This window comes from Streptomyces sp. NBC_00224 (assembly GCF_041435195.1).
GTDB lineage: Bacteria > Actinomycetota > Actinomycetes > Streptomycetales > Streptomycetaceae > Streptomyces.
Window position 1 is genome coordinate 3,424,157 of the sequence record NZ_CP108106.1, and the last position, 57,671, is coordinate 3,481,827.

A 57,671-nucleotide genomic window follows, 5' to 3' on the forward strand; every position below is an offset into this window, starting at 1 on the left:
GCGCCGGGCCGAGGTCGACACCTCGGGCCGGGCCGATGCGGCGGAGTGGCAGGCCCTGGCCGCGGCGGCCCTCGCCGACGGCCGGGCCGAGCCCTCCCTCGGCGTACCCGACGGATTCCACTACGAGATCACGGTCGACGGCCGCACGGTCCACTGCGCGGACCCGGGGCTGTCCCCGGCCCAGCGGACGCTGGTGTCACGGGTACTGAAAGAAGGTGCGTAGCGGGGGGATGTCTTGCTTTCATGCGAAGCATGACGACATCCCGCGTGACGCCCTCCGCATCCGACGCATCCGAACTCGCCCTCCTTGAAGGCTATTACGACGCGGTGCCGCGCACCTCGGCCCGCGCGGAGGACTTCGGTCCGCTGACGCTGTTCGTACGGGAGGGTGCGGGCTGGCCGTTCTACGCCCGGCCCACGCTCGGCCACGCGGGCCCGGTGTCGGCGGCGGACGTGGACAAGGTGCGGGCGCGCCAGCGGGAGCTGGGGGTACCGGAGGCGTTCGAGTGGGTGGACGAGGTGTCGCCCGGGCTGCGGGCGGCCGTCGAGTCGTCGGGCCTCGCGGTCCACGCCCACCCGCTGATGGTGCTGGCCCCGGACGCGCCCGCGCCCCGGCCGCACCCGCTGGTCCACGTCCTGGGCGCGGACGACCCGCTCCTCCACGCGGCCCTGGTCGTCCCCCACCTGGCGTTCGCGGCGCCCGGTACGGCCGTGGGCCCGGCGGGCCCCGCCGAACTGGCCGCCGAGATCGCCGCCCGGGCGGGCGACGGCCGCGCGCCCCAGGTCGCGGAGCGCATCCGGGCCGGCGCGACGGCGGTGGCGGCGGCCGTCGAGAACGGCCTCCCGCTCTGCTCCGGCATGCACAACCCGGTGGGCCCGGTCACGGAGATCGTGGGCGTCGGCACGGTGCCGGCGGCGCGGCGGCGGGGGCTTGGCGAGGCGGTGACATCGGCCCTGGTCACGGATGCGCGTGCCCGGGGGGCGTCGACGGTGTTCCTGTCGGCGGGGGATGAGGATGTGGCGCGGATGTATGGGCGGTTGGGGTTCGGGAGGGTGGGGACGGCGCTGATAGCGGAGGCGTGATTTCCCCCCACCCCGCCCGTTCCCTTAACCCTCCGGGGGTGGGTGGGGGCGGAGGTGGCTCTCCCGGGGGCTACGCCCCCGGACCCCCGGGCGGGGCCTGCGGCCCCTGCACCCCGCTTCGGGGCTCCGCCCCGGATCCCCGTTCGTCTGCGGGTGGTCTGTGGCTGGTCGCGCAGTTCCCCGCGCCCCTAGGGGGTTAGGGGCGCGGGGAACTGCGCGCTCAGCCCCCACCGGGCCCGCAGACGAAAAACGGGGCCGGGGCGCAGCCCCGCTCGGGGGGGTGGGGTCAGAAGCCCAGTTTGCGGAGTTGCTTCGGGTCCCTCTGCCAGTCCTTCGCCACCTTCACATGAAGGTCCAGGAACACCGGCGTCCCCAGCAGCGCCTCGATGTGCTTGCGGGACTTCGTCCCGACCTCCTTGAGCCGCTTGCCCTTGGGGCCGATGATGATCCCCTTCTGGCTCGGCCGCTCGATGTACACGTTCGCGTGGATGTCGAGCAGCGGCCGGTCCGCCGGGCGGTCCTCGCGCGGCAGCATCTCCTCCACCACCACCGCGATGGAGTGCGGAAGCTCGTCCCGTACACCTTCCAGCGCCGCCTCGCGGATCAGCTCGGCCACCATGACCTGCTCGGGCTCGTCCGTGAGGTCGCCCTCGGGGTAGAGGGCCGGGCCCTCGGGGAGGAGGGGGACCAGGAGGTCCGCCACCAGCTGGACCTGCTGGTCGCCCACCGCCGAGACCGGCACGATCTGCGCCCACTCGAAGCCCAGCTCGTCCCCGAGCCGCTGCACGGCGAGCAGCTGCTCGGCCAGCGCCTTGGAGTCGACCAGGTCCGTCTTCGTCACGATCGCGATCTTCGGGGTCTTCTTGATCCCGGCGAGCTCCTTGGCGATGAACTTGTCGCCGGGCCCGAGCTTCTGGTCCGCGGGCAGACAGAAGCCGATCACGTCGACCTCGGCCCAGGTCGTACGGACCACGTCGTTCAGCCGCTCGCCGAGCAGCGTGCGCGGCTTGTGGAGGCCCGGCGTGTCGACCAGGATCAGCTGTCCGTCGGGGCGGTGCACGATGCCGCGGACGGTGTGCCGCGTCGTCTGCGGACGGCTGGAGGTGATCGCCACCTTCTGTCCGACCAGAGCGTTCGTGAGGGTGGACTTGCCCGCGTTGGGGCGGCCGACGAAGCAGGCGAAGCCGGCCCGGTGGGGGGCGTTGTTCTCAACAGTACGAGCGCTCATGCCGCCCATTCTCCCCGATCGGAACGCCCCCGCTGTACGCGCGGTCCCGGCGCTCAGCCCCGACGCCCCCGGACCCGCCGCAGCCGCCACCCCGCGAACCCCGCCGCCAGGGCTCCCACCAGCACTCCGAGCCCGAGCCAGGGCAGGGCGAGGAAGGACGCGCGGCCCGACCCGGCGACGCCCTTCGCGCTCGCCGTGAGACGTATGTCGCCCCGGTCCAGCTGCGGCGAGCCCGCCCACGGCTCGGTCAGGCGGACCTTCTGGCCGGGCAGCAGCTCGGCCGGGACCTTGGTCAGTGCGCGGCTCAGCAGCGTACGGCCGAACAGGCCCGTCGCCTTCAGTTCGACCTTCGGGTCGAGTGTGACGTTGCCCCGGTTGTGGAGCGTGTAGGAGATGACGGACCTGCTGCTGCCCGTGCCCGGCACCAGCGGGCGGTGCTGGGTGAGGGAAACGTCCTCGACCGCCAGTGCGGGCACGGTGGGGCCGGTGATCCGCAGATAGACCCGCGCCCCGACCGCCTGCTGCACCCCCATCGCCAGCTCCCCCTGCCCGGCCGCGACCTTCTCGTCCAGGGCGACCAGCGCCCCGGGGTGGTCGCCGGGCTCCGCGTCGGCCGGGACGGTCACGGTGAACGGCACGGTGACCGAGGCGTGCGCCGGGACGGTGACCGCCGTCCGGTCGGGTCTGGTCCAGGCGCCCACGCCGTGCTGCGGCTCGCGCCGGGTGCGCACGGCGAACCCGCCGTCGCGCTCGGTGTTGTACGCGTCGGCCCCGTACAGCCGGAAGGCCATGGGCGCGGCCGTCTTGTTGGTGACGGTGACCTTGTCGGTGAGGGTGGTGCCGGGGTCGGCGGAGAGGTAGAAGTACGGGCGCCGGTCCGCGCCCGGGGAGGACGGGAAGACGGCCCAGTTGCCGTTGTCGGCGGCGCGCGCGGGCGCCGCGAGGAGCAGGACGGCCGCGGCGAGGAGGAGGACGTACAGCTTGCGCACGGTGCGGAACCCCCGGGGACGGGTGGGCCGGCCGGGTGCGCGCCCGGCCCACGGGTGGATCAGGCCAGCGTGAGCGTCAGCACACCGGAGTACGCGCCGGGGGCGGTGAACGCCGGAACGTTCAGCGAGACCCGGGCGTCCACGGTGAACTCACCGCCGGTGAGCGCCGCGTTGGGCGTGGTCGCGAGGGTCGCGCCCGCGCTGCCCACGGTGCCGGGCGAGCCCGCCGCGCAGGTCGACGGGGAACCGGTCTTGGTGGCGCAGGCCGGGGTCCAGCCGAGCTTCGAGGCGTCGATCTTGACCCCGCCGGGGCCGGTGAAGTCGGTGACCTTGCCGGTCAGGGACCAGCCCGCGGGGCCGCCGCGGAAGTCCTGGACCGTCACCGTCTGGAGCGAGCCCCGGGAGAAGCCGCCCTTGCCGAAGTCGACGGCGTCCATGGAGACGGCGTCGCCGGCCTGGGCCATGGAGAGCGTGCCCGCCTTGACCGAGGAGTTGAGCTTCTGGCTGTTCGGCGGCGTCGGGGTGTCGTCGACGACGCTGTACGCCGCCGGGCCCGCGCCCTTGTCGTCGCTCCAGCTCGCTCCCTCGTAGGCGACGATGCCGCTGGTCGCCTTGTCGTTGACCGTCAGGGCGGTGGAGAACGCGCCCTGCGCGTCCGCCGTCACGGTCGCCTTGTCGGCCGTCTCGGCGGCCCCGGCCCGGCCGACGACCGTCACGGTCGCGCCCGCGGTGAACTTCGACCCGGTGACGGTGACGCTCGCGCCGGGCTTGCCGGAGGCGGTGCCCAGCTGGACGGCCCGCTGGTTGGTCTGGCCGCCGCCGGTCGCGGTGACCGTCTCGGAGACGGGCGCGGGCGGGTTGGTGACCGTACAGGGGGTGTCCAGCTCCATGATGTAGCTGGTGTGGATGTTGTAGTCGCCGGGCGACAGGGTGATCGCGCCGGGTGCGGTGACGGTGAACGTACCGGTCATGGAGAACGGCGGGAACGCGCCCTTCCCCGGCACCGGGTCGTTCTTCTTGGGTCCGGCGACCGTGACGGCGCCGCTCTGCGCGCCGCCTACGGTGACCTTTCCGGTGGGGGTCATGATGTCGGCGGGCAGCGCCAGGTCCACCGGGTTGCCGGCGGCGGGCTTGGTGACCGTGTACGTCACGGTGACCGTGTCGCCCACCTTGGGCGTGGCGTTGTCGACGGTGATCTGGGCACTCGTGGTGCCGTCGATCGGCGGGATGCCCGCGATGGGCGGCGGTACGCAGTGCGTGGCGAAGTCGACGGGCGTCGCGGCCAGGGCCTGCGCGGGCGCGATGAGCGCTCCGGTTCCGGCCATGAGCGCCGCGGCTCCCAGTACGGCGGCCCAGCGGCGCCGTCTTCGTGCTGAAGGCATGACTGCCCCCCTCTGCGGTTGTGGCGCAGCAGCGGCTCGGCTGCGCCGGCAGGGAGCCATTGACCTGGGGGCGCGAAAAGAAGTCAATGGAATCGAAATCCCTTGACTGATGGGCCATCAGATACTGTCAAGATCCGCGTTCTCGCAGGTCAACCGGTGGATCGTGGTCCGCTCACGGCAGTGCGGAACCGGCGCCGCTGGCGGCGGCGCCGGTTCCGTGAGGCGTGGGGGGCTGGACGTTCCCGAGGGTCAGCTGAACACGAACGGTCCGGGCGCCTGGGCCGCCGTCGAGTTGCAGGTCACCGTGATCCCGAAGACCAGCATCTTGACCGAGCCGGGGTGCGCGTTGGCGGAGAGCCCTGGCGAGACGGTCCCGCCGAGCGGACCGACCGTGACCCCGCTGCCCGCCGACATCGCGGGGTTGCGCTTCCCACTGAAGACCACGGTGCCGCCACCGGCCTTGGCCATGGTCAGCGTCGTGGTGATGGAGTCCGCGCCCACCCCGATCGGGGTGGTGATCTCGGAGGAGGTGAGGGTGACGGTGGCGGCCGTGCCGTTCTGGGTGGCCGTCAGCGTCGCCTCACCGCCGCCGTAGAAACCGCAGTCGTAGACCTCGGTGGCCGACCCCGGGGAGACGGCCGAGGCCGTCGGGGCCAGCACCAGTGCACCGGTGGCCAGTCCGCCCGCGGCGAGCGCCGCGAGCACCAGTGGCCTCTTGCGTAACATCGGTTCCCCTTCCCGTACTTCCCGTACAGGGAGATGGCGAGTGCCGCGCTGAAGCGCATGCGCATGCGCGTGAAACCGTCCGCGGGCGGGGTGCGCACGCCACACGGGAGGAGGGCGGCCGACTCGGCGCGGGGGCCGCGGCTCGCGCCCCCTGCCCGGCCGCCATATCTGACGGTCCGTCGGATGAACTGCTGTTCATTGATGCGCGGGGGGCGCGGGGGCGCAAGGGGGGGTTGGGGGTTTCTTCGGCGTCGGCCGGAAACCGTTGGTCCGGTGGGCCGCAACCGGCCATGGCCCGGGTGGCTGGAACGGGGTGCATCAGCTGCGGGCCGGTGGGGGCTGGTCGCGCAGTTCCCCGCGCCCCTTGAACGCCGGGGGCGGCCCGGAGGGGCGCTTCAGGGGCGCGGGGAACTGCGCGAGCAACCCACCACTCACCCGCAGACGAAGACCTGGCACCTCACCCCGCCGCGACCCTCGCGCGGAGTTCGCCGTCCGGGCCCGCCACCAGGACCGGGGTCGCCGCGCCGCCCAGGTCCCGCACCGCCGCCCGGTCCTCGGCGCACGCCGTCTCCGCCTCGGTCACCACGGCCGCCGCCTCCAGCGACTTCGCCCCGCTCGCCACGGCCATCGCGACCGCTGTGCGCAGCGCCGAGAGCTTGAGCGAGTCCAGCTCCACGGTCCCGGCGACATACGTACGCCCGGTCTCGTCCCGTACGGCCGCGCCCTCGGCCACCCCGTTGCGGGCCCGGGCGCTGCGCGCCAGGGTGATGATCTTGCGGTCCTCGGGGTCGAGTTCGGTGCTCAGAGTCATGTGACGAGCATAAGGAGTGCGCCCGGAGCGGCCGGCGCGCAACCCCCCGCGCTCAGCCCGCCACCGGGTACATCGACCCGCGCCGCCCCTCCGGCGTCGCCAGCCACTCCAGCTTCGCGGCCGTGTCGGTCTCCGGCAGCGGGTTGTGCAGCACGATCGCGAGGTCCGGGCGGGCGGGGACCCGCAGCTGGGTGGACTCGACGAACAGCGTGCCCACCACCGGGTGCTGGAACTCCTTCTTGATCTGGCCGCCGGGCAGGATGTCCCGCTGCCTCCACAGCTCCGCGAACTCCGCCGAGAGCCGGGACGCCTCCTCGACGACCTCCTGGAAGCCCTCGTCACCGGGCCGCTCCGAGCAGGCCGCCCGGTACTGGGCGACCACCTTCCCGGCGATCTCCTCCCAGCACTTGGTGCGGGAGCGGTAGACCGGGTCGGTGAAGAACGCGATCAGACAGTTCTGCACGATCTCGGGGCGCATGCCGAGCACCATGGCGGCCGCGTCGTTGTACATCACCGTGTTCCAGTACGCGTCCATGATGTGCGCGGGGAACGGCATCCAGGCGTCGATCAGCCGCTGCAGGCCGTGGCACATGTCGGCGTTGGCCGGGTCGACCTCGGGCGCGGGCGGGTTGAGCCCGGCCAGCACGTACAGATGCCGGCGCTCGGCGCTGGTCAGCTTGAGGACCCGGCCCACCGAGTCCAGCACCTGCGGCGACACCGTGATGTCCCGGCCCTGCTCCAGCCACTGGTACCAGGAGACGCCCACCCCGGCGAGCACCGCGACCTCCTCGCGGCGCAGCCCCGGGGTGCGGCGGCGGGCGCCGCCGTCGGGCAGACCGGCGGCGGTGGGGCTGATCCGGCCCCGCCGGTTCATCAGGAACTCGCGCAGTTCGGTGCGCCGCAGCGACTTGTCGATCGGCGTGGCCACGTACGTACTCCCCCTCGTCGGCTACCGGTCGGCGCCTTAGGGCCTGCCCGGCGGATCTGGTCGGCACGCGACCGAAAAGGCGTCCCGGGCCGAGGCCGACCAGATCCGCCGGACAGGCCCTGGGCCGCTGCCTGGTGGTGCCGCCAACAGGATAAGTTCCCACTCTCCACGGTGATTCCCGGGCGGCCAGGCTGTGGCCATGGCAATCGACACCCCCACCGCACCGGCCACGTCGGCCGCCGCACGGGCCCCGCAGGACGGCCGGCTCCCGGGCCGGGCGAAGCTGGTCCTGTTCGTGCTCTGCGCCGCCCAGTTCATGGTGGCGCTCGACTTCTCCGTACTGAACGTGGCGCTGCCCGTCCTCGGCGACGACCTGGGCCTGAGCCGGTCCGCGCTCCAGTGGGCGGTCACCGCGTTCGCGCTGCCGTCCGGCGGCTTCCTGCTCCTGTTCGGCCGGATCGCCGATCTGTACGGCCGCAAGAAGCTGTTCCTGACCGGTCTCGCCCTCTTCGGCGCGGCCTCGCTGCTCGCCGCCCTGGCCTGGGACCCGGCGTCGTTCCTGACCGGCCGCGCCCTGCAGGGCCTGGGCGCCGCGGTGATCGTGCCGACCGGTATGTCCCTGCTGACCACCACCTTCCCCGAGGGCCCGCAGCGCGACCGGGCGCTCGGCATCAGCGGCACCCTGCTCTCGCTCGGCTTCACCGTCGGCATGGTGCTCGGCGGGGTCATGACCGACACCCTGGGCTGGCGCTCGACCATGGGCCTGCTCGCGGTCGCCGCGGTGATCGTCCTCGCCCTGGCGCCCGGCCTGCTGCCCGAGTACCGCACCCCGGACCGCCCGCGCCTGGACATCCCCGGCGCGATCACCGTCACCGGCGGGCTGCTCGCCCTGATCTACTCCCTGTCGACGGCGGCCCAGCGCGGCTTCGGCGGCGTGGACGTGTGGGGCACGCTGGTCGCCGGTCTGCTGCTGCTCGCGGCGTTCGTGGTCGTCGAGTCGAAGGCCCCGGCGCCGCTGGTCTCGCTGCCGATGCTGAAGCGCCGCACGGTGGCGTGGGGCAACCTGGGCGGTCTGGTCACCTTCTCGATGATGTCGACGGTCGTCTTCGTACTGACCCTCTACCTCCAGGAGGTCCTGGGCCTGTCGTCCTTCAGGACGGGTCTGGTCTTCGGCGTCCAGGGCGTCATGTCGGCGGTCGCCGGCAGCTACGCCGCCAAGGTCATCGGCCGCTTCGGCGCCCGCCGCACCCTGGTCGTCTCACTGCTCGGCCAGGGCCTGTTCATCGCCCTGCTGCTCGCCCTGGGCCGCGAGTCGGGCGCGCTGCTCGCCACCGTCGCCGTCTCGCTGGCCAGCATGTGCCACCTGGGCGCGATCATCTCGTACGGACTGACCGTCACCAGCGGTGTGCCCGACGAGGAGCAGGGGCTGGCGACGGGTCTGGTCACCACCACCCAGCAGGTCGGCATCACCATCGGCATCCCGCTGCTCGGCGTGCTCGCCACCACCGGGGACGACCTGTTCCACGGGGTGCGGACCGTGCTGCTGATCGACGCGGTGATCGTGGTCGCGGCGGCGGCGCTGGTGGCGGTCGGCCTCGGCCGCCGGAAGGCGTAGGGCCTGCGCTGTCAGGGCCGGTCGAGCCGGAGCCGCTCGGCCTTCGGGAGACCGGCCACGACCAGGTCGTACGAATCCTCGATCAGCTCCCGGACCAGCCGGTCCGGGAGCTGGTCCACGTCCACCGTGTTCCAGTGGCGCTTGTTCATGTGCCAGCCGGGCACGATCGCCGGGTACTCGGCGCGCAGCCGCACCGCGTCGTCCGGGTCGCACTTCAGGTTGGCGGTGAGCGGGGCGCCGCCCAGGTTGCTCAGCGCGAACATCTTCCCGAGGACCTTGAAGACCGAGGTCCCCGAGTCGAACGGGAACTCCTCCGTCGCGGCGTTGAACGCCAGGCAGAAGGCCCTGAGCTCCTGGGGTGTCACGCCTCTTCCTCCTCCTTGACCGGCTGCGGCTCCACGAGCACGGTCACGATCTTGTTCCGGCGGCCCGCCGGGGACTCGGCCGTCAGGCGCAGCGAGCGCCCGTCCGGCAGGTCCACGGCCGCCGTGGCGCCCGCGATCGGCACCCGCCCGAGCGCCTTGGCGAGCAGTCCGCCGACCGTCTCCACGTCCTCGTCGTCGAACTCGTCGAACCCGAACAGCTCGCCCAGGTCGCCGATGTCGAGCCGCGCGGTGACCCGGAAGCAGCCGTCCGCCAGCTCCTCGACCGGCGTCAGCTCCCGGTCGTACTCGTCGGTGATCTCCCCGACGATCTCCTCCAGGATGTCCTCGATGGTGACGATGCCGGCCGTGCCGCCGTACTCGTCGATGACGACGGCGACGTGGCTGCGGTCCTGCTGCATCTCGCGCAGCAGGTCGCCCGCGTTCTTGGTGTCGGGTACGAACGCGGCGGGGCGCATCGCGGTGGAGACCAGATCGGCCTCGGAGTCGCGGTTGATGTGCGTCTTGCGGACCAGGTCCTTCAGATACACGATCCCGACGATGTCGTCCTCGTTCTCGCCGGTCACCGGGATGCGGGAGAAGCCCGAGCGCAGCGCGAGGGTGAGCGCCTGGCGGATGGTCTTGTAGCGCTCGATGCAGACGAGGTCGGTGCGCGGCACCATCACCTCGCGCACCAGCGTGTCGCCGAGTTCGAAGACCGAGTGCACCATCCGGCGCTCGTCGTCCTCGATCAGCGACTCCTGCTCGGCGAGGTCGACCATCGCCCGCAGCTCGGCCTCGGAGGCGAACGGGCCCTTGCGGAAGCCCTTTCCGGGCGTGAGCGCGTTGCCGAGGAGGATGAGCAGCTGCGGCACCGGGCCCATGACCCTGGCCAGCGGCAGCAGGACGTACGCGGCGGCCGTCGCCGTGTTCAGCGGGTGCTGGCGGCCGATGGTGCGCGGCGAGACACCGACGGCGACGTAGGAGACGAGCACCATCACGGCGATGGCGACGACCAGCGCCGTCCAGGTCTCGCCGAAGTCCTCCAGGCAGACGTAGGTGACGAGGACCCCGGCCGCCATCTCGCAGGCGACCCTGACGAGCAGGGCCACATTGAGGTAGCGGGTGGGGTCGGCGGCCACCTGGGCGAGCTTGGCCGCGCCGCGCCGCCCGGACCGCTCGGCCTCGGCCGCGCGGAACGAGGACGTACGGGCGATGCCGGCCTCCGCGCAGGCGGCCAGCCAGGCGACCACGACCAGGGCGACGGCGCCGAAGAGCAGTTGCCCGGTCATGAGACGGTCGGCGCCGGGGAGGGGCCGGTGTGGCCCTTCTCCGCCCGCCAGCCGTCGACGATGGCCGCCTGCAGACCGAACATCTCGGCCTTCTCGTCCGGCTCCTCGTGGTCGTACCCCAGCAGGTGCAGCACTCCGTGGACGGTCAGGAGCTGGAGCTCCTCGTCCATGGAGTGCTGCGTCGGCGCGTCCTCGCCCTGCTGCTTGGCGACCTCGGGGCAGAGCACGATGTCACCGAGGAGCCCCTGGGGGGGCTCCTCGTCGTCCTTCATCGGCGGACGCAGCTCGTCCATCGGGAAGGACATGACGTCGGTCGGACCCGGCAGGTCCATCCACTGGATGTGCAGCTGCTCCATGGCCTCGGCGTCCACGACGATCACCGAGAGCTCGGAGAGCGGGTGGATCCGCATCCGCGTGAGTGCGTAGCGGGCGATGTCGAGGATCGCCTGCTCGTCGACCTCGGTTCCGGACTCGTTGTTGACGTCGATCGACATGGTGCGCTCTGACTACTTCCCGTTGTGGCCCTGCTGGCTGTCGTACTTCTCGTACGCGTCGACGATACGGCCGACGAGCTTGTGCCGGACGACGTCCTGGGACGACAGCCGGGAGAAGTGGACGTCCTCGACACCCTCCAGGATCGCCTGGACCTGGCGCAGACCGCTCTTCGTCCCGTTCGGCAGGTCGACCTGGGTGATGTCACCCGTGATGACGATCTTCGAGTCGAAACCGAGGCGGGTGAGGAACATCTTCATCTGCTCGGCGCTGGTGTTCTGCGCCTCGTCCAGAATGATGAACGCGTCGTTCAGCGTGCGTCCGCGCATGTACGCCAGCGGGGCGACCTCGATCGTTCCGGCCGCCATCAGGCGGGGGATCGACTCGGGGTCGAGCATGTCGTGCAGCGCGTCGTAGAGCGGGCGCAGATACGGGTCGATCTTCTCGTAGAGCGTGCCCGGCAGGAAGCCGAGGCGCTCGCCCGCCTCCACGGCGGGCCGGGTCAGGATGATCCGGGTGACCTGCTTGGACTGCAGGGCCTGGACCGCCTTGGCCATGGCGAGATAGGTCTTTCCGGTGCCGGCGGGGCCGATGCCGAAGACGATCGTGTGCTTGTCGATCGCGTCGACGTAACGCTTCTGGTTGAGGGTCTTGGGGCGGATGGTGCGACCGCGGCTGGAGAGGATGTTCTGGGTGAGCACGTCGGCCGGCGTCTCGTGGCCGTCCTCCCCCTTGCCGTTCTCGCTCGCCCTGAGCATGGCGATCGAGCGTTCCACTGCGTCCTCCGTCATCGGCTGACCGGTGCGGAGCACCAGCATCATCTGGTCGAACAGGCGTTGGATGAGCGCGACTTCCGCCGGGGCCCCCGTGGCACTGATCTCATTGCCCCGGACATGGATGTCGGCCGCCGGGAAGGCCTTCTCGATCACGCGCAGCAGCGAGTCGCCGGATCCGAGCAGCATCACCATCGGGTGCTTGGCAGGGACCTTGATCCGGGCACTCGCCTGCGGCTGTGTGGGTGTCTGAGTCATGGGCCGGCTCTGTGGCCTGCACATACCTCCCGTTGCAGGGTTCTCGCTGCTCGACAACCCCTGGAATACCAAGCCTACGACCTGGCACTGACAGCGCCGAGGGGTTTTACCGGGCGGGTGTTCGGCTGCGGACCACGGGCAGCTGGGCGCAGTTCCCCGCGCCCCTTGGGGGCGTATTCAAGGGCGCGGGGAACTGCGCGACCAGCCACCTACGGTCCGCAGCCGAACGATCGCCCCACCGGGGCACTCACGCCGGGCGGGGGAAGCCGATCGTCGGGACGGCCCGGCGCAGCGGCCACGGCCGGGCCGCGCCCGGCAGCAGCCCCTCCAGGAACGCGTACCGCCGCAGCGCCGCGGGGTCCTGGTCCTCGTACGTACGCACCTGCTGCCACCACGCGGCGATCTCCGCCCAGCCCGGCGCCGAGAGCGAGCCGCCGAACTCCTGCACCGAGAGCGCGGCCGTCAGCCCGGCGAACGCCAGCCGGTCCGCCAGCGGCCACCCCGCGAGCGTGCCGGTGACGAACCCGGCCACGAACACGTCGCCCGCCCCCGTCGGGTCGAGCGCCTCCACGGCGATCGCGGGCACCTCGGCGGTCTCGCCGGTCGAGCCGTCCACCGCGTACGCGCCCTCCGCGCCCAGGGTGACCACCGCGACCGGCACCTTCTCGGCGAGGGCGCGGGCGGCCGCGCGCGGGCAGTCGGTGCGGGTGTAGCGCATCGCCTCGCCCGCGTTGGGCAGGAACGCCTCGCAGTGTTCGAGACCGGTCAGGCCCGCCAGGTCCCAGTGCCCGGTGTCGTCCCAGCCGACGTCCGCGAAGATCCGCGAGCCCGCTCGGGCGGCGTCGGCGATCCACTCCTCGGTGCGCCCGGGCACCAACGAGGCGATCGCGGCACGCGCGCGTGGCGGGCCGGCGGGTGTGCCCGCGTGGAAGGGCACGGTTTCCGGGGGCGCCTCGTGGCCGTGCGAGACCATGGTCCGCTCGCCCTCGTACGCCATGGAGACGGTGACCGGCGAGTGCCAGCCGGGCACGGTCCGCGACAGCGACAGGTCGATGCCCTCGCCCTGCTCCAGGGCGTCCCAGCAGTACTCGCCGTAGTGGTCGTCGCCGAAGGCCGCCGCCAGCGAGGTGCGCAGCCCGAGCCGGGCGAGCGCGATGGCCATGTTGGCGACCCCGCCGGGGCTGGAGCCCATGCCGCGCGCCCAGGACTCGGTGCCGCGCACCGGGGCGGAGTCGAGGCCGGTGAAGATGATGTCGAGGAAGACCGTGCCGGTCAGGAAGACGTCGCACTCCGGGTCGCCGGGCCGGCGCACCTTGTCCAGCGGGTCGACGCCCGCGGTGTGGCCCCACCGGTCGGCACGGTCCTGCTGCTCTCTACTGGATGTGGTCACGGCGGACTCCCCGTTCGCGTACGGATCAGGCCAGTGTGCCCGATCCGTACGCGGACGAGACCCCTCCTACCAGCGCGGCAGGACCGGTGTGCGCCACTCCTCGTACCCGGGGGCCCGTCGCATCGCGGCGGCGTCGTCGCGGTCGCGCAGGGCGCCGTCGTCGGCCAGCCAGCGCCGGTGGAGGCGGTCGAGCGCGTCCCGGTCGAGGGTGACGCCGAGCCCCGGGGCGTCGGATACGGCGAGCCGCCCGTCCCGGAAGACATGGCGGTCCACGACGACGTCCTCGCTCTGCCACGGGTAGTGGCTGTCGCACGCGTAGTCGAGGTTGGGCACGGTCGCGGCGACGTGGGTCATCGCGGCGAGGCTGATGCCCATATGGGTGTTGGAGTGCATGGACAGGCCCACCCCGAAGGTCCGGCAGATCGCGGCCAGCTCCCGGGTGTTGCGCAGCCCGCCCCAGTAGTGATGATCACTGAGGACGACCTGCACGGCGTCACGGAGAAAGGCTTCCCGGATCTCCCCGAAGGTGGTCACGCACATGTTGGTGGCGAGCGGGACGGCCGTACCCGCCGAGACCTCGGCCATCGCGCGCGTGCCGGACGCCGGGTCCTCCAGGTACTCCAGTACGTCCGCGAGCTCGGCGGCGACGCGCAGCGAGGTGGCCGCGCTCCAGCCGCCGTTCGGGTCGAGCCGCAGCGGACGCCCCGGAAAGGCCTCGGCGAGCGCCCGGACCGCGGCGACCTCCTGCTCGGGCGGGAAGACGCCGCCCTTGAGCTTGAACGAGCCGAACCCGTACTCGCGCACGAACCGCCGGGCCTGCGCCACGATCCCGGCGGGGTCGACGGCTGCCCCCCAGTCGTCCTTCTCGCCCGCCCCGCCCGGGTGTTCGGCCCACCGGTAGAAGAGATAGGCGCTGTACTCCACGCTGTCGCGGACCTTGCCGCCGAGAAGGGTGTGCACGGGCACGCCGAGCGTCTTGCCGAGCGCGTCGAGGCAGGCCACCTCGAAGGCGGAGACGACGGAGAGCCGCAGCTTGTCGGCGCTCTGCACCCCACGCAGCCCACCGACGTCGACGCAGTGATCGACGCGCGCCTCGTCCACGGGCAGATTGTTCATGAGGGTGAACAGCCCATTGAGATCGCAAAGGTCGTGCCCGACGGCGAGAAGGGAGTCGGCATACGGCCGGGCCAGCTCCAGGTACTTGGTATCGCCATAGGTCTCCCCGACGCCGGTGACACCGCTGTCGGTGACGACTTCGACGACGAGGCGCGGGGTGTACGGCTGGTGCACGCCCTGGACGTTGAGGAGCGGGGGGTCGGAGATGAGGACGGGGGTGAGGCGGATGTCGACGATGGGGTGCTGCTGCGGATGTGCATCCATGGGAATGGAGACTAGATATGTGAACGGAGGGGGGTCAAGGGAGCGGGGCCCTCCGGGGGGGGCGGGGTTCGTCTGCGGGCCCGGCGGGGGCTGAGCGCGCAGTTCCCCGCGCCCCTTCTTGGCCCGGCGTTCATCTGCGGCTCCGCTGTGGCTGAGCGCGCAGTTCCCCGCGCCCCTTCATGGCCCAGCGTTCATCTGCGGCCCGGCTGTGGCTGAGCGCGCAGTTCCCCGCGCCCCTTCATGGCCCAGCGTTCATCTGCGGCCCGGCTGTGGCTGAGCGCGCAGTTCCCCGCGCCCCTTCATGGCCCAGCGTTCATCTGCGGCCCGGCTGTGGCTGAGCGCGCAGTTCCCCGCGCCCCTTAGGGGGATGGGGGGCGGCCAATCAGCCCCTCCGGCGTTTGAGGAGCGGGGTCCGGGGCGGAGCCCCGAAGCGGGGTGCAGGGGCCGCAGGCCCCGCCCGGGGTCCGGGGGCGTAGCCCCCGGGAAACCACCTTCACCCCCTCCCACCCCCGGAGGGTTTAGGGAACGGGCGGGGTGGGGAATTCGTACGCTTCGACCTCCGCCAGGTACCCCTCCCGCACCCCCTCCTCCCCCTCCAGGAACGCCGCCAGGAACGAGTTCCGGGCGAGCGTCCGGAAGTCCTCCGACGACAGCCCCAGCGCCACCCCCACCGCATCGAACGTGTCCCCCACATACCCCCCGAAGTACGCGGGATCGTCGGAGTTCACCGTGCACATCAGCCCCGCGTCCATCATCCGCCGCAACGGATGCTCCTCCAGGACGGACACGGCCCGCAGCCGGACGTTCGAGAGGGGGCAGAGCGTCAGCGGGATGCGGTCACGGACCAGGCGGGCGACCAGCGAGGGGTCCTCCAGGGCCCGCAGCCCGTGGTCCACCCGCTCCACCCCCAGCACGTCGAGCGCCTCGGTGATGTACGACGGCGGCCCCTCCTCCCCCGCGTGCGCCACCTTCCGCAGCCCCAGCGAGTCCGCCACCGCGTACACCTCGCGGAACTTCGCCGGCGGATGACCGACCTCCGCCGAGTCGAGGCCGATGCCCACGATCCGGTGCAGATGCGGCCGCGCCGCCTCCAGCGTCTCCAGAGCGGACTCCGCCGACTGGTCGCGCAGGAAGCAGAGGATGAGCCGGGTCGTGATGCCGTGGCGGGCCGCACTGCGGTCCAGGGCCCGGCCGAGCCCCTCCACCACGGTCCCGATGGGCACACCGCGCGCGGTGTGCGCCTGCGGGTCGAAGAAGATCTCCGCGTGCCGCACCCCCTGCGCCGCCGCCCGCGCCAGATACGCCTCCGCCAGCGCCTCGAAGTCGTCCTCCGTGCGCAGCACCGCCATCAGCGAGTAGTACAGGTCGAGGAAGGACTGCAGGTCGTCGAAGAGGTACGCCTTGCGCAGCTCCTCGGTGTCCGCGTACGGCAGCCGCACACCGTTGCGCGCGGCGAGTTCGAAGGCGAGCTCGGGTTCGAGGGTGCCTTCGATGTGGAGGTGGAGTTCGGCTTTGGGGATGGGCATGGTGGCGCTTCCTGAAAGTGGCTGCAACAAGGAAAGGGGTTACGGCAAGGTCGCTACGGCGTACGTTTCGGCAGCGGCACCCGCATCAGATCCGCCGCGATGGTCAGCTCCCCCTCGAACCCCGCCCCCCGCGCCTGCCGCTCGAACGCCGCCGGGTCCGCGTACCGCTGCGAGAAGTGGGTGAGGACGAGGTGGCGGACCCCCGCGTCCCGGGCGACCCCGGCCGCCTGACCCGCCGTCAGATGTCCGTGGTCCTCCGCCAGCCGTACGTCCTCGTCCAGGAACGTCGACTCGACGACCAGCATGTCGCAGCCCTCGGCCAGCGCGGGCACACCGTCGCAGAGCCGGGTGTCCATGACGAAGGCGAACCGCTGCCCGCGCCGCGTCTCGCTGACGTCGTCGAGCGTCACCCCGCCGAGCGCGCCCTCGCGCTGGAGGCGGCCCACGTCCGGCCCGGCGATGCCGTGCTCGGCGAGGAGCGCGGGCAGCATCCGGCGCCGGTCCGGCTCGGTGATCCGGTAGCCGTACGACTCCACCGGGTGCGAGAGCCGCCGCGCTTCGAGCGTGTACGCGTCGGTCGCGGCCAGCACCGCCCCCTCGCCGTCGACCGGCGCCTGGGCCAGCTCGACCGTCTCGCGGTAGGCCGTGGCATACCGCAGCCGGTCGAAGAAGTGCTGCCCGCTCGCCGGGTAGTGCGCGGTGACCGGGTGCGGCACGCGGTCGAGGTTGATCCGCTGGATCACCCCGGCGAGCCCCAGCGAGTGGTCGCCGTGGAAGTGCGTGACGCAGATCCGGTCGATGTCGTGCGCGGCCACGCCGGCCCGCAGCATCTGCCGCTGGGTACCCTCGCCAGGGTCGAAGAGGATGCCCTCGCCGTCCCAGCGCAGCAGATAGCCGTTGTGGTTGCGGTGCCGGGTCGGGACCTGGCTGGCGGTGCCGAGCACCACCAATTCACGTACGGACACGTGCGGTTACCGGTCCTGTCCGACTATCCCGGCGGCCACTGCAGGCCGCGCCCGCCGAGCAGGTGGGCGTGCGCGTGGAAGACGGTCTGGCCCGCGCCGGTGCCGGTGTTGAAGACGATCCGGTAGCCGCTGCCGTCGACGTTCTCGGCGGCGGCGATGTCCCCGGCCTCGCGCAGCAGATCGGCGGCGATCGCCGGCTCGGCGGCGGCGAGCGAGGCGGCGTCGGGGTGGTGGACGCGGGGGATGACAAGGATGTGCGTCGGCGCCTGGGGGTTGATGTCGCGGAACGCCACGACGGTCTCGGTCTCCCGGACGACGGTCGCCGGGACGTCCCCCGAGACGATCTTGCAGAACAGGCAGTCCGCCTGCGGCTCTCCGGCCACGGTCCTGAGCTCCTCGGTCGCGGTGGAACAGTGGATCAGTCACCAGCATGCTACTGACGTCGGCCCGCCGATCCGCACTCGCCCCGTACTCATCCGTCCCGGTTCGTCACTTGCCCTTGAACGACTCCGTCACGGTCACCGTGACCGTCACCGTCGGTCGGCTGCCCGGTTTGCCCGGGGGCCTGGGGGTGTTCCTGGTGGGGAGCGGGGCGTTGCAGTCGCCCAGGACACTGGCGTGGAAGACCGTGCGGTCCGCGACCTTCGCCGTCAGGTCGCCCCGTACACAGCGGTCCTCGCGCTCCTCCGTCACCTTGCCGGTGACGTTGATCTTCTTGTTGTCGTCGGTGCGGCCCCGGCAGTCGACCGTGGCGACCGTGCGGGTCGAACCGGCCGACGGGGTACGGGTCGACGTGCCACCGCCGTCGATCTTCGCCGTACACGTCAGGTACCGCACCTTGACGCCGTCGTGCTCCAGCTTGCTCGTCGCGACCTTGTCGGTGGTCACCGAGACGGTGACCGCGCTCATGCCGCCGACCGGGTCGCAGGCCGCGGCCCCGACGGCGGCCACCCCGGCCAGAGCGAGCGCGGCGAGCGCGCGGCGGTGGCGCAGCGGCAACGTTACGTATCTCCTTGCCCCCATACGCGCCAGCGTCCCACCACCGCGCCGGGCGCGGTAGACGGCTTTACGACGTCACGACCAGCGGCCGGTGCGCCCCATCAGCAGCGCGGCCGCCGCCGTGCCCGCCGTGGAGGTGCGCAGAACGCTCGGACCGAGCCGGTACGGCTGGGCGCCCGCCGCCGCGAAAGCCGCCAACTCCTCGGGGGAGACGCCCCCTTCGGGGCCCACCACCAGGACGATCTCCCCGTTTTCGGGAAGCTCGGCGGTGGCCAGCGACTCGCTCGGGGCGTCCCGGTCCTCGTGCAGCACGGCGGCGAAATCAGCCGTGGCCAAAAACGCGACAACCTGCTTGGTCGTCATCGCGTCCCGTACCTCCGGGAACCGCACCCGGCGCGACTGCTTGCCCGCCTCCCGGGCCGTGGCGCGCCACTTGGCGAGGGACTTGGCGCCCCGGTCGCCCTTCCACTGCGTGATGCACCGCGAGGCCTGCCACGGCACCACGGCGTCGACGCCGGTCTCGGTCATCGTCTCGACCGCGACCTCGCCCCGGTCGCCCTTGGGCAGCGCCTGGACGACGGTGATGCGGAGTTCGGGCTCCGGCTCGTACGACAGCGAGTCGAGCTGGACGATCAGGCGGTCCTTGCCCTCGGTCGCCAGGACCACGCAGTCGGACCAGTTGCCGAGCCCGTCGGTCAGGATGACGTCCTCGCCGGGGCTGAGCCGCTTCACGGAGACGGCGTGCCTCCCCTCGGGGCCGTCCAGTACGTACCGGCCGCCCGGCCCGGACTCGCGGAAACGGTCGACGACGAAGACCGGGGCGGTCATGACGCACTCCTCATGTGTTTCGGTTTCTCGATGCGGCGGCCAACGCGGCCAGCGCGGCGTCCAGTTCGGCCGCCAGGACCTCCACCAGCTGCCCGGCCGGCAGCTCCCGCGCCAGCCGGTGCCCCTGCCCCGCCCACAGCGCCATGCCCTGGGCGTCGCCCGCCGCCGCGGCGGCCCGCCGCAGCCCGGCGGTGAGCTGGTGCACCTCCGGATAGGCGGCCGGGGCGTACGGCCCGTGCTCGCGCATGAACCGGTTGACCAGCCCGCGGGCCGGGCGTCCGGAGAACGCCCGCGTCAGCTCCGTACGGACGAAGAGGGGGTTGGTCAGCGCCTGCTTGTGCAGCGCGTGCGCGCCGGACTCGGGGGAGGCCAGGAAGGCCGTGCCGAGCTGTGCCGCGTCCGCGCCCGCCGCGATCACCGCCGCGATCTGGGCGCCGCGCATCAGCCCGCCGGTCGCGATGACCGGCAGCGTCACGCTCTCGCGGACCTGGGTGATCAGCGACAGCAGCCCGATCCCGGATCCGTCGGCCTGCGGGTCGTCGCGGTGGGTCGACTGGTGCCCGCCGGCCTCTATCCCCTGCACGCACACGGCGTCGGCCCCGGCGCCCTGCGCGGCGACCGCCTCGTCGGCGGTGGTCACGGTGACGACGGTGTACGTGCCGAGGGCGGCGAACGCCCCGAGCACCTCGCGCTCGGGGCAGCCGAAGGTGAAGGAGACGGCCGCGACCGGGTCCTCGCGCAGTATCGCCAGCTTGGCCTCGTAGCCGTCGTCGCCGCCGGAGTCGGCGTCGCCCAGCGGCGTCTCGTACCAGGTGGCCTCGCCCGCCAGCTGGTTGCGGTACACCTCGATGACGGCCGGGTCGGTGTGCGGCGGCTGCGGCATGAACAGGTTGACCCCGAACGGCCGCCCGGTGAGCCCGCGCAGCTGCTTGATCTCCTGGTACATGCCGTCGGCCGTCTTGTAGCCGGCGGCCAGGAACCCGAGTCCGCCGGCCTCGCAGACCGCGGCGGCCAGACCGGGGGCGGAGACGCCACCGGCCATGGGAGCCTGCACGATCGGATACCGGCAGAGATCGGTCAAAGCCATGCCCGCATCGTGCCACGGGTGCGCTCCGGCACCGAATCGCCTCGGAGTCCCGGGGGCCGAGCCCCCGGGAAGCATCCGTCAGCGGCCGTTGAACGCGTCCTTCAGGCGGGAGAACAGACCCTGCTGCCCCGGCTGGAACTGGCCGAGCGGCCGCTCCTCGCCGCGTAGCTTGGCCAGCTGGCGCAGCAGGTCCTCCTGTTGCGGGTCCAGCTTGCTCGGCGTGGTGACCTCGACGTGGACGATCAGATCGCCCCGGCCGCCGCCGCGCAGATGCGTCACACCGCGCCCGTGCAGCGGGATGGACTGGCCCGACTGGGTGCCCGGGCGGATGTCCACCTCCTCCATGCCGTCCAGCGTCTGCAGCGGCACCTTGGTGCCGAGCGAGGCGGCCGTCATGGGCAGCGTCACGGTGCAGTGCAGATCGTCGCCACGGCGCTGGAAGACGTCGTGGTTCAGCTCGTGGATCTCCACGTACAGGTCACCGGCGGGGCCGCCGCCGGGGCCGACCTCGCCCTCGCCCGCGAGCTGGATGCGGGTGCCGTTGTCGACACCGGCCGGGATCTTGACCGTGAGCGTGCGGCGCGAGCGGATGCGGCCGTCACCGGCGCACTCCGGGCACGGGGTCGGCACGACGGTCCCGAAGCCCTGGCACTGGGGGCAGGGGCGGGAGGTCATGACCTGGCCGAGGAAGGAGCGGGTCACCTGGGAGACCTCACCGCGGCCGCGGCACATGTCACACGTCTGCGCCGAGGTGCCGGGGGCCGCGCCCTCGCCGCTGCAGGTCGTACACACCACGGCGGTGTCGACCTGGATCTCCTTGGTCGTACCGAAGGCCGCCTCGTTGAGGTCGATCTCCAGCCGGATCATGGCGTCCTGGCCGCGGCGGGTGCGCGAGCGCGGGCCGCGCTGTGCCGCGTTGCCGAAGAACGCGTCCATGATGTCCGAGAAGTTCCCGAAGCCGCCCGCGCCGAAGCCGCCCGCGCCACCGCCGCCGGAGGACGACAGGGGGTCGCCGCCGAGGTCGTGGATCTGCTTCTTCTGCGGGTCCGAGAGGACCTCGTAGGCCGCGTTGATCTCCTTGAAGCGCTCCTGCGTCTTCGGGTCCGGATTCACATCCGGGTGGAGTTCACGCGCCAGGCGCCGGAACGCCTTCTTGATCTCGTCCTGCGATGCGTCGCGGCGTACGCCCAGTACGGCGTAGTAGTCCGTGGCCACTTACGACTCCGCCAGGATCTGTCCGACGTAACGTGCCACTGCGCGTACCGCTCCCATCGTTCCGGGGTAATCCATGCGGGTCGGTCCGACCACGCCGAGTTTTGCGACGGCTTCGCCGCCCGAACCGTAGCCGACCGAGACGACGGACGTGGAGTTCAGCCCTTCATGGGCGTTCTCATGCCCGATTCGTACGGTCATGCCCGATTCCTTGGCCTCGCCGAGCAGCTTGAGGAGCACCACTTGCTCCTCCAGCGCCTCCAGCACCGGCCTGATGGTCAGGGGGAAGTCGTGTCCGAAGCGGGTGAGATTGGCGGTGCCGCCGATCATCAGCCGCTCCTCGGTCTCCTCGACCAGGGTTTCGAGCAGGGTGGAGAGCACCGTCGAAACGGTTCCTCGGTCCTCCGGCTCGAAGGACTCCGGCAGATCCTGCACCAGCTGCGGGACGTCCGCGAAGCGGCGCCCCACCACCCGGCTGTTGAGCCGGGCCCGCAGATCCGCCAGCGAGGTCTCGCCGAACGGCGCCGGGCAGTCGACCAGCCGCTGCTCGACCCGCCCGGTGTCCGTGATGAGCACCAGCATCAGTCTGGCCGGGGCCAGCGACAGCAGCTCCACGTGCCGCACGGTGGACCGCGTCAGCGACGGGTACTGCACGACGGCGACCTGCCGCGTCAGCTGCGCGAGCAGCCGCACGGTCCGCGCCACCACGTCGTCGAGGTCGACGGCCCCGTCCAGGAAGTTCTGGATGGCCCGCCGCTCCGGCGACGACATCGGCTTGACGCCCGCGAGCCGGTCGACGAACAGCCGATAGCCCTTGTCGGTGGGAATGCGCCCGGCGCTGGTGTGAGGCTGGGCGATGAAGCCCTCCTCTTCCAGTACGGCCATGTCGTTGCGCACGGTCGCCGGGGAGACGCCCAGCGCGTGCCGCTCGGTCAGGGCCTTCGAGCCGACCGGCTCCTCGGTCCCGACATAGTCCTGGACGATGGCGCGCAGGACCTCAAGTCTGCGTTCACTGAGCACCGCGCACACCTCCAGCTGTCGTCCCTAGGCTCTCTGCCTGGCACTCTGTGCGTTCGAGTGCCAGCAATCCCCCGGCCAGTGTACGGCCGACCGGTACACCCCTAGCAAGGGCGGCCGCCCGTGACGCTCGCGGCGCGGTGGAGCGGCGCGGTCGGGCGCCGTCCCCGACCGCCCGGGATAGCGTCACGTCATGGACGTCAGATGGGAAGAGTTCGGCTGGGAACGCCTTGGCGACGGCGTGGGCCGCCGCCGGCTTCCGGGGTGGGACGCGACGGCCGGCCTGGTCGTCGGCACCGACGCGGTCCTGCTGTACGACACGGGGTCGACCCTGCGCGAGGGCGCCGAGCTGCGCGCCCAGGCGCAGGCGCTGATCGGGCGCCGGGTGACGCACATCGCACTCAGCCATCCGCACTTCGACCACGTGCTCGGCACGGCCGCGTTCTCGGGGGCCGAGGTGTATGGGGCGGTGGGCATCGACCGGGTCCTCGACGGCGACGCCCTGCGCACCGACGCGGTCGCGCACGGGGTGCCGGCCGCACAGGCCGCCGAGGCGGCGGACCTGCTGGTGCGCCCGCACCACTTCGTGACGGGCGAGTGGACGCTGGAGCTGGGCGGGCGGCAGGTGCTGCTCGCGAACGTGGGCCCCGGCCACAGCGGCCACGACCTGGCCGTACTGGTCCCGGCCTCGCCGGGGTCGCCCGAGATCGTCTTCTGCGGCGACCTGGTCGAGGAGTCCGGCGAGCCGCAGGCGGGCCCGGACGCGGTCCGCACCCGCTGGCCCGCCGCGCTCGACCGGCTGCTCGACCTGGGCGGCGAGGACGCGGTGTACGTGCCGGGGCACGGGGCGGTGGTGGACGCGGCGTTCGTACGGGCGCAGCGGACCCAACTCGCGGCGGAATTCGGCGTGTCGTAGCGGCGTACACCCATATGGCCACATGAAACGCCCGTATTCTCATCCGAATGCGCAGCTACAGCCCGGACCTGACTCCGCCCTGGAAGAAGGGGACCCCGGCCCCCGAGGTGCCCGCCGAGCTCGACCTGGTCGTCGAGGAGGTGACGACCGGGTTCTGCGGGGCGGTGCTCCGCTGTGAGGCGGGGACGGTGACGCTGGAGGACCGCTTCGGCAAACAGCGCGTGTTCCCGATGGAGGCCCGGGGGTTCCTGCTGGAGGGGAAGGTGGTCACGCTGGTACGCCCGCCCGCGCCCTCCCCCTCGCGCCCGGCGCGCACCGCCTCGGGCTCCGTGGCAGTGCCGGGGGCTCGGGCGCGGGTCGCACGCGCCGGGCGCATCTACGTGGAGGGCCGCCACGACGCGGAACTGGTGGAAAAGGTCTGGGGCGACGACCTCCGGATCGAGGGGGTCGTCGTCGAATACCTCTCGGGCATCGACGACCTCCCCGCCATCGTCGCGGACTTCGCGCCCGGCCCCGACGCGCGCCTGGGCGTCCTGGTCGACCACCTGGTCCCCGGCTCCAAGGAGTCCCGGATCGCGGCGGCGGTCACGGGCTCGCACGTGCTGGTGGCCGGGCACCCGTACATCGACGTGTGGGAGGCGGTGAAGCCGGCGTCGGTGGGGATCCGGGCGTGGCCGGTGGTGCGGCGGGGGGAGGACTGGAAGACGGGGGTGTGCCGGGCCCTTGGGTGGCCCCCCAACACGGGGGCGGCGTGGCAGCGGATCCTGTCCGGGGTCCACTCCTACCGGGACCTGGAGCCGGAGCTGCTGGGCCGGGTGGAGGAACTGATCGACTTCGTCACGGACCCCACGTAGAGGTGGCTCTCCCGGGGCTGCGCCCCAGACCCTCGGTTCGCCTGCGGACCGTGCTGGGCTGGTCGCGCAGTTCCCCGCGCCCCTAGGGGGTACGGGCGACGGCGAGGGCGAAGCCGAGCATTTCAGGGGCGCGGGGAACTGCGCGACCAGCCCCCACCGGCCCGCAGACGAACACGGTGTCCAGGGGCGCAGCCCCCGGCCGCCCGCCCAGGGCAGAAAAACTCAGTCCACCAAATCCCGCACCACCCCGTCCGCCAACAACCTCCCCCGCAACGTCAGCACCGCCCGTCCCTCCCCGTACGGCCCCGGCTCCAGCAGCCCGTCCGACAGGGCTCGGCGCGATGCCGCGAGGCCCGCCGGGTGCAGGAGGGACAGGGCGCAGCCGTCGCGGAGGCGGAGCTCCAGGAGGATGCGCTCCACGCGACGGTCCCCGGAGGACAGGACCTCGCGGCCCGCGCCCGGCGTGCGCCCGCCCGCCAGCGCCGCCGCATACGCCCCCGGATGCTTCACGTTCCACCAGCGGACCCCGCCCACGTGGGAGTGGGCTCCCGGCCCCGCGCCCCACCAGTCCGCGCCCCGCCAGTACAGCTCGTTGTGGAGGCAGCGGCCCGCCTCCGTGGTGGCCCAGTTGGACACCTCGTACCAGTGGAAGCCCGCCTCCGCCAGGACCGAGTCCGCGATCAGATAGCGGTCCGCGTGGACGTCGTCGTCCGTCATCGGGACCTCGCCCCGGCGGATCCGGCGCGCCAGCTGGGTGCCTTCCTCGACGATCAGGGCGTAGGCGGAGATGTGGTCGGGGCCCGCCCCGACCGCCGCCGCCAGCGACTCCCGCCAGTCCTCGTCCGTCTCCCCCGGCGTCCCGTAGATCAGGTCCAGGTTGACGTGGTCGAAGCCCGCCGCCCGCGCCTCCGCGACGCACGCCTCGGGGCGCCCCGGCGTGTGCGTACGGTCCAGGATCTTCAGGACGTGCTGCTTCGCGCTCTGCATGCCGAAGGAGACGCGGTTGAAGCCGCCCGCCCTCAGCTCCTCCAGGTACGCCCGGTCCACCGACTCGGGGTTCGCCTCCGTCGTCACCTCGGCGTCGTCCGCCAGGCCGAACTCCTCGCGTACGGCCGACAGCATGCGGACCAGGTCGGCCGCCGGGAGCAGGGTCGGGGTGCCGCCGCCCACGAAGACCGTGCGGACCGGGCGGGGGTCGTCCCCGAGCACCTTCCGGGCGAGGCGGACCTCGTCGATCAGGGTGGCGGCGTAGTTGTCCCGGGACGCCAGGACGCCGCCGGAGCCGCGCAGCTCGGTGGCGGTGTAGGTGTTGAAGTCGCAGTACCCGCAGCGCGTGGCGCAGTAGGGAACGTGCAGGTAGAAGCCGAGCGGCCGCTCCCCCGCGCCCTCCAGGGCGGAACCGGGCAGCGCCCCGTCCTCGGGCATGGGCTCACCATCGGGCAGTACGGAAGGCATGCCCCCATTGTCCGCCACCGGGGAGCGCCCTCTCACCGCACGCCCGCGCGCCCCGGGTCCGGCCTCACCGCACGCCGCGCGCCCCCGGGTCCGGCCGACCGCCCGAGGTCACCGCGCCTGGAGTACCAGCAGCGCCAGGTCGTCCTCCGGCGGCGTCGTGCCGAACGCGTACACCGCCCGCTTGACGCTCTCCGCCACCCCCGTCGCCGTCATCCCCACGCACCCCGCGAGCACCGCCGCGAGCCCGTCGCCGTCGTCGAACATCTGCCTTCCCGAGCGGCGCTCGGTCACCCCGTCCGTGACGCACAGCAGGGTGTCCCCGGGCATCAGCCGGAAGCTCTCGCTCTCGTACGCCGCGCCCTCCACCACTCCGATCAGCACCTGCGGCACCGCCGCCGCCCGCACCGACCCCTCGGGCCGCAGCAGCAGCGGCAGCGGGTGCCCGGCGCTCGCCAGGGTGCACAGGACGCCGCCGCCCTGCTCCGGCGGGACCGGCACCAGCTCCCCGTACAGCAGGGAGAGGAAGCGTGCCTGCGGCCCCTCGGTCACCTCGCGGCCGCCGGCCGCCGCGACCATCCGCGCGGCCGCCTCCGCCGCCTCGACCCCGTCGTCGACGAGCAGCTTGTTGAGGCGGTCGAGCACGTCGTGCACCGCGTACCCCTCGCGGGCGAGCAGCCGCAGCCAGGGCCGGACCAGGCCGGTGACGACGGCCGCCTCGGGGCCGCTGCCCTGGACGTCGCCGAGGGCGAAGCACCAGCGGCCGTCGGCGCCGGGGAACAGGTCGTAGAAGTCGCCGCCCGCCACGCCCTCGCCGCTGGGCTGGTAGACCAGCGCGCTGTCGACGCCCGGGATCTCCGCGACGCTCGCGGGCAGCAGCCCGCGCTGGAGCACCCGGCTGATGGTGACCTGGCGGGTGTACTGCCGCGCGGCGCCGATCGCCAGCGCCACCCGGCGCACGAAGTCCTCGACAAGGCCCGTGACCTCGTCGGGGATGCGCGTCATCCCGGCCCGCCCCAGCATGAGCACGCCGACGGCCCGGCCGCCCGCCACCATCCGGTACGCGAGCGCCGCCCCGTCGTCGCCGTGCTCCGGGCCCGGCCACGGCATCGGGACCGGCCCGCCGCGCGCGGACTCCGGCAGCCGCGGCGGCTCCTTCTCCAGGACCGCCCGCAGCTCATCGATCCCGGACTCGCGGGCGTGCCACACCCGGGCGAGCCGGGGCTCGCCGGCCGGGCCGCCGGCCTCCGGGCCGAGCCAGATCGCGCACCAGTCGCAGAGCCGGGGCACCAGGAGCTGTCCGGCGAGCGCCGCGATCATGTCCTCGTCGAACTGGCCCGCCAGCAGGTCGGACGCCTCCGCCAGGAAGGAGAGGGCTCCCCGGTTCACCCAGTCGCGGTCCTGCCCGGAGGGGGCGCCGCGCGGCGGGGTGGCCAGTATCTCGGCGGCGCGCAGGCCGCGTTGGAGCCGCGCTTCGGCGCCCGGGTCCCCGTCGGGGCGGGAGTCGTCCGTGTCGAGGAGCAGCCGCGCCCACACCGTCTTCAGTCCGGGGCGGTAGGTGATCCCCCAGCACTCCGCGAGCGCCGCCACCAGGTGCAGCCCCCGCCCGTACTCCGGCGAGCCCGGCTCGCGCGCCCCGCGCGGCTCGTTGCGTACGACCCTGGAGGGGTGGTGGTCGGAGACCTCGATGACCACCGCGCCCGGCTCGTCCCCGGCGGGCGGCTCCAGGCGGCAGACCAGGTCGACGGTGGTGCCGGCGTGCACCACGGCGTTGGTAACCAGCTCGTTGACGAGTATCGCCGCGTCGTCGGCGGCCCGCTCGTCGAGCCGGACGGCGCCGGGCGCCCCCTGGCCCGTCCAGTCGGCGAGCGCGGCCCGCACGAAGTGGCGGGCGGCGGACGGCGCGTGCGGGTTGCCGGGCAGGCTGGTGCGGGCGGCGGACCCGGTCCCGCGCTCCGCCGCGTCGGGGGAAGGCGCCGGGCGGAGTGGGCGGTTCACGCTCTCCCGCTGCGTTGGAATGGACCCCACGGTGCGGCTCCCGATCGGTTCTCACATTGCGCACCTCATGACACCGACAGAGTGACAGACTGAGCGGGCCCATAAGCGCCGAGTCACCGAAGTGGGCCGAGATGAACAGAGACAGTGCCGTGCCTTCCGGGGGCGGAGACTGGATCCGCGCACTGGAGTTACGCCCGCTGCTGGCCGCGATGACCGCGCTGCGCGACGGCGACTTCGGGGTCCGGCTCCAGGAGACCTACGAGGGCATACCCGCCGAGCTGGCGGCGGTCTTCAACCAGGTCGCCGTGCGCAACCAGCACCTCACCGACGAGTTGCTGCGGGTGCGCCGCGAGGTCGTCCGCCACGGGCGCCTCGACGAGCGGCTGGCCGCCAGCCCCGGACAGGGCGCCTGGCAGGCCGGGGTGACCAGCGCGAACACGCTGATCGACGCCCTGGTCGTACCGGCGGCGAACGCCACGCGTGTCCTGGACGCGGTGGCGGGCGGCGATCTGACCCAGCGGGTCGATCTCCACGACGGGAACCGCCAGTTGCGCGGCGATCTGCGCCGGCTCGGCCGGGCCGTCAACAAGATGGTGGACCAGCTCTCCCTCTTCACCGGCGAGGTGACCCGGGTCGCCCGCGAGGTCGGCACCGAGGGACGGCTGGGCGGCCGCGCCAAGGTGCAGGGTCTGAGCGGCAGTTGGCGTGACGTGACCGAGGCCGTCAACACCATGGCCTCCCGGCTGACCGCCCAGGTCCGCGACATCGCCGCGGTGACCACGGCGGTGGCGCGGGGCGATCTGACCCGTACGGTGACGGTCGAGGCGACCGGCGAGCTGCTCGAACTGAAGCTCACCGTGAACACGATGGTCGACCAGCTCTCCGCCTTCGCCGACGAGGTCACCAGGGTGGCCCGCGAGGTCGGCACCGAGGGTCAGCTGGGCGGGCGCGCCCAGGTCCGGGGCGTCTCCGGAGTCTGGAAGGACCTCACGGACAACGTCAACTTCATGGCGTCGAACCTCACTTCCCAGGTCCGCAACATCGCCCAGGTGACGACGGCCGTCGCCAACGGCGACCTCTCCCAGAAGATCACCGTGGACGCCCAGGGCGAGATCCTGGAGCTCAAGTCGACCATCAACACCATGGTCGACCAGCTCTCCGCCTTCGCCGACGAGGTGACCCGCGTCGCCCGCGAGGTCGGCACCGAGGGCAATCTGGGCGGGCGCGCCCAGGTCCGGGGCGTCTCCGGGGTCTGGAAGGACCTCACCGAGAACGTCAACTTCATGGCGGACAACCTGACCTCCCAGGTCCGCAACATCGCGCTCGTCTCGACGGCGGTGGCCCAGGGCGACCTCGGCAAGAAGATCACGGTCGAGGCGAAGGGCGAGATCCTCGAACTCAAGTCGACCATCAACACCATGGTCGACCAGCTCTCCGCCTTCGCCGACGAGGTGACCCGCGTCGCCCGCGAGGTCGGCACGGAAGGCAACCTCGGCGGCCAGGCGCAGGTCCGCGGGGTGTCCGGGGTCTGGAAGGACCTCACGGACAACGTCAACTTCATGGCGTCGAACCTCACTTCCCAGGTCCGCAACATCGCCCAGGTGACGACGGCCGTCGCCAACGGCGACCTCTCCAAGAAGATCACCGTCGACGCACGCGGCGAGATCCTGGAGCTCAAGGACACCGTCAACACGATGGTGGAGCAGCTGCGCGCGTTCGCGGACGAGGTGACCCGCGTCGCTCGCGAGGTCGGCACGGACGGGCGGCTCGGCGGGCGCGCCCAGGTCCTCGGCGTCTCGGGGGTCTGGAAGGACCTCACCGACAACGTCAACTACATGGCGGACAACCTGACTTCGCAGGTCCGCAACATCGCCCAGGTGGCGACCGCGGTGGCCCAGGGCGACCTCTCCAAGAAGATCGACGTGGACGCGCGCGGCGAGATCCTGGAGCTGAAGACCACCATCAACACCATGGTCGACACGCTCTCCTCGTTCTCCTCCGAGGTCACCCGGGTCGCCCGCGAGGTCGGCTCGGAGGGCCAGCTGGGCGGCCAGGCCCGGGTCGAGGGCGTGTACGGCACGTGGAAGCGCCTGACCACCAACGTCAACGAGCTCGCGCTCAACCTCACCACCCAGGTCCGCGCGATCGCGGAGGTGGCCTCGGCGGTGGCCCAGGGCGACATGTCCCGCTCGATCACCGTGGAGACCAGGGGCGAGGTCACCGATCTCAAGGACAACATCAACCTGATGGTGTCCAACCTCCGCGAGACCACCCGCGCCAAGGACTGGCTGGAGTCCAACCTGGCCCGGCTGGCCGCTCTGATGCAGGGCCACCGCGATCTGATGGAGGTCGCCGACCTGATCCTGCGCGAGCTGACGCCGCTGGTGAACGCGCAGTACGGCGCGTTCTTCCTGGCCGACCCGGACAACGAGGGCACCCCGTCCCGTACGACGTCGACGACCAAGGGGCTCGCCTTCATCGCGGGGTACGGCTCGGCGCAGGGCGCGACCGTCGACACCACCGGCATGCCGGGCCACGGACTGGTCCGCCAGGCGGCCCTGGAGAAGAAGCGGATCCTGTTCGCGGAGGCGCCGCCCGACTACATCAAGATCAGCTCGGGGCTCGGCGAGGCGCCCCCGGCCAGTGTTGTGATCATCCCGATCCTCTTCGAGGACAAGCTCCTCGGCGTGATCGAACTGGCCTCGTTCTCCCGCTTCTCCGACGTCCACCTGGCGTTCTTCGACCAGTTCGTGAACACCATCGGCGTCGCGATCAACACCATCATCGCCAACTCCCGTACGGAATCGCTGCTCAGCGAGTCCCAGCGGCTCGCCATCCAGCTCCAGGAGCGCTCCGACGAACTCCAGCGCCAGCAGGCCGAGCTGCAGCGCTCCAACGCCGAGCTGGAGGAGAAGGCCGCGCTGCTCGCGACCAGCTCCCAGTACAAGTCGGAGTTCCTGGCGAACATGTCGCACGAGCTGCGCACCCCGCTCAACTCGCTGCTCATCCTGGCCCGGCTGCTCTCCGACAACCCGGACGACCACCTCTCCGACCAGGAGGTCCAGTTCGCCACCACGATCCACCGCTCCGGCTCCGACCTGCTCCAGCTGATCAACGACATCCTGGACCTGTCGAAGATCGAGGCCGGCCGGATGGACGTACGGCCCAAGAGGCTGCCGCTCATCAAGGTGCTCGACTACGTCCACGCCACCTTCCGCCCGATCACCCTCGACCGGGGCCTCGCCTTCGAGGTCGCGGTGGGCGAGGACGTGCCGCGCGAGATGTTCTCGGACGAGCAGCGGCTCCAGCAGATCCTGCGCAACCTCCTCTCCAACGCGATCAAGTTCACCTCCTCCGGCCGCGTCGAGCTCCGCGTCACCCGGATCAAGGACCCGGACGAGGGGGTGCTGGGCGGCACGGACGATCTGATCGCCTTCGCGGTCACCGACACCGGAATCGGTATCGCGCCGGAGAAACTCCCGGTGATCTTCGAGGCGTTCCAGCAGGCCGACGGGACGACCAACCGCAAGTACGGCGGCACCGGCCTCGGCCTGTCCATCAGCCGCGAGATCGCGGGCCTGCTCGGCGGCCGGATCGTCGCCGAGAGCGAGCCGGGCAGCGGCTCCACCTTCACCCTGTACGTGCCGACGCTCCACCCCGGCCATGTGATGGGCGACCTCGACGAGCCCCCGGAGCTCGCCGCCGACCCGGCCGAGCCGCTCTCCTCCGAGCCCATGCTGCTGCCCGACCAGTACGACGACTGGCCGACCACCACCAAGCTGGAGGAGTGGAAGCAGGGCCGCGCCGGCCAAGTGCTGCCGGGGCGGCGGGTGTTGATCGTCGACGACGACATCCGCAACGTCTTCGCGCTCACCCATGTGCTCGGCCGCGTCGGAATGCCCGTGCTGTACGCGGAGAACGGCCGCGAGGGCATCGAGACCCTGGAGCGCAACCCAGAGGTCGAGCTGATCCTGATGGACATCATGATGCCGGAAATGGACGGGTACGAGACGATCGAGGCCATCCGCCGCAGCCCGCTGTGGACCGATCTGCCCATCGTCGCCCTCACCGCGAAGGCGATGCCGGGCGACCGCGAGAAGTCGATCGCCCAGGGCGCCAACGAATACGTGCCCAAGCCCGTCGACGTGGACCGGCTGCTCACCGTGATCTGCGCCCTGCTCGACCCGGAGGGCGAGCGCCCGGGACCGGGGAGCGCGTCCGTACCGGAGCAGTCGAGCGGCACCGGTGAACCTGCCGCCGCTCCTCCGACCACGTAAGGCGACACGATGAGCACAGCGGCACCGCCCTGCGACCGGGCGAGCATCCTCCTGGTCGACGACATGGAGGACAACCTGATCGCGCTGGAGGCCGTGCTGGGCTCGCTCAACGAGCCGCTGGTACGGGCGCGTTCGGGCGAGGAGGCGATGAAGGCACTGCTGCGGCAGACGTTCGCGGTGGTGCTGCTCGACGTACGGATGCCGGGCATGGACGGCTTCGAGACCGCGAGCAACATCAAGCGGCTCGACCAGACGAAGGACGTGCCGATCATCTTCCTGACCGGCACGGACAGCGACAGCGGCTATGCGTTCAGGGGGTACGCCACGGGCGCGGCGGACTTCCTCACCAAACCGTTCGACCCCTGGGTGCTGCGCGCCAAGGTGAGCGTGTTCCTGGAGCTGCACCGCAAGACCCGCCAGCTGGAGCGGCTGCTGACGCGCGAGCAGAAGCAGCTCGGCGAGATCGCGCAGCGGCTGGCGACGATCGAGGCGGAGCTGATGCGCGCCGGCCTGGCCGAGTCGGGCGACCTGCACCACCAGCTGACGGCCCTGGAGGAGATCATCCGGGACATGAGGAGCGGGCGGGTCTGAGCGCTTCGCTGGGAGCGCGGTGATTCGACTGCGGGTTGTCGGTGGCTGGTCGCGCAGTTCCCCGCGCCCCCCAGGGGGCGCGGTCGACCTCTCCCGCGCCCCGGACCGTACCGGCTACGCCTCCTTGGACCCCGAGTACATGTCCTCGATCAGCTCCTTGTACTGGCGCTCCACGACCGGGCGCTTCAGCTTGAGGCTGGGTGTCAGCTCGCCGTGCTCCACATCGAGGTCGCGCGGCAGCAGCCGGAACTGCTTGATGGTCTGCCAGCGCTGCAGGCCCTCGTTGAGGCGCTTCACATAGCCCTCGATCAGCGCCACCGTCTCCTGGTGGGCGACCACCTCGGCGTACGAGCCGCTGACCCCGTGGTCCTTGGCCCAGCCCAGGATCGCGGGCTCGTCGAGGGCGATCAGCGCGGTGCAGAAGTTCCGGTCGGCGCCGAGCACCAGGATGTTGGAGACGAACGGGCAGACCGCCTTGAACTGGCCCTCGACCTCGGCCGGCGCGATGTACTTGCCGCCGGACGTCTTGATCAGGTCCTTCTTGCGGTCGGTGATCCGCAGATAGCCGTCGGGCGACAGCTCGCCGATGTCCCCGGTGTGGAACCACCCGTCGGACTCCAGGACTTCAGCCGTCTTCTCGGGCAGCTTGTGGTAGCCCTCCATGATGCCGGGGCCGCGCAGCAGGATCTCGCCGTCGTCGGCGATGCGCACCTCAAGGCCGGGCAGCGGCTTGCCGACCGTGCCCGTGCGGTAGGCCTCGCCCGGGTTCACGAAGGAGGCGGCGCTGGTCTCGGTGAGCCCGTACCCCTCCAGGATGTGGATCCCGGCGCCGGAGAAGAAGAAGCCGATCTCGGGGGAGAGCGCGGCCGAGCCGGACACGGCGGCGCGCAGCCGGCCGCCGAACGCCTCGCGGATCTTCGCGTACACCAGCGCGTCCGCGACCTTGTGCTTGGCGGCGAGGCCGAAGGGCGCCGAGGCCTTGCCGGTGCGCCGGAAGTTGTCCTGGGTGGTCTTCGCGTACTCGCGGGCCACCTCGGCCGCCCACTGGAAGATCTTGTACTTGGCGCCGCCGGCCTCCCGCGCCTTGGCGGCGACCCCGTTGTAGACCTTCTCGAAGATCCGGGGCACCGACGCCATGTACGTGGGCTGGACGATCGGCAGATTCGTGATGATCTTGTCGACCCGGCCGTCGACGGCCGTCACATGACCGACCTCGATCTGCCCGGAGGTCAGCACCTTGCCGAAGACGTGCGCGAGCGGCAGCCAGAGGTACTGCACGTCGTCGCCGCTGATCAGCCCGGTCGCCGCGATGGCCTTCGCCATGTACGACCAGTTGTCCTGCGGCAGCCGCACGCCCTTGGGGCGGCCGGTCGTGCCCGAGGTGTAGATCAGCGTGGCCAGCTGGTCGGAGGTGATGGCCGCGATCCGCTCCTTGACCGCGTCCGGGTTCTTCTCCAGATACGCGGCGCCGCGCGCCTCCAGCTCGGCGAGGGTGAGCACCCAGCCCTCGGGGTCGCCCTCGACCGGCTCGGCGCCCGCCGCGTCGAAGACCACGACGTGCTGGAGGTCCGGCAGCTCGGCGCGGCGCTCGCGCGCCTTCGCCAGCTGGGCCGCGTTCTCCGCGAAGAGCACCCGGCTCTCGGAGTCGCCCAGGATGTACGCCGACTCCTCGGCGTTGGTCTGCGGGTAAATGGTGGTGGTCGCGCCGCCCGCGCACATCACACCGAGGTCCGCGAGGATCCACTCGATGCGGGTGGAGGAGGAGAGCGCCACGCGCTGCTCGGAGGTGACGCCCAGATCGGCGAGCCCGGCCGCGATCGCGTAGACCCGGTCGGCGGCCTGCCCCCAGCTCAGCGACTTCCACTCCTCAAGGCCCTGGCCGTCGGCGGCCGGGACCGGATGGCGATAGGCCTCCAGGTCCGGGGTGGCCTCCACCCGCTGGACGAAGAGGGCCGCCACGGACGGTGGCCGGTTCTCGATCAAGGTCTGTGTGTCGCTCACGACGTCCTCCGGGCTGGCCTGCGGCAGGGCTGCGGCTGCTTCTTGTTTAACTGGCGAGTAACCATCGGGCCGTGATCAGAGTAGAGCGCTCCCGCCTGCCGCGTAAGGGGCAGTGGAAGGTGGTTTCATAACGAACGGACCCCCACTCCGAAGAGCGGGGGTCCGTCGTGGCGCAGGGGGCTACTCGCCGGTCACTTCTTCTTGCTCGCAGACTCGTCGCTGGACAGCACCGCGATGAAGGCCTCCTGCGGAACCTCCACGGAACCGACCATCTTCATCCGCTTCTTGCCTTCCTTCTGCTTCTCCAGCAGCTTCCGCTTACGGGAGATGTCACCGCCGTAGCACTTGGCGAGGACGTCCTTGCGGATGGCGCGGATGGTCTCTCGGGCGATCACCCGGGAGCCGATCGCGGCCTGGATCGGCACCTCGAAGGCCTGCCGGGGAATGAGCTCGCGCAGCTTGGCGACGAGCCGCACACCGTACGCGTACGCCGCGTCCTTGTGGGTGACGGCCGAGAAGGCGTCGACCTTGTCGCCGTGCAGCAGGATGTCGACCTTGACGAGGCTGGCCGACTGCTCGCCGGTGGGCTCGTAGTCGAGCGAGGCGTAGCCCCGGGTCTTGGACTTCAGCTGGTCGAAGAAGTCGAAGACGATCTCCGCGAGCGGCAGCGTGTACCGGATCTCGACCCGGTCCTCGGAGAGGTAGTCCATGCCGATCAGGGTGCCGCGCCGGGTCTGGCAGAGCTCCATGATCGAGCCGATGAACTCGCTGGGCGCGAGGATCGTGGCACGCACGACCGGCTCGTACACGTCCGAGATCTTCCCCTCGGGGAACTCACTCGGATTGGTGACGGTGACTTCCTTGCCGTCCTCCAGGACGACCCGGTAGACCACGTTCGGCGCGGTGGCGATCAGGTCGAGCCCGAACTCGCGCTCCAGCCGCTCGCGGATGACGTCGAGGTGCAGCAGCCCGAGGAAGCCGACGCGGAAGCCGAAGCCGAGCGCGGCGGAGGTCTCCGGCTCGTACACCAGCGCGGCGTCGTTCAGCTGCAGCTTGTCGAGGGCCTCGCGCAGGTCCGGGTAGTCCGACCCGTCGAGCGGATACAGACCCGAGAAGACCATCGGCTTCGGGTCCTTGTATCCGCCGAGCGCCTCGGTGGCGCCGTTGTGCAGGGAGGTGATGGTGTCACCGACCTTGGACTGACGAACGTCCTTCACACCGGTGATGAGGTAACCGACCTCGCCGACACCAAGCCCGTCGGCGGGCAGCATCTCCGGCGAGTTCGTCCCGATCTCCAGGAGCTCGTGGGTGGCGCCGGTGGACATCATCCGGATCCGCTCGCGCTTGTTGAGCTGACCGTCGATGACACGGACGTACGTGACGACGCCCCGGTACGAGTCGTAGACCGAGTCGAAGATCATCGCGCGGGCGGGCGCGTCGGCCACGCCGACGGGCGCGGGCACGTCGCGCACCACACGGTTGAGCAGCGCGTCCACGCCGACACCGGTCTTGGCGGAGACCTTCAGCACGTCCTCGGGCTGGCACCCGATGAGGTTGGCCAGCTCCTCGGCGAACTTCTCGGGCTGCGCGGCGGGAAGGTCGATCTTGTTGAGCACGGGAACGATGGTGAGGTCGTTCTCCATGGCGAGGTAGAGGTTCGCCAGGGTCTGCGCCTCGATGCCCTGAGCGGCATCGACGAGGAGAACGGTCCCCTCGCAGGCGGCGAGCGACCGCGACACCTCGTACGTGAAGTCCACGTGCCCCGGGGTGTCGATCATGTTCAGGATGTGCGTCTTACCCTGGTCGGCTCCCTCGCTGGGAGCCCAGGGCAAACGCACGGCCTGAGACTTGATCGTGATGCCACGCTCACGCTCGATGTCCATACGGTCGAGGTACTGGGCGCGCATCTGCCGCTGATCGACCACACCGGTCAGCTGGAGCATCCGGTCGGCAAGGGTCGACTTGCCGTGGTCGATGTGCGCGATGATGCAGAAATTGCGGATCAGAGCCGGGGCGGTACGGCTCGGCTCGGGCACGTTGTGAGGCGTCGCGGGCACGCAGGGTCCTGATTCTTGAGACGCGGGGCGTCTCGTCTCGGGCGATGTCGGATCGATACGTAGCCCCCATCGTCCCATGGGAACGGGACTGCGCTCGGTTTGGGCCGCCAGCTGGACGGCTGGTAACCTGGGCAGCTGTGCCTCGTCTGCCCTCTCAGCCGACGAGTGCCACAACCATCTGATACATCGAACCTGAAAAGGCTCTTTCGTGGCGAACATCAAGTCCCAGATCAAGCGGAACAAGACCAACGAGAAGGCGCGCCTGCGTAACAAGGCCGTCAAGTCCGAGGTCAAGACCGCGATCCGCAAGGCCCGCGAGGCTGTCCTGGCCGGCGACGTCGAGGCGGCCGACACGGCTGTCCGCGCCGCCTCCAAGAAGCTGGACAAGGCCGTCAGCAAGGGCGTCATCCACAAGAACGCCGCCGCCAACAAGAAGTCGGCGCTGGCCCACAAGGTTGTCGCTCTCAAGGCTGCCTGACCAAGTGACCGGCCCCCGGGCCGCTCGCCTGGCCAGTCTCCTCGGCTGACCACTTGATAGACCACCGGCAGGGACCCAGCGGGCCCTCTCTTCCGCTCCCTCCCGGTACCTGCACCACCGCCGCACGCGGCCTGCGTTCGCCACGCGGGTGCGGCGAACAGCTTGAACAGCTGAATAGCTCGAACAGCTGAGCAGCTGAACAGTTTGAGCAAGACCCCGTTTCCGTCCGGCTGGGCGGGGGCGGGGTTTTTTGTGTGTTGGGGGGAGTGGGAGCGGAGCCCGCGAGGGGGTGCAGGGGGTTTGAGGCACAGCCCCGAGGCGGGGCGCAGGGGCCGCAGGCCCCGCGAGGGGGTGCAGGGGCGCAGCCCCGCTGGGGTCTGGGGCGCAGCCCCGGGGGCCCTCCCCTCCCACCCACACCACCCCGCTGGGGGTCCGGGGGCACAGGCCCGGTAACCGGGGTGCAGGGGTCCGGGGGGCGCAGCCTCGGCAGCCAGGGTGCAGGGGTCCGGGGGGCGCAGCCTCGGCAGCCAGGGTGCAGGGGTCCGGGGGCGCAGCCTCGGCAGCCGGGGTGCAGGGGCCGCAGGCCCCGCCAGGGGTGCAGGGGGCGGAGCCCCCGCAAACGGGGTCCGGGGGCGCAGCCCCCGGGAAACCCACCTCTACCCCCACCCACCCCCGGAGGGTTTAGGCGAAGGGGCGGGGTGGGGCAAAACCCCTCACCCTCGAGCCCGCGCAGCCCGAGCCACAGCCACAACCGCCTTCTCCAGGGCGTACTCGGGATCGTCCCCCCCGCCCTTCACCCCCGCATCCGCCTCAGCCACAGCCCGCAGGGCGAAAGCGACACCGTCCGGCGTCCACCCCCGCATCTGCTGCCGCACCCGGTCGATCTTCCACGGCGGCATCCCCAGCTCCCGAGCGAGATCGGCGGGCCGCCCACCCCGGGCCGACGACAGCTTCCCGATCGCCCGCACCCCCTGAGCCAGCGCACTGGTGATCAGCACCGGCGCCACCCCGGTGGACAGCGACCACCGCAGTGCCTCCAGCGCCTCCGCCGCCCGGCCCTCCACCGCCCGGTCCGCGACCGTGAAGCTCGAAGCCTCCGCCCGCCCGGTGTAGTAGCGCCCGACGACCGCCTCGTCGATCGTCCCCTCCACGTCCGCGCACAGCTGCGACGCCGCCGAGGCGAGCTCCCGCAGATCGCTGCCGATCGAGTCGACCAGCGCCTGGCACGCCTCGGGCGTGGCCGAACGCCCCAACGCCCGGAACTCCGACCGCACGAACGTCAGCCGCTCCGCCGGCTTCGTCGTCTTGGGGCACGCCACCTCCCGCGCCCCGGCCTTGCGCGCAGCGTCGAGCAGCCCCTTGCCCTTGGCGCCGCCCGCGTGCAGCAGCACGAGCGTGATCTCCTCGGCGGGCGCATCGAGATACGCCTTCACGTCCTTGATCGTGTCCGCCGACAGATCGTGCGCGTTCCGTACGACCACGACCTTGCGCTCGGCGAACAGCGAAGGGCTGGTCAGCTCGGCCAGCGTGCCGGGCTGGAGCTGGTCGGAGGCGAGGTCGCGCACATCGGTGTCGGCGTCGGCGGCCCGTGCGGCCGCCACCACCTGCTGCACGGCGCGGTCGAGCAGCAGGTCCTCCTGGCCCACGGCGAGCGTGAGGGGAGCGAGCGGATCGTCGGTGGAATTCTTCCTGGTGGCCATCGCCGTCCAGCATCCCACGCGCCACTGACAGCGCCCCCACGGAAAGCGCCCCTGGTGGTCCCAGGCCGCCGTTCCACCTCACCCCTCCCCATACCGGAGAATGTCCAGGTGAGCGATGTGACCCGACACGTACTGGTGCTGCCCGACCGCGACGCCGCCGACGAGGTGGCCGAGGAACTCCCCGCCCGCTTCGGCCTGGCCGAAGAGCCTCAGCTCGTACGCGACGCCCTGGCCGGCGAGGACGACGCCGAGGACGCCCAATGGCTGGTCGTGGTCGAGGACCCGCACCACCGCCTCGACCCGGCGGCACTGCACGAACTCGCGGAGGAGTACGAGGGCTGGCTGGAGGCCCCGTAGCCCGGCCCGGAGGAGCCGTGGTCTGGGCCGGAGGCGCAGCTGTCTGGTCCAGACGAGCCGTGGTCCAGCCCGGGGGATCGTGGTCCGAGCCCCGCGAGTACGACCGAGGCCCACCCACCTCGGGCACGACCTGCGGCTCACCCCGTCTTGGGCACGACCTGAATGTCCATGTCGATGGAGATCGACGACCCGATCGCCGCGATGCCGCGCGCCAGCATGGTCTGCCACGTCAGCGTGAAGTCCTCCCGGTGCAGCTCCGTCGTCACCCGGCAGGCCGCCCGCGTCTCGCCCTCCAGCCCCGTACCGAGGCCGAGGTACTGCGTGTCGAGCGTGACCGTACGGCTCACCCCGTGCAGCGTCAGCCCGCCGATGATCGCCCAGCGGCTGCCGCCCCGGTGCACGAACCGGTCGCTGTAGAACTCCAGCGTCGGGCAGCGCTCCACATCCAGGAAGTCCCCCGACCGCAGATGGTCGTCGCGCATCCGGACCCCGGTGTCGATGGACGCCGCATCGATGACGACGTGCATCGCGGACTCCTCCATGCGCTCCCCGATCCGGATGGCACCGGCGAACGTGTTGAACCGCCCGTGGATCCGCGCCAGCCCGATGTGTCGTGCGGTGAAGCCGATCTGGGAGTGCATCGGGTCGAGCTCCCACTCGCCCGGCTCGGGAAGCGCGGGCGGCTGTGCGAGCTGGAGCTTTACGTCACCGAGCCCGGCGAGCGTGCTCTCCGCCACCACGGCGTTGCTGTGGAACGGCGTGTACCCCTCCGCCGTCACCGCCAGCCGGTACTCCCCCGCCGGCACCGTCGCCATGACGCTGCCGTACGGATCGGTCTCCCCCGCGAGGACCTTGCGGCCCGCACTGTCGCTGACCACGAACTCGGCCTGCCGGACCGGCTCGCTGACCGGGTCCAGGACCCGGCAGTTGAGCACCCCGGCCGTCGGTGGAACGGCGACCGCCGCGAGAGGGCCGCTCCGGGCCGTACGGGCCGCGCGGGCCGTACGGGAAGAGTCGGTCGAACGGCTGCCGGGCCAGCGGCTGAACACGGTGCACATACCCCCGTGCGAGAAGGAACTTCCGGACCACGCGCGGCCAGGACATCCTCGTCACGGCAGGACTTGCGGCCCTTGACGAAGATGCATTCGATCACTGTTGACCCGTTCGTGGCAAACGGGGCCCATGTGATGTGTTGGGCAACACTGTCCAGAGAGGCCCGAATTGCTACCCCGGGTTACACCGGACGGGCGACCATGGCGGTACCCGAGGGACATCAAGGGGCATCAAGGGATGCCGAGGGATGCCAAGGGATGCGATCCAATGAGGCTGCGCCGCGCCGGGTCCGGGGGGGCCGGGTTGCGTGGGCCCGGGTCACGCCGAGCCCGGTCACGCCGAGCCCGGTCACGCCGAGCCCGGTCACGCCGAGCCGGGTCGCGCGGCGCCGCGTCGCGCCCGGACCTCCCGCCGCTCGGGCTCGGCCCCCGCCCGTCTCATGGGCTACGCCCCAGCGGCACCGCCGTCAGCCCACTCCCCGTCCCATCCCCCGCCCCGCTCCCACTCCCGCTCCCACTCCCCCTCCCGGTCACCGCGATCGCGCCGTCCGTGTCCGTACGCAGCACCCGCGCCCCGGAATCGGTGAGCAGGGACACCGTGGCGGGCGCCGGGTGGCCGTACGGGTTGCCCCTCCCCGCCGAGATCAGCGCAAGCCGGGGCCGGATCGCGCGCAGCAGGGCCGGGTCCTGGTGGGCCGAGCCGTGGTGGGCGACCTTGAGGACGTCCACCGGCGGCAGCCCGGGGTGCGCCCGCAACAGTGCCTGCTGGGCAGGCGGTTCGAGATCGCCGGGGAGCAGCAGGGTCAGCCCTCCGGCCCGGACGAGCAGCGTGACGCTGGCGTCGTTCGGCCCGTCCGGCGTGACCGTCGGCGGAGGCAGCGGCCACAGCGCCTCCCAGGTGAGCCCGCCCACTGCACGCCGCTCCCCCGGCTCCACCGGGACGACCGGCACCCCCGCCTCGGCGGCGGTCCTCCGCACGAACCGGGCCTGGTCCGGCGGCTCTTCGAACGTCGTCGTCTCGATCACCCCGACGGCCCGACCCCGCAGCACCCCGGCAAGACCGGCCACGTGGTCGGCGTGGAAGTGGGTGAGCAGGAGCAGCGGAATCCGGGTGACGCCCAGAGCTCTGAGGCACCGGTCGGCCGGAACGGGGTCGGGCCCCGCGTCGACCACCACCGCCGTACCCTCCCCCGCCGCCAGCACCGTCGCGTCGCCCTGCCCGGCATCGCACATCGCGAACGCCCAGCCCGGCGGCGGCCAGCCGGTGACGATCCTGGTCAGCGGGGCGGGCCGCACCACGGCGAGCAGCAGGAGCAGCGCGCACCCGGCGGCCGCCCACGGATGGCGGGGCAGCCGTCTGGCCAGGAACACCGCGCCGACGGTGACCCCGGCGAGCAGGGCCCCTCCGCCCCAGCCGCCCGGCCACCCCGCCTGCGCCCCCGGCAGCGCGGCCCCGGTCCGGGCGATGTCGGCGATCCACCCCGTCGGCCAGCCCGCGCACCGGGCCAGCAGTTCGGCGGCCGGCATCGCGACCGGCGCCACGGCCAGGGCCGCGAACCCCAGCACCGTGGCCGGGGCCACCGCCAGCTCCGCCAACAGGTTGCACGGGACGGCCACCAGACTCACCCGCGCCGCGAACACCGCCACCACCGGCGCGCACACCGCCTGCGCCGCACCCGCCGCCGCCAGCACCTCCGCGAGCCGGCCCGGCACCCCTCGCCGCCGCAGCGCCTCGCTCCACCCCGGGGCGATCGTGAGCAGCGCCCCCGTGGCGAGGACGGAGAGGAGGAACCCGTAACTCCCCGCCAGCTCCGGGGCGTACAGCACCAGGACCAGTACGGCGGCGGCCAGCGCCGGGATCAGCGATCTGCGGCGGCCCGTGGCGATGGCGAGCAGCGTGACGAGTCCGCAGGCCGCCGCGCGCAGCACGCTCGGCTCCGGCCTGCACACCACCACGAACGCCACGGTGATCACCCCGCCGAGCAGCGCCGTCGCCCGCAGCGAGATGCCGAGGCGCGGGGCCAGACCGCCCCGCTCGGCCAGCGAGGCCCGGCCGGGCGGTCCGATCAGCAGCACGAGGACGATCACCAGGTTGCTGCCCGACACCGCCATCAAATGCGTGAGGTCGGTCGCCTCGAAGGCGTCCCGCAGCTCGGGCGTGACCCGGGAGGTGTCCCCGACGACCAGCCCCGGCAGCAGCGCCCGGGCATCCGGGCTCAGCCCGTCGGCCGCCTCCCGCAACCCGGCCCGCAGCCCACCCGCCGTACGCTGCAGGGCAGTTGGCTCCCCCACGACGTGCGGCGCCGCCCGCTCGGGCACCCGCACCACGGCGGCCACCCACTTGTCACCCGGCCTCGGTGGCGCAAGCCGGGCGGACACCCGCACCCGCGTCGAGGGCAGCAGCCGCTGCCACGGCTCCGGTGCGGCCACCAGGACCGGCGTCCGCACCCGGCTGCTGCCGCCGTCCGGTCCGACGACCCGGGTGACCAGCGCCTGGATCACGAACGACCGACCGCCCCACGCCGCCCGCGCCCGGACCGGCCTCGGGTCTGAGGTCAGAGTCAACTCGACGGTGGCGTGCGCGTATTGCCGCGCAAGGCCAGGAACCGGTCCCCGCCGCGCCTCGGCCACGTGCAGCGCGCTCGCGGTGGCCCCGGCGGCCGCGCACAGAAGTACGGCGGCGACGGCAACCCGGTTCGCCCACCAGGGCCCGGCCCGCTGCACCGTGGGGACGGGCGGTGCGGGACCGGCCCCGCCCTGTGGACCGGCTTTGCCCCGTGGACCGGCCCTGCCCCGTGGACCGGTCCCGCCCCGTGGACCGGCCCTGCCTCCCGCTCCGCTCCCCCAGCGCAGAATCGTCGGCCCCAGCAACATCGCCGCCACCACCAGGAACGCCACGACCCCCCAAGTCACCCACCCCGCAGGGGCATCCAGCGCCACTGCGGCAGCCGCCCAGGCGCCGACCGCCGGCGGGACCAGACGGAGGTCCGGCGGGCCCTCCTGGTGGGGATTCGCGGCGCCGAGCGGGCTGCCGGACTCGACGTGGGCCACGGGGCGGTTCATGGCCGCACCAGGGGCCGGAGGTCCTCGAACCGGCGGTCACCGATCCCATTGACCTCCCGTAACTCGTCGACGGACCGGAAACCGCCGTGCTGGGCGCGGTAGTCGACGATGTGCTGGGCGAGCACGGGACCCACCCCCGGCAGGGCGTCGAGCTGATCCACCGTGGCGGAGCTCAGGCTGACCGGCGCCCCCGCCGCCGCACCCGCCCCGGCGCTCCCCCCACCGCCCGCCACCGGTGCGGCCCCGCCCGTCACCGCGCCGGGCACGCCCACGACCACCTGCTCGCCGTCCATGAGCACCCGCGCCCGGTTGAGTCCGGTGACATCCACTCCGTCCCGTACCCCACCCGCCGCAGCCAGCGCGTCCGCGACCCTGGACCCCGGCGGCAGTCGGCGAATCCCCGGTCGCCGCACCTTGCCGCTGACGTCGACCACGATGCCCCCGCTCGGAGACGGCCCGGGCGCCCCACTCACCCCGGTCGCGGTCAGCGGGCTCGGCGTGGGCCCCGGGCCGGGGCCCACCGTCCGAACGGGAGGCGCCGGTCCCGTTACCCGCTCCGGGGCTCGCACGGGCTCGGGCCGCCCCGCCCAGAAGTGCTGTACGGCGAACCCCACAGCCACGATCAGCACCACGCTCAGCGCGGCCAGGCTCCTCGGAGTGAGCCCGCACCGCACCTGCACCCACACCGGCAGCCGCTCCCGCAGCGCCGCCCAGGCCCGCTCCCGTACGCCTGGAAACCCAGCCCCAGCGGCCGCAGTTGACGGCGTCGAGGTAGGGGCGAGGTCAGGGGCAGGAGGAGTGCCAGGAGCAGGAGAAGCAGTGGGCGTCGGATCGGAGAACGGGCGCCCGGGCGGCGCCCCCGACGGCGCGACCGGCGAGGGCGCGACCGGCGACGGTGGATCCGTCGACGAGGGCTCGACCGGTGACAGTAGGTCCGTCGACGAGGGCGCCGGGAGCAGTGCCTCCGCCCGCCGCCGCGCGGCCGTTCCGGCGGAGGCCCGGACCTGGGCGCCGCGTGTGCGACGACCGTGACCATGGCGGGCACGGCCGTCCGAACCCGGAGCGCGGCCCGGCCCGCTCGTTGCGATGCGTGGTGATCGGATAGCCATGCCACGACGGTAGGCAGCTCCGGCCGACCCCGCTGAGCAGGCCCAATTCCCGTGGATAACCCAGCGGTTGTGGATATCTCCGTCACCCGTACGGGTAACTCGCGCCGGTCCGCCGTCCCGACTAGCGGCCCGGCCGGCGGACCACGCGTCCGGCCACCGGCCTCAGCGCGGCGAAACCACCGCGCCCAGCAGCCCGGGCCCCGTGTGCGCCCCGATCACCGCGCCGACCTCGCTGACGTGCAGGTCCTCAAGCCCCGGCACCCGCTCGCGCAGCCGGTCCGCGAGCGCCGCCGCGCGCTCGGGCGCGGCGAGGTGGTGCACGGCGATGTCCACCCGGCTCGTCCCGGCCCGATCGACGACGATCTCCTCCAGCCGGGCGATGGCCTTCGAGGCGGTGCGCACCTTCTCCAACATCTCGATGCGGCCGCCCTCCAGCTGGAGCAGCGGCTTGACCGCGAGCGCCGAGCCGAGCAGCGCCTGCGCCGCCCCGATCCGGCCGCCCCGGCGCAGATAGTCGAGCGTGTCCACGTAGAAGAAGGCGGAGGTGCCCGCCGCGCGCTTCTCGGCCGCGGCCACCGCCTCGTCGAGCGTGCCGGCTGCCTCGGCCACCTCCGCCGCCGCCAGCGCGCAGAAGCCCAGGGCCATCGCCACCATCCCGGTGTCCACCACCCGTACCGGCACCGGGGCGGTCTTCGCCGCCAGCACGGCGGCGTCGTAGGTGCCCGAGAACTCGGCCGACAGATGCAGTGAGACGATCCCGGTGGCACCGGCTTCGGCCGCGGCCCGATAGGCGGCGGCGAACACATCGGGGCTGGGCCGCGAGGTGGTCACGGGGCGGCGTTTCTGCAGGGCCAGGGCGAGGGAGCGGGCCGAGATCTCGGTGCCCTCCTCCAGCGCCCGGTCGCCGAGGACGACGGTCAGCGGCACCGCGGTGATGCCGTGCCGCTCCATCGTCTGCGGCGGCAGGTAGGCCGTTGAATCGGTGACGATCGCGACATGGCGGGACATGAGCGGGAGGTTACCCGCCGGGGCCGCCACACGGCAGCCCGGCCCCGGTCCAATGATCGGTTCGGACCCGCCTTGACCGGTTCTGACGTGCATCGACACCCGGGCCATGCGCCCTCGCCCGGGCGGCAGCGGGCCGGGCCATAACGAACCCCCAGGCCCAATCCCCGCGCTTCAGTTCGTCGTCTCCGGCTTGGCCGTCTTCTGCCACGGGTACACGGGCGCGGGCTTCGCCGCGCCGATCGCCTGTGGGGCGTCAGCCGCCGTCCCGGCCGCCGCGTCGACGACCGTGGCCGACTGGGACTGGGGCCAGCTCTGCGCCGAGCCCTGCTCTCCGGACGCCTCCGGCCACGAGGCGCGCGCCTCGCCACCCGCCACAGGGGCCGACGAGCCCGTGGCCGGGGCAGCGGGGGCCGATCCGGGTATCCCGCCCGGCACACCCGTGGGCGCCCCCGTGGTCGGTCCCTTCGTCGCCCAGTCCCGCAGCGCCCCCGACTCGACCTCGATCTCCGCGCTCAGGGCCGCCAGGTCGTCGTCGGCGAACTGCTGGGCCCGGTCGCGGGCCGCCCAGCGCAGCGAGTCCGCCGCGTGCGTGATCCGCTCCGTACGCTCGCGCAGCTCCGGCATCCGCTCGCCCACGCGTCGCTTGTCGGGCTCGCGCTCCAGGCGCTTGAGCTCGTCGTCCAGCTCGTGTCCATGGCCGCTCAGCCGCTCGAAGAGGCTCAGCGACTCCTTCAGGGACTCGTCCTGCTCCACGCGTGCGTGCAGGGAGTCCTGGGTGGCCCGCATCGAGGTGCGCAGCGAGAGCCGCAGCTGTGCGAGCTCGCCGGCCACGCCGACCTGGCCCATGCTCTTGGCCCGGAGCGTCGTGTCCTCGACGGCCTTGCGGGCCTGCGTGACCGTGCGCTCCACTCCTCGCTTGGCGGCGCCGACCGCCTTCACCGTCAGGTACACGCCCAGCACAACGAAGGCGACGAACGTCAGCGCCAGGATCGCGATCGCGGCTTCCATGAACGTCCCCTCGATGTCGGTCGGCTTCCCTCCACCGTAAACGGAACGGGCAGGCTGGTGGTTCCCGTGGAACCCCCAACCTGCCCGTAGGGGAAACCCCCCACTACCGCTCGCCCGTCACGCGGGAGCTGCCACGCGGGCAGCTGTCACGCGGGCAGCTGTCACGCGAGAACGGTCACGCGGGAACGATGTTCACCAGCTTCGGCGCCCGCACGATGACCTTGCGGATCCCGGCGCCGCCCAGCGCCGCGACGACCGCCTCGTCGGCCAGGGCCAGCTTCTCCAGCTCCTCGTCGGAGATGGTGGGCGGGATCTCCAGGCGCGCCTTGACCTTGCCCTTGATCTGCACGACGCAGGTCACGGTCTCGTCCACGACGTACGCGGGGTTGGCGACCGGGAAGTCCTGGTGGACGACCGAGTCCTGGTGGCCCAGCTTGCGCCACAGCTCCTCGGCGATGTGCGGGGCCAGCGGCGCCACCAGCAGCACCAGCGGCTCCGCGACCGAGCGCGGCAGCGCCCCGCCCGCCTTGGTCAGGTGGTTGTTCAGCTCGGTGATCTTGGCGATGGCGGTGTTGAAGCGCATCTCCGCCAGGTCGCCGCCGGCGCCGTCGATCGCCTTGTGCAGGGCGCGCAGGGTCGCCTCGTCCGGCTCGGCGTCGGTGACGGTGACCTCGCCGGTCGTCTCGTCGACGATGTTGCGCCACAGCCGCTGCAGCAGGCGGTACTGCCCGACCACCGCGCGCGTGTCCCACGGCCGCGACACGTCCAGCGGGCCCATCGCCATCTCGTACAGGCGCAGGGTGTCCGCGCCGTACTCGGCACAGATCTCGTCCGGAGTGACCGCGTTCTTCAGGGACTTGCCCATCTTGCCCAGCTCGCGCTTGACGGGCTCGCCCTCGAAGAAGAACTTGCCGTCGCGCTCCTCGACCTCGGCGGCCGCGACCGGGAAGCCGCGGCTGTCCCGGTAGACGTACGCCTGGATCATGCCCTGGTTGTACAGCTTGTGGAACGGCTCGGCCGACGAGACGTGCCCCAGGTCGAACAGGACCTTGGACCAGAAGCGCGCGTACAGCAGGTGCAGCACGGCGTGCTCGGCGCCGCCGACGTACAGGTCGACACCGCCGTGCGGCTGGCCCTCGCGCGGGCCCATCCAGTACTGCTCGATGGCCGGGTCGACCAGCTTCTCGCTGTTGTGCGGGTCCAGGTAGCGCAGCTCGTACCAGCAGGAACCGGCCCAGTTGGGCATGGTGTTGGTCTCGCGGCGGTAACTCCGCAGACCGGCGCCGTCCCCCAGGTCCAGGGTGACGCGGACCCAGTCCTCGTTGCGCGACAGCGGCGTCTCCGGCGAGGTGTCCGCGTCGTCCGGGTCGAAGGTGCGCGGCGAGTAGTCCTCGACCTCGGGCAGCTCCAGCGGCAGCATCGACTCGGGCAGCGAGTGGGCGACGCCGTCCTCGTCGTAGACGATCGGGAAGGGCTCGCCCCAGTAGCGCTGGCGACTGAACAGCCAGTCGCGCAGGCGGAAGTTGACGGTGCCCTCGCCGATGCCGCGCTCGGCCAGCCAGTCGGTGATCTTCGCCTTGGCGTCGACGACGCCCAGGCCGTCCAGGGAGATCTCGGCGCCCGTCGAGTTGACCAGCTTGGCGTCGTACGAGGCGAACGCGTCGTCCCAGGTCGAGGCGTCGGTACCGCGGTCGTCCGACGGCTCGACGACACAGCGCATCGGCAGCTCGAAGGCGCGCGCGAAGGCGAAGTCACGGGTGTCGTGCGCCGGGACGGCCATGATCGCGCCGGTGCCATAGCCCATCAGGACGTAGTCCGCGATGAAGACGGGGACCTGGTCGCCGCTGACCGGGTTGACCGCGTACGCGCCGGTGAAGACGCCGGTCTTCTCCTTGGCGTCGGCCTGGCGCTCCACGTCGGACTTGGACGCGGCGAAGGCGCGGTACTTGGCGACGGCCTCGGCGGGGGTGGCGTGTCCGCCGGTCCACACCTCGTGGGTGCCCTCGGGCCAGGCGGCCGGGACGATCGTGTCGACCAGCTCGTGCTCGGGCGCCAGCACCATGTAGGTGGCGCCGAACAGGGTGTCCTGGCGGGTGGTGAAGACGGTGATCGCGTCGCCTTCGGAGCCCACCGGGAAGGCCACGCGCGCGCCCTCGGAGCGGCCGATCCAGTTGCGCTGCTGCAGCTTGATGGCGTCCGGCCAGTCCAGCGCGTCCAGGTCGTCCAGCAGACGGTCCGCATAAGCGGTGATGCGCATGTTCCACTGGCGCAGCTTCGCCTTGAAGACGGGGAAGTTGCCGCGCTCGGAGCGTCCGTCGGCGGTGACCTCCTCGTTGGCCAGTACGGTGCCCAGGCCCGGGCACCAGTTGACCGGCGCGTCCGAGGCGTACGCCAGGCGGTAGCCGCCCAGGACCTCGGCGCGCTCGGCGGCGCTCAGCTCGCTCCACGCGCGCGTAGTGGGAGGCTGGCGCTCACCGCTCTCGAACTGGGCGACCAGCTCGGAGATCGGACGGGCCTTCTGGGCGTCGGTGTCGTACCAGGAGTTGAAGATCTGGACGAAGATCCACTGGGTCCACTTGTAGTACTCCGGGTCGATCGTGGCGATCGACCGGCGCTTGTCGTGGCCCAGCCCCAGCCGGCGCAGCTGGCGCTTCATGTTGTCCATGGCGGCCTCGGTCGACACCCGGGGGTGCGTGCCGGTGGCGACCGCGTGCTGCTCAGCCGGCAGGCCGAAGGCGTCGAAGCCCAGCGTGTGCAGCACGTTGTGGCCGGTCATGCGCTGGTGGCGGGCGAAGACGTCCGTGGCGATGTAGCCCAGCGGGTGGCCGACGTGCAGTCCCGCGCCCGAGGGATACGGGAACATGTCCATGATGAACTTCTTGGGCCGTGCGACCACGGCCGGGTCCCCGGCCAGGTCACCGCTGGGGTTCGGCGCCGCGTAGGTGCCGTCGGCGTCCCAGCAGTCCTGCCAGCGTGCCTCGATGTCGGCGGCCATGGCGGCCGTGTAGCGGTGCGGCGCTACCGGCTCTGCGGCAGCGGGGTTCGTCTCGCTCATGATCCTTAAAGCTCCATCGATCGTCTCTGCCAGCGGCTGCGACATTCACCAAACGAAAAAGCCCCTCGCACAGGAGGGGACGCCGCGCCGATTCCGACCGGCTCTCTTCATCGGTCGGGACTGATCAGCGCGGCTCGCTAAGCAGAAGGCGTACGGCACGCATGGCGTCAGGGTACCGCAGGCCCCACACGGCCCGCACTGAGCGTTCACAAGGGCTCGCACCGAGCGTTCAAGAGGCGCCCCAACGAGCTCAGCCGACAGAGGTTACTCCGCGTACCGACCTCTTCTGACCTCTTCTGGGGCAACCAATCAAACGCCGTACCCCTTGGTAAGAGGCGACCTAGCATGCGGCCACGGGACCACTTTGCTGAACGTTTCGGAGTTGCCCCATGAACCCTCACAGTCCCCGCTCCACCCCGACACTGAAAATCCCGTCCCTCAAGGGACGGGTGAAGGGAGGATCGTCCGGCGCGCTCCTGGTCGCCTCGACGGTGCTCATACCGGTGCTGGCCGCCACGACCGGCGGCGGCTTCCGTGCCGCGCTGGACTTCACCACCGGTGTCCTCTCGCTGGTCTGCCTGACGTCCTCGGTCGTCTGGGGCCTGCTCGCCACCGACCGGCTGCTGATGACGACGCGCCACCGGCTCGTCGCCCAGGCCGTGCACCGCGCGACCGCCGTGTCCTCGATCGGCTTCCTCCTGGTGCACGTCACCGTCAAGATCGCGGTCGGCCATGTGGGCCTGCTCGGCGCCCTGGTGCCCTTCGGGCTCGGCGTCACCGGCTCGGACGGCCTGATCGGCCTCGGCTCGCTCGCCGCCGTCCTCATGGTCGTCACGGCCGCCACCGGCGCCCTGCGCAGCGCCTTCGCCAACCCCGACCGCGTCGCCGGCCACTGGCGCTCGGTGCACATGCTGGCCTACCCGGCCTGGTGCTTCGCGCTGGTCCACGGCCTGTTCGCGGGCCGTCAGGCGGCCGGCTGGGTCGTCACGCTGTACAGCCTCTCGCTGGCCGGTGTGGCCGGCGCCCTGGTCGTACGCTCGCTGCCGCGCCCGGTGCGCCGTCGCATCACCCGGCGACTGGCGCCGCTCCTCGCGCGCGTGGAGGCGGCCCAGGCGGTCGCCCCGGACGCCTCGACCCCCCAGCCGCACCCGGCTGACCCCGCCTCGCCGCGCTATGAGGCGCCCGCGCCGCACCCGTACCCGACGGACGCGTTCGCGACCGACCGCTTCACCGCCGAGCGCGAACCGGCCGACCCGCTCGCGGCCGACCCGTACGAACCGCAGGAGCTCTACGGGACCGAGCAGCCGCGTGCCGTGCCCGGGGCCGCCCCGGCGCCCGGCATCTCGGCCGCCTACCGCGCGGTCTCCCTGGCCCCCGCACCGCCCCAGTACGCCCCGAGCTGGCCGACGCCCACCCCGCGTCCGCCGGAGAACATGCCGCTCCAGGAGAGCGGCTTCGCGGACCTCGGCGGCACCGACCTCGGCGGCGCGGCCTACAGCAGCACGGGTTACAGCAGCACGGACTACAGCGGCGCCGACTTCGGCGGCGCGGACTTCGGCGGCGCGGACTTCGGCGGCTTCGACGAGACCGCACCGCTGCCCACCGTCCCCTACGGGGACAACGGCGCCGACTTCGAGACCCCGGGACCGCTCCCCGGGCCCGGCGCGCCGCGGCCCGAACCCTCCCCCCAGCCCAGCCCGTTCCACCAGCCCGTCGCCGGTGAGCCCTGGCACACCCCCGCAGGAGACCGCCCGTGAACGCGCCACTGCCCGACGTCCCCGAGGTGCGGGTCGTCGGACTCCCGCAACTGACGGCGGGGTTCGACCTCGTCGAGCGCCTCGGCCTCGACATGCACCTGAAGGTGCACGGGCCGCTGGAGCCGGTGCCCGGCGAGCAGCTGGCCCAGCTCGCCGAGGACATCTCGCTCAACGGGCGCGGCGGCGCCGGGTTCCCGTTCGCCCGCAAACTGCGGGCGGTCGCCAAGTCCGCGATACGCCGGGGGGTGCGCCCGGTCGTCGTGGTCAACGCGAGCGAGGGAGAGCCCGCCTGCCGCAAGGACACGGTCCTGGTGAACCGCGCCCCCCATCTGGTCCTGGACGGCGCTCTGCTGGCCGCTGAGGCCCTCGGCGCCCGCACCCTGGTCGTCGCCGTCACCCGGGACTCCACGGAGGCCTCGATCCGCGCGGCCTTCGCCGAGCGGGGTCTGGCCGACCGGCGCGGGACCGCGCTCCGCGCGCGCGTGGTGCGCACTCCGGAGCGGATGATCTCCGGCGAGGCCTCGTCAGTGATCCGGGCGGCGGGCGGCGGGCCCGCGATGCCGCCGGGGCGCAAGGTACGCGCCTCGGACACCGGCATCGGGGGCGCACCCACGCTGCTGTCCAACGCGGAGACCTACGCGCAGCTCGCCGTGGCCGCCCGGGTCGGCCCGCGCCGCTACAGCCACTCCGGGCTGCCCACCGAGCCCGGCACGGTCCTGCTGACGCTCTCCGGGGCGGTGGCCCGCCCGATGGTGGTGGAGGTGCCGACGGGCGTACCGCTGCGGTACGTGCTCCAGCTGGCCGGGGCGCCGCCGGTGCCGCAGGGCGTGCTGACCGGCGGCTACCACGGGAGCTGGCTGGACGCGGCCGCCGCGCACGACGCGGTCATCTCGCGGGAGTCGCTCGCCGCGTTCGGCGGGGCGCTCGGCGCCGGCGCGATCCTGCCCATCGGGCCGGAGACCTGTCCGCTGGGCGAGGCACTGCGCATCGCCAACTGGCTGGCGGCCGAGACGTCGGGCCAGTGCGGCCCGTGCCGGCTCGGTCTGCCGGCCGCCGCGGGCGGCCTCGCGGACGTCATGAACGGCGGCGGCCCGGCCGCCCTGGAGGCGCTGCGCGAGGTGACGGGCGCGGTCAAGGGGCGCGGTGCCTGCAAGCACCCGGACGGCTCGGCCCGCTTCCTGGCGTCCACCATCAACGCGTTCACCGACGATCTGGCGGCGCACGTCCTGGGCGGCGGATGCGGCCGCCCCACGCTGGGCCTGCTGCCGCTGCCGGGCGACGGCTACCAGGAGGAGGGCATCCCCAGTGGCGAGAAGGTGCTGGTCGACTGGACGCTGTGCGAGGGGCACGGGCTGTGCGCGGATCTCATCCCGGAGCTGATCCGGCTGGGCGCCGACGGCTACCCGGCGGTGGCCGACGCGACCGTCCCGATGCATCTGCGGGGGCGCTCGCAGCGAGCGGTGCGCCGGTGCCCCGCGCTGGCGCTGCGGATCGAAGGGGCGCCCGCCGAACTGCCCGCGCTGACCGCCCCGGCCCGCAAGGCCCTGGGAAGCGGCCGCGGTTGACCCGCTGAGCCGTAACGACAAGAAGGCGGCCACCCGGATCGGGTGGCCGCCTTCTTTACTGTGGAGCTAAGGAGAATTGAACTCCTGACCTCCTGCATGCCATGCAGGCGCTCTACCAACTGAGCTATAGCCCCTTGTTCTGTTTTCCGCCCGGTTTCCCCTGGCGACATCGAGAACATTACACGGTCCCCCCGGCACTCCACCAAATCGGTTGCCGTTCTGTACGGACAGGGCCGGTAACGTCCCCTTTCGTGACCGTGAACGTCCTCGCGCACACCGCCGCCCGTCTCACCCCCGTCCGCCGCCCCGTGGCGCTTGCCGCCGCGGCCTGTCTGATCTCTTTCGCCACCTTTTGGGTCGCCCAGCGGGCCGCCGGTGTCTCGATGATCGACCTGATGGTCTACCGGGCGGAGGGAGGGGCCGTACGGGCCGGGGCGGACCTGTACGCGATGCGCGCCACGCGCGCGCGGCTGCCCACCACCTACCCGCCGTTCGCCGCGCTGCTGTTCACACCGCTGACGCTGCTGGGCGTGCCCGAGATGCGCACGCTCGCCACGGCTGCGAACCTCGCCCTCCTTGTCGCGCTCGCCCACCTTTCGCTGCGGCTCGCGGGACGGGGGCGGCCGGGGGCCGCGCTGTGGGTGGCGGCGCTCACGGTGTGGTGCGAGCCGGTGTGGACGACCCTGCGCTATGGCCAGATCAATCTGCTGCTCGCGGTCGCCGTCCTGTGGGACCTGACCCGGCGGGCCGGCCACCGGGGGGCGGGCGCGGGCATCGGCCTCGCGGCCGCGGTGAAGCTCACGCCCGCGCTGTTCGCACTCTTCCTGCTGCTCACCGGTCTCGTACGCGCGCGTGGAGCGGGCTGGAACCAGTGGCTGCGGCAGGCGGCGACGGCGCTGGCGGTGTTCGCCGGGGCGACGCTGGCGGCCGCTCTCGTGCTGCCCGCCGACTCGCGCCGCTTCTGGACGTCGACGGTGTTCGAGACGAGCCGGGTCGGCCTCGCCGAGGACACCGCCAACCAGTCGCTGCGCGGTGTGCTGGCCCGGCTGCTGCACACCGGCGACCCGGGGTCCTGGTGGACGGCCGCCGCGGCCCTCACGGCGGCGCTGGGACTGTATGCGGCGGTACGGGCCGAGCTGCGCGGGGAGCGGGCCCGGGCGGTGCTGTGCTGCGCGGCCACGGCGCTCCTGGTGAGCCCGGTCTCCTGGTCGCACCACTGGGTGTGGTGCGTGCCCGGGCTCGTGCTGCTCGGGGCCCACCGGATCCGCGGGGCCGTCGCCGCCGCCCTGGTCTTCGGCTCGTACGCCCTGTGGTGGGTGCCGCACGGGGCGGGCCGCCCCGAACTGGCCCAGAACGGGCTGCAGATGGCGCTCTCGGCGCTCTACCCGCTGGCCGGGGCCGCCTTCGTGGCGGCGGTGGCGCTCGGGCCGCGGGGCGGGGCGCCGCTCAGGCCGTGGCGAACGAGTAGAACCTCTTGAGGGTGCAGTGCGCCTCCAGGAGGCGGCCGTAGATCGGCTCCCCCTCCAGCTCCCGGTAGGTCTCGATGGGGTCGCCTTTTATGATCAGCGCCCGCGCGCATTCCTCGCACCAGTACTGGTAGTCGGCGTTGACCGGTTCCATGTCCCGGACGATCGGCGTACCGCTGCCGCACCAGTCGCACTTCCGCCTGTGTGCACCCATCTCAGCTCCAGCTGTGGCCGCAGGCCGTGCACACGTAGGAGACGTCCCCGCTGTCGCCGAGCATCTGCGCCACACGGGAAGAACCGCAGGAAGGGCAGCTGATCCGGGTCGCTGTCCGCGGCGCACCGGACAGGTCCGGGACGTCTTCGCGGCTCGCAGGCATCGCGGTCTCCCTCCCGTTCGGTCCGTCGTCCCCCTCCGGCCGTCCCGATTCTGCCATGGTCGCGCAAGAGGGTCAGCGGCGTCGTGATAGGAGACCCGTCAGCGCCCCCACCAGGGCCGCTCCGGCCAGCGCCAGAGAGCACACCCACAGCGCGCCGCCGGAGGTGTGCGCCCCCGCCGTGAGCCGGTTCAGGAAGAGCGTGCCGAAGGCGGCGACCCCGATCAGCTGGCCCAGCTGGTTCACGGTGGCGAGCAGCCCGCTGGCGTCCGCCGCGTCCTCGGGCCGTACACCCGCGAGCGCGCCCGCGAAGGTGGGGCTGAAGGCCAGCGCCAGACCGGCGCCGACACCGGCGTACGTCACGTAGACGGTGAGCCCGCCGGTGCCGCCGCCGCGCTGCAGCAGGCCGGTGGCCAGGGTGGACACCGCGGTCAGCGCGAACCCGCCCGGCACCAGCGCCCGTTGCCAGCGCGCGGGCCAGCGCCGCCAGGTCAGCCCGACCGTGCCGAAGACCACGGCGGTCGGCGCGAAGGTCAGCCCCGCGCGCAGGGCGCTGTAGCCGAGGCCGCCCTGGATGTGCAGGGTGAGGGTGAACAGGAAGCCCGCGTTGATGGCCATCACCACGGCGATCCGGACGACCGCGAGGCCCATGCCGGGCAGGCGCAGCACCCTGGGCGCGATCAGCGGGGCGCCACCGCGCCGGGCGAGCCGCGACTCGTACGCCCAGAACGCGGCGAACAGCAGCGCGCTCGACCCCAGCGACAGCCAGGCCCACAGCGGCCAGCCCTCCTCCTGGCCGAGCACCAGGGGCACCGTGAGCAGCGAGACGGAGGCGCCGAGCAGCACCAGGCCGGGCAGGTCGAGGTCGCGCACCCAGCGGGCCGCGCCGCGGTGCTCGCGCCGCTCCCCGGGCAGATGGCGCACGCCGAGCGCCAGCAGGACGAGCCCGATGGGCACGTTGACCAGGAACACCGGCCGCCAGCTGGTGCCGAAGAGGTCGGCGCTGACCAGGATGCCGCCCAGGACCTGCCCGGCGGCGGCGCCGGTGGCGAGCACGGCGGAGTAGACCCCGAGGGCACGCACGCGTGCCTCTCCGGTGAAGTTGCGCTGGATGAGGCTGAGCACCTGCGGGATCATCAGCGCCGATCCGGCGCCCTGCACCAGCCGGAAGGCGATCAGCTGGCCGGCCGTCCCGGCCAGGCCGCAGGCGAGGGAGGCGGCCGTGAAGACGGCGAGGCCGGCCAGGTAGAGCCGGCGCTGCCCGAGCAGGTCGCCCAGGCGCGCCCCGGTGATGAGCAGCACGGCGTACGCGATGGTGTAACCGGCGACGACCAGCTGCAACGCGGAGCCGGAGGCGTTCAGTTCGGTACGGATGGTGGGGGCGGCGACGTTGACGATGAAGACGTCGAGGAGCGCCATGAACTGCGCCGCGAGCACGATCGCGAGCAGCAGCGGCGGCCGGTTGTCAGTGGCACGGTCTTTACTGAGTAAGGGACTTGGGCCCGTGGGAAGCGCGGTGGTCATGGCAGCCAGCCTGACCCCGCTCGGATACGGGTAACGAGAGCCCGCTGATGCTGGTACTGACAGCACCTGGCAGCGGCGGGCGACGGGACCGACGATGGGGGACGTGACAACTGTGGCCGCACCGAACGGACGCCGGAGACCGGAACTCGCCGCATTCCTGCGCAGCAGACGCGCGCGGGTCACGCCGGCCGACGTCGGCATGCCGCCGGGCCTGCGGCGGCGCACGCCCGGGCTGCGCCGGGAGGAGGTCGCCCAGCTCTCCGGGGTCGGCGTGACCTGGTACACCTGGCTGGAGCAGGGCCGCCCCATCAACGCCTCGCCGCAGGTCCTCGACGCGGTGGCGCGCACCCTGCGTCTGGACGAGCCCGAGCGCGAGCACCTGTACCACCTGGCGGACGTGCCCTGCGAGCTGGACCGGGAGGCCCTGCCGTTGGAGGTGGGCCCGGAGATCCAGGGCATCATCGACGCCCTGGACCCACATCCGGCGGTGGTCTACAACGGGCGCTACGACATCCTGGCGACCAACCCCGCCTACCGGGACCTGTTCGACATCCCGGAGATACGGGCGACGGGCGTGGCCAACGTGCTGTGGACGCTGTTCACCGTGCCGGAGCCCGCCTGTCCGGTCCTGTTCCGGGAGAAAGAGCTGCCGGTGATGGTGGCGACCCTGCGCTCGGAGTACGGCCGCCATGCCGGAGAGCCCGCTTGGGAGTCGTTCATCGCGAAGCTCTCCGAGGCGAGCCCCTACTTCGCGCGGCTGTGGAAGACCGGCGACGTGGTGCCGCCGGGGCCGCGGGTGAAGACCTTCCGGCACCCGGCGGTCGGCGAGATACGGATGACCTCGGTGTCGCTGTCCATCAACGGGATGCCGGAGTGCCGGATCGTCACGTACACGCCGAACGACGAGGAGAGCGGCGCGCGTACGGCGACGCTGAGGGAGATGCGGGAGAAGATCTGGGCGTGAGGCGGCCGCGCGGGCACGGGGCTGGGCGGCCGCCTCACCCCCGCGCGCCCCGGGCCGGGCCGCGGGGAGCGGGCCCCGCGCCCCGGATGGGGGAGCCTGCGGCAACCCGGAAAAGCGAAATCCCGCCCGGTCGAACCGACCGGACGGGATCCCTTACCTGTGGAGCTAAGGAGAATTGAACTCCTGACCTCCTGCATGCCATGCAGGCGCTCTACCAACTGAGCTATAGCCCCGCTGTTCGCTGTGTTTCCCGCGCTCCTGCGCCGCGAACAAGAAGAACTTTAGCCTGTGACCTGCCGGAAAGTGAAATCCGGCGGTCGCACCGCCCGGGCGGGCGCTCGGCGCGCCCCGGCGGCCGCCTCAGTCGTCGTCGCCGAGGACCGGCTCGGGGAGCGTCCCGGCGTTGTGCTCCAGCAGGCGCCAGCCGCGCGCGCCCTCGCCGAGGACGGACCAGCAGCAGTTGGAGAGCCCGCCCAGGCCCTCCCAGTGGTGCGCCTCAAGGCCCAGGAGACGGCCGATGGTCGTGCGGATCGTCCCGCCGTGGCTGACCACGACCAGGGTGCCGTCGTCGGGCAGCTTGTCGGCGTGGGCGAGCACCACCGGGGCGGCCCGGTCGGCCACCTCGGTCTCCAGCTCGCCGCCGCCCCGGCGCACCGGCTCGCCGCGCTTCCACGCCGCGTACTGCTCGCCGTAGCGCCCCAC

General features: G+C 72.3%; 49 protein-coding genes and 2 tRNA genes (2 of these 51 running past the window's edge). 14 read left to right on the forward strand and 37 right to left on the reverse strand.

All coding sequences use genetic code 11. The annotated features are described in order from the left end of the window. Positions 1–223: the 3' portion of a protealysin inhibitor emfourin gene (locus tag OG965_RS15380; protein ID WP_371652640.1), read on the forward strand. 44 nt of this gene lie to the left of the window's left edge; only the last 223 of its 267 coding nucleotides appear in the window; the start codon falls outside the window, past its left edge; it ends in the stop codon at positions 221–223. Between the two features lie 29 nt (positions 224–252). After that, a complete protein-coding gene (locus OG965_RS15385; RefSeq protein ID WP_371652641.1) occupies positions 253–1,083 on the forward strand; it encodes a GNAT family N-acetyltransferase in 831 nt (276 codons plus the stop codon). Positions 1,084–1,369: 286 nt separating this feature from the next. Here OG965_RS15385 and era read toward each other — a convergent pair whose 3' ends face one another. The 6 genes from era to OG965_RS15415 all read right to left on the reverse strand — a co-directional run bounded on the left by era (position 1,370) and on the right by OG965_RS15415 (position 7,093). Next, positions 1,370–2,311, reverse strand: a complete 942-nt coding sequence (gene era / locus OG965_RS15390) for a GTPase Era (protein WP_371652642.1) — start codon at positions 2,309–2,311, stop codon at positions 1,370–1,372. A 53-nt stretch (positions 2,312–2,364) separates the two neighbouring features. Further along, on the reverse strand, positions 2,365–3,300 hold the full coding sequence (locus OG965_RS15395; RefSeq protein WP_371652643.1) for a WxL protein peptidoglycan domain-containing protein: 936 nt from the start codon (positions 3,298–3,300) through the stop codon (positions 2,365–2,367). A gap of 59 nt (positions 3,301–3,359) precedes the next feature. Further along, the gene (locus OG965_RS15400; RefSeq protein WP_371652644.1) at positions 3,360–4,682 is read right to left on the reverse strand and encodes a beta-xylosidase; all 1,323 of its coding nucleotides are present in this window, start codon (positions 4,680–4,682) and stop codon (positions 3,360–3,362) included. Between the two features lie 249 nt (positions 4,683–4,931). Continuing rightward, positions 4,932–5,408 (reverse strand): hypothetical protein, encoded by a 477-nt coding sequence (locus tag OG965_RS15405; RefSeq protein ID WP_371652645.1) that lies wholly within the window; start codon positions 5,406–5,408, stop codon positions 4,932–4,934. 457 nt (positions 5,409–5,865) lie between these two features. After that, positions 5,866–6,219 (reverse strand): cytidine deaminase, encoded by a 354-nt coding sequence (locus tag OG965_RS15410; RefSeq protein WP_371652646.1) that lies wholly within the window; start codon positions 6,217–6,219, stop codon positions 5,866–5,868. Positions 6,220–6,271: 52 nt separating this feature from the next. Then, complete coding sequence (locus OG965_RS15415) at positions 6,272–7,093, reverse strand: helix-turn-helix transcriptional regulator (protein ID WP_371656947.1); 822 nt, start codon at positions 7,091–7,093, stop codon at positions 6,272–6,274. A 253-nt stretch (positions 7,094–7,346) separates the two neighbouring features. Here OG965_RS15415 and OG965_RS15420 point away from each other — a divergent pair, with 253 nt between their 5' ends. Beyond that, positions 7,347–8,762, forward strand: coding sequence for an MFS transporter (locus OG965_RS15420; RefSeq protein WP_371652647.1), 1,416 nt, complete (start codon positions 7,347–7,349; stop codon positions 8,760–8,762). Between the two features lie 11 nt (positions 8,763–8,773). Here the strand turns inward: OG965_RS15420 and OG965_RS15425 are convergent, their stop codons facing one another. From OG965_RS15425 to hrcA, 14 genes are all read right to left on the reverse strand, one after another. After that, on the reverse strand, positions 8,774–9,127 hold the full coding sequence (locus OG965_RS15425) for an MmcQ/YjbR family DNA-binding protein (protein ID WP_371652648.1): 354 nt from the start codon (positions 9,125–9,127) through the stop codon (positions 8,774–8,776). Continuing rightward, positions 9,124–10,416 carry a hemolysin family protein gene (locus tag OG965_RS15430; protein ID WP_371652649.1) on the reverse strand — a complete coding sequence of 431 codons (1,293 nt, stop codon included), beginning with the start codon at positions 10,414–10,416 and terminating at the stop codon, positions 9,124–9,126. Before OG965_RS15430 ends, OG965_RS15425 begins: the two co-directional genes overlap by 4 nt. After that, a complete protein-coding gene (ybeY, locus tag OG965_RS15435; RefSeq protein WP_371652650.1) occupies positions 10,413–10,910 on the reverse strand; it encodes an rRNA maturation RNase YbeY in 498 nt (165 codons plus the stop codon). The genes OG965_RS15430 and ybeY overlap by 4 nt, the downstream gene beginning before the upstream one ends. Before the next feature lie 12 nt (positions 10,911–10,922). Then, positions 10,923–11,939 carry a PhoH family protein gene (locus OG965_RS15440; RefSeq protein ID WP_371652651.1) on the reverse strand — a complete coding sequence of 339 codons (1,017 nt, stop codon included), beginning with the start codon at positions 11,937–11,939 and terminating at the stop codon, positions 10,923–10,925. A 247-nt stretch (positions 11,940–12,186) separates the two neighbouring features. Beyond that, on the reverse strand, positions 12,187–13,329 hold the full coding sequence (locus OG965_RS15445; protein WP_371652652.1) for a carbohydrate kinase family protein: 1,143 nt from the start codon (positions 13,327–13,329) through the stop codon (positions 12,187–12,189). Positions 13,330–13,395: 66 nt separating this feature from the next. Then, positions 13,396–14,709, reverse strand: coding sequence for a glucarate dehydratase family protein (locus OG965_RS15450; RefSeq protein ID WP_371652653.1), 1,314 nt, complete (start codon positions 14,707–14,709; stop codon positions 13,396–13,398). 518 nt (positions 14,710–15,227) lie between these two features. Then, positions 15,228–16,235, reverse strand: a complete 1,008-nt coding sequence (locus OG965_RS15455; protein WP_371652654.1) for an adenosine deaminase — start codon at positions 16,233–16,235, stop codon at positions 15,228–15,230. 53 nt (positions 16,236–16,288) lie between these two features. Then, on the reverse strand, positions 16,289–17,200 hold the full coding sequence (locus tag OG965_RS15460) for a ribonuclease Z (RefSeq protein WP_371652655.1): 912 nt from the start codon (positions 17,198–17,200) through the stop codon (positions 16,289–16,291). Positions 17,201–17,223: 23 nt separating this feature from the next. Beyond that, entirely contained in the window at positions 17,224–17,583 is a 360-nt protein-coding gene (locus OG965_RS15465) for a histidine triad nucleotide-binding protein (RefSeq protein ID WP_371652656.1), read from the reverse strand. A 106-nt stretch (positions 17,584–17,689) separates the two neighbouring features. Next, entirely contained in the window at positions 17,690–18,199 is a 510-nt protein-coding gene (locus OG965_RS15470) for a hypothetical protein (protein WP_371652657.1), read from the reverse strand. Positions 18,200–18,274: 75 nt separating this feature from the next. Continuing rightward, positions 18,275–19,027, reverse strand: a complete 753-nt coding sequence (locus OG965_RS15475; RefSeq protein ID WP_371652658.1) for a 16S rRNA (uracil(1498)-N(3))-methyltransferase — start codon at positions 19,025–19,027, stop codon at positions 18,275–18,277. Positions 19,028–19,037: 10 nt separating this feature from the next. After that, a complete protein-coding gene (locus tag OG965_RS15480; protein ID WP_371652659.1) occupies positions 19,038–20,114 on the reverse strand; it encodes a nitronate monooxygenase in 1,077 nt (358 codons plus the stop codon). 78 nt (positions 20,115–20,192) lie between these two features. After that, positions 20,193–21,329, reverse strand: a complete 1,137-nt coding sequence (dnaJ, locus tag OG965_RS15485) for a molecular chaperone DnaJ (RefSeq protein WP_371652660.1) — start codon at positions 21,327–21,329, stop codon at positions 20,193–20,195. Further along, entirely contained in the window at positions 21,330–22,346 is a 1,017-nt protein-coding gene (gene hrcA / locus OG965_RS15490; RefSeq protein ID WP_067158868.1) for a heat-inducible transcriptional repressor HrcA, read from the reverse strand. A 190-nt stretch (positions 22,347–22,536) separates the two neighbouring features. Here hrcA and OG965_RS15495 point away from each other — a divergent pair, with 190 nt between their 5' ends. Next, entirely contained in the window at positions 22,537–23,259 is a 723-nt protein-coding gene (locus tag OG965_RS15495; protein ID WP_371652661.1) for an MBL fold metallo-hydrolase, read from the forward strand. A gap of 47 nt (positions 23,260–23,306) precedes the next feature. Further along, entirely contained in the window at positions 23,307–24,113 is an 807-nt protein-coding gene (locus OG965_RS15500; protein ID WP_371652662.1) for a DUF3097 domain-containing protein, read from the forward strand. A gap of 222 nt (positions 24,114–24,335) precedes the next feature. On the opposite strand, the gene hemW is transcribed toward OG965_RS15500, so the two are convergent. Both hemW and OG965_RS15510 read right to left on the reverse strand, forming a co-directional pair. After that, on the reverse strand, positions 24,336–25,568 hold the full coding sequence (gene hemW, locus OG965_RS15505; RefSeq protein WP_371652663.1) for a radical SAM family heme chaperone HemW: 1,233 nt from the start codon (positions 25,566–25,568) through the stop codon (positions 24,336–24,338). 108 nt (positions 25,569–25,676) lie between these two features. Continuing rightward, positions 25,677–27,563 (reverse strand): SpoIIE family protein phosphatase, encoded by a 1,887-nt coding sequence (locus OG965_RS15510; protein WP_371652664.1) that lies wholly within the window; start codon positions 27,561–27,563, stop codon positions 25,677–25,679. Positions 27,564–27,772: 209 nt separating this feature from the next. Between OG965_RS15510 and OG965_RS15515 the strand changes: the two genes are divergently transcribed. After that, a complete protein-coding gene (locus tag OG965_RS15515) occupies positions 27,773–31,840 on the forward strand; it encodes a HAMP domain-containing protein (protein WP_371656948.1) in 4,068 nt (1,355 codons plus the stop codon). A 9-nt stretch (positions 31,841–31,849) separates the two neighbouring features. Further along, entirely contained in the window at positions 31,850–32,431 is a 582-nt protein-coding gene (locus tag OG965_RS15520; protein ID WP_371652665.1) for a two-component system response regulator, read from the forward strand. A gap of 114 nt (positions 32,432–32,545) precedes the next feature. On the opposite strand, the gene OG965_RS15525 is transcribed toward OG965_RS15520, so the two are convergent. Then, positions 32,546–34,432, reverse strand: coding sequence for a long-chain fatty acid--CoA ligase (locus OG965_RS15525; protein WP_371652666.1), 1,887 nt, complete (start codon positions 34,430–34,432; stop codon positions 32,546–32,548). Between the two features lie 191 nt (positions 34,433–34,623). Beyond that, positions 34,624–36,489 (reverse strand): translation elongation factor 4, encoded by a 1,866-nt coding sequence (lepA, locus tag OG965_RS15530; RefSeq protein WP_371652667.1) that lies wholly within the window; start codon positions 36,487–36,489, stop codon positions 34,624–34,626. A 208-nt stretch (positions 36,490–36,697) separates the two neighbouring features. Here lepA and rpsT point away from each other — a divergent pair, with 208 nt between their 5' ends. Next, positions 36,698–36,967, forward strand: coding sequence for a 30S ribosomal protein S20 (gene rpsT / locus OG965_RS15535; protein ID WP_371652668.1), 270 nt, complete (start codon positions 36,698–36,700; stop codon positions 36,965–36,967). Between the two features lie 713 nt (positions 36,968–37,680). Here rpsT and holA read toward each other — a convergent pair. Continuing rightward, positions 37,681–38,667 carry a DNA polymerase III subunit delta gene (gene holA / locus OG965_RS15540; protein ID WP_371652669.1) on the reverse strand — a complete coding sequence of 329 codons (987 nt, stop codon included), beginning with the start codon at positions 38,665–38,667 and terminating at the stop codon, positions 37,681–37,683. 108 nt (positions 38,668–38,775) lie between these two features. Between holA and OG965_RS15545 the strand changes: the two genes are divergently transcribed. Further along, positions 38,776–39,024, forward strand: coding sequence for a hypothetical protein (locus OG965_RS15545; RefSeq protein WP_371652670.1), 249 nt, complete (start codon positions 38,776–38,778; stop codon positions 39,022–39,024). Between the two features lie 137 nt (positions 39,025–39,161). Here OG965_RS15545 and OG965_RS15550 read toward each other — a convergent pair whose 3' ends face one another. The 3 genes from OG965_RS15550 to OG965_RS15560 form a co-directional block, all read right to left on the reverse strand. Then, on the reverse strand, positions 39,162–40,073 hold the full coding sequence (locus OG965_RS15550) for a YceI family protein (RefSeq protein WP_371652671.1): 912 nt from the start codon (positions 40,071–40,073) through the stop codon (positions 39,162–39,164). 441 nt (positions 40,074–40,514) lie between these two features. Further along, a complete protein-coding gene (locus OG965_RS15555) occupies positions 40,515–43,139 on the reverse strand; it encodes a ComEC/Rec2 family competence protein (protein WP_371652672.1) in 2,625 nt (874 codons plus the stop codon). Continuing rightward, positions 43,136–43,573 carry a helix-hairpin-helix domain-containing protein gene (locus OG965_RS15560; protein ID WP_371652673.1) on the reverse strand — a complete coding sequence of 146 codons (438 nt, stop codon included), beginning with the start codon at positions 43,571–43,573 and terminating at the stop codon, positions 43,136–43,138. The genes OG965_RS15555 and OG965_RS15560 overlap by 4 nt, the downstream gene beginning before the upstream one ends. Positions 43,574–43,958: 385 nt before the next feature. On the opposite strand from OG965_RS15560, the gene OG965_RS15565 reads away from it, so the two are divergent. Further along, on the forward strand, positions 43,959–44,171 hold the full coding sequence (locus OG965_RS15565) for a hypothetical protein (RefSeq protein WP_371652674.1): 213 nt from the start codon (positions 43,959–43,961) through the stop codon (positions 44,169–44,171). Positions 44,172–44,410: 239 nt separating this feature from the next. On the opposite strand, the gene OG965_RS15570 is transcribed toward OG965_RS15565, so the two are convergent. From OG965_RS15570 to leuS, 3 genes are all read right to left on the reverse strand, one after another. Continuing rightward, entirely contained in the window at positions 44,411–45,256 is an 846-nt protein-coding gene (locus OG965_RS15570) for a DegV family protein (protein WP_371652675.1), read from the reverse strand. 171 nt (positions 45,257–45,427) lie between these two features. Then, positions 45,428–46,264, reverse strand: coding sequence for a hypothetical protein (locus OG965_RS15575; protein ID WP_371652676.1), 837 nt, complete (start codon positions 46,262–46,264; stop codon positions 45,428–45,430). A gap of 175 nt (positions 46,265–46,439) precedes the next feature. Further along, positions 46,440–49,319 carry a leucine--tRNA ligase gene (leuS, locus tag OG965_RS15580; protein WP_371652677.1) on the reverse strand — a complete coding sequence of 960 codons (2,880 nt, stop codon included), beginning with the start codon at positions 49,317–49,319 and terminating at the stop codon, positions 46,440–46,442. A gap of 389 nt (positions 49,320–49,708) precedes the next feature. Here leuS and OG965_RS15585 point away from each other — a divergent pair, with 389 nt between their 5' ends. Together OG965_RS15585 and OG965_RS15590 are read left to right on the forward strand one after the other, a co-directional pair. After that, entirely contained in the window at positions 49,709–51,076 is a 1,368-nt protein-coding gene (locus tag OG965_RS15585; protein WP_371652678.1) for a hypothetical protein, read from the forward strand. Continuing rightward, positions 51,073–52,641 carry an NADH-ubiquinone oxidoreductase-F iron-sulfur binding region domain-containing protein gene (locus OG965_RS15590; RefSeq protein ID WP_371652679.1) on the forward strand — a complete coding sequence of 523 codons (1,569 nt, stop codon included), beginning with the start codon at positions 51,073–51,075 and terminating at the stop codon, positions 52,639–52,641. The genes OG965_RS15585 and OG965_RS15590 overlap by 4 nt, the downstream gene beginning before the upstream one ends. A 61-nt stretch (positions 52,642–52,702) precedes the next feature. Here OG965_RS15590 and OG965_RS15595 read toward each other — a convergent pair. Next, positions 52,703–52,775, reverse strand: a tRNA-Ala gene (locus tag OG965_RS15595). Positions 52,776–52,892: 117 nt separating this feature from the next. Here OG965_RS15595 and OG965_RS15600 point away from each other — a divergent pair. Continuing rightward, a complete protein-coding gene (locus tag OG965_RS15600) occupies positions 52,893–54,119 on the forward strand; it encodes a glycosyltransferase 87 family protein (RefSeq protein WP_371652680.1) in 1,227 nt (408 codons plus the stop codon). Here the strand turns inward: OG965_RS15600 and OG965_RS15605 are convergent. The 3 genes from OG965_RS15605 to OG965_RS15615 form a co-directional block, all read right to left on the reverse strand. Continuing rightward, positions 54,088–54,321, reverse strand: a complete 234-nt coding sequence (locus OG965_RS15605) for a hypothetical protein (protein ID WP_067158879.1) — start codon at positions 54,319–54,321, stop codon at positions 54,088–54,090. The genes OG965_RS15600 and OG965_RS15605 overlap by 32 nt on opposite strands. 1 nt (position 54,322) lies before the next feature. Further along, entirely contained in the window at positions 54,323–54,484 is a 162-nt protein-coding gene (locus OG965_RS15610; protein WP_371652681.1) for a hypothetical protein, read from the reverse strand. A 72-nt stretch (positions 54,485–54,556) separates the two neighbouring features. Continuing rightward, on the reverse strand, positions 54,557–55,918 hold the full coding sequence (locus OG965_RS15615; RefSeq protein ID WP_371656949.1) for an MFS transporter: 1,362 nt from the start codon (positions 55,916–55,918) through the stop codon (positions 54,557–54,559). Positions 55,919–56,099: 181 nt separating this feature from the next. Here OG965_RS15615 and OG965_RS15620 point away from each other — a divergent pair, with 181 nt between their 5' ends. Further along, entirely contained in the window at positions 56,100–56,969 is an 870-nt protein-coding gene (locus OG965_RS15620) for a helix-turn-helix transcriptional regulator (protein ID WP_371652682.1), read from the forward strand. A gap of 160 nt (positions 56,970–57,129) precedes the next feature. On the opposite strand, the gene OG965_RS15625 is transcribed toward OG965_RS15620, so the two are convergent. Continuing rightward, a tRNA-Ala gene (locus OG965_RS15625) sits at positions 57,130–57,202 on the reverse strand. Between the two features lie 127 nt (positions 57,203–57,329). Next, positions 57,330–57,671, reverse strand: the 3' portion of a protein-coding gene (locus OG965_RS15630) for a histidine phosphatase family protein (protein WP_371656950.1). The gene runs 318 nt beyond the window's last position; only the last 342 of its 660 coding nucleotides appear in the window; its start codon lies beyond the right edge, outside the window; the stop codon is at positions 57,330–57,332.

What these genes read in the sequence shown, in the direction of transcription:
- OG965_RS15385 (WP_371652641.1), top strand. Translation starts at nt 253, where the DNA reads ATGACGACATCCCGCGTGACGCCCTCCGCATCCGACGCATCCGAACTC.
- era (WP_371652642.1), bottom strand. Translation starts at nt 2,311, where the DNA reads ATGAGCGCTCGTACTGTTGAGAACAACGCCCCCCACCGGGCCGGCTTC.
- OG965_RS15400 (WP_371652644.1), bottom strand. Translation starts at nt 4,682, where the DNA reads ATGCCTTCAGCACGAAGACGGCGCCGCTGGGCCGCCGTACTGGGAGCC.
- OG965_RS15405 (WP_371652645.1), bottom strand. Translation starts at nt 5,408, where the DNA reads ATGTTACGCAAGAGGCCACTGGTGCTCGCGGCGCTCGCCGCGGGCGGA.
- OG965_RS15410 (WP_371652646.1), bottom strand. Translation starts at nt 6,219, where the DNA reads ATGACTCTGAGCACCGAACTCGACCCCGAGGACCGCAAGATCATCACC.
- OG965_RS15415 (WP_371656947.1), bottom strand. Translation starts at nt 7,093, where the DNA reads ATGAACCGGCGGGGCCGGATCAGCCCCACCGCCGCCGGTCTGCCCGAC.
- OG965_RS15420 (WP_371652647.1), top strand. Translation starts at nt 7,347, where the DNA reads ATGGCAATCGACACCCCCACCGCACCGGCCACGTCGGCCGCCGCACGG.
- OG965_RS15430 (WP_371652649.1), bottom strand. Translation starts at nt 10,416, where the DNA reads ATGACCGGGCAACTGCTCTTCGGCGCCGTCGCCCTGGTCGTGGTCGCC.
- ybeY (WP_371652650.1), bottom strand. Translation starts at nt 10,910, where the DNA reads ATGTCGATCGACGTCAACAACGAGTCCGGAACCGAGGTCGACGAGCAG.
- OG965_RS15440 (WP_371652651.1), bottom strand. Translation starts at nt 11,939, where the DNA reads ATGACTCAGACACCCACACAGCCGCAGGCGAGTGCCCGGATCAAGGTC.
- OG965_RS15450 (WP_371652653.1), bottom strand. Translation starts at nt 14,709, where the DNA reads ATGGATGCACATCCGCAGCAGCACCCCATCGTCGACATCCGCCTCACC.
- OG965_RS15455 (WP_371652654.1), bottom strand. Translation starts at nt 16,235, where the DNA reads ATGCCCATCCCCAAAGCCGAACTCCACCTCCACATCGAAGGCACCCTC.
- OG965_RS15475 (WP_371652658.1), bottom strand. Translation starts at nt 19,027, where the DNA reads ATGACCGCCCCGGTCTTCGTCGTCGACCGTTTCCGCGAGTCCGGGCCG.
- OG965_RS15480 (WP_371652659.1), bottom strand. Translation starts at nt 20,114, where the DNA reads ATGGCTTTGACCGATCTCTGCCGGTATCCGATCGTGCAGGCTCCCATG.
- OG965_RS15495 (WP_371652661.1), top strand. Translation starts at nt 22,537, where the DNA reads ATGGACGTCAGATGGGAAGAGTTCGGCTGGGAACGCCTTGGCGACGGC.
- OG965_RS15500 (WP_371652662.1), top strand. Translation starts at nt 23,307, where the DNA reads ATGCGCAGCTACAGCCCGGACCTGACTCCGCCCTGGAAGAAGGGGACC.
- hemW (WP_371652663.1), bottom strand. Translation starts at nt 25,568, where the DNA reads ATGCCTTCCGTACTGCCCGATGGTGAGCCCATGCCCGAGGACGGGGCG.
- OG965_RS15515 (WP_371656948.1), top strand. Translation starts at nt 27,773, where the DNA reads ATGACCGCGCTGCGCGACGGCGACTTCGGGGTCCGGCTCCAGGAGACC.
- OG965_RS15520 (WP_371652665.1), top strand. Translation starts at nt 31,850, where the DNA reads ATGAGCACAGCGGCACCGCCCTGCGACCGGGCGAGCATCCTCCTGGTC.
- holA (WP_371652669.1), bottom strand. Translation starts at nt 38,667, where the DNA reads ATGGCCACCAGGAAGAATTCCACCGACGATCCGCTCGCTCCCCTCACG.
- OG965_RS15555 (WP_371652672.1), bottom strand. Translation starts at nt 43,139, where the DNA reads ATGAACCGCCCCGTGGCCCACGTCGAGTCCGGCAGCCCGCTCGGCGCC.
- OG965_RS15570 (WP_371652675.1), bottom strand. Translation starts at nt 45,256, where the DNA reads ATGTCCCGCCATGTCGCGATCGTCACCGATTCAACGGCCTACCTGCCG.
- OG965_RS15575 (WP_371652676.1), bottom strand. Translation starts at nt 46,264, where the DNA reads ATGGAAGCCGCGATCGCGATCCTGGCGCTGACGTTCGTCGCCTTCGTT.
- leuS (WP_371652677.1), bottom strand. Translation starts at nt 49,319, where the DNA reads ATGAGCGAGACGAACCCCGCTGCCGCAGAGCCGGTAGCGCCGCACCGC.
- OG965_RS15585 (WP_371652678.1), top strand. Translation starts at nt 49,709, where the DNA reads ATGAACCCTCACAGTCCCCGCTCCACCCCGACACTGAAAATCCCGTCC.
- OG965_RS15605 (WP_067158879.1), bottom strand. Translation starts at nt 54,321, where the DNA reads ATGGGTGCACACAGGCGGAAGTGCGACTGGTGCGGCAGCGGTACGCCG.
- OG965_RS15610 (WP_371652681.1), bottom strand. Translation starts at nt 54,484, where the DNA reads ATGCCTGCGAGCCGCGAAGACGTCCCGGACCTGTCCGGTGCGCCGCGG.
- OG965_RS15620 (WP_371652682.1), top strand. Translation starts at nt 56,100, where the DNA reads ATGGGGGACGTGACAACTGTGGCCGCACCGAACGGACGCCGGAGACCG.